At 70.5% G+C, this 56,835-nt stretch carries 52 protein-coding genes and 1 pseudogene (2 of these 53 cut by a window edge); 30 read left to right on the forward strand and 23 right to left on the reverse strand.

Going from position 1 to position 56,835, the window contains the following annotated elements; genetic code table 11:
* On the reverse strand, positions 1-337 hold the 5' end (the start) of the coding sequence (locus M3Q35_RS34635) for an SWIM zinc finger family protein (RefSeq protein ID WP_273936735.1). It extends 902 nt beyond the left edge of the window; only the first 337 of its 1,239 coding nucleotides appear in the window; its start codon is at positions 335-337; its stop codon lies beyond the left edge, outside the window.
* Positions 338-490: 153 nt separating this feature from the next.
* Between M3Q35_RS34635 and M3Q35_RS34640 the strand changes: the two genes are divergently transcribed.
* Genes M3Q35_RS34640 through M3Q35_RS34650 form a run of 3 tightly spaced genes read left to right on the forward strand, consistent with a single transcriptional unit; the run spans position 491 to position 3,521 of the window.
* Entirely contained in the window at positions 491-1,456 is a 966-nt protein-coding gene (locus tag M3Q35_RS34640; RefSeq protein ID WP_273936736.1) for a hypothetical protein, read from the forward strand.
* A gap of 11 nt (positions 1,457-1,467) precedes the next feature.
* The gene (locus tag M3Q35_RS34645) at positions 1,468-2,502 is read left to right on the forward strand and encodes a hypothetical protein (protein ID WP_273936738.1); all 1,035 of its coding nucleotides are present in this window, start codon (positions 1,468-1,470) and stop codon (positions 2,500-2,502) included.
* A complete protein-coding gene (locus M3Q35_RS34650; protein WP_273936739.1) occupies positions 2,499-3,521 on the forward strand; it encodes a hypothetical protein in 1,023 nt (340 codons plus the stop codon). The genes M3Q35_RS34645 and M3Q35_RS34650 overlap by 4 nt, the downstream gene beginning before the upstream one ends.
* Here the strand turns inward: M3Q35_RS34650 and M3Q35_RS34655 are convergent.
* Positions 3,509-4,681 (reverse strand): homogentisate 1,2-dioxygenase, encoded by a 1,173-nt coding sequence (locus M3Q35_RS34655; protein WP_273936740.1) that lies wholly within the window; start codon positions 4,679-4,681, stop codon positions 3,509-3,511. The genes M3Q35_RS34650 and M3Q35_RS34655 overlap by 13 nt on opposite strands.
* Positions 4,682-4,750: 69 nt before the next feature.
* Between M3Q35_RS34655 and M3Q35_RS34660 the strand changes: the two genes are divergently transcribed.
* Genes M3Q35_RS34660 through M3Q35_RS34670 form a run of 3 tightly spaced genes read left to right on the forward strand, consistent with a single transcriptional unit; the run spans position 4,751 to position 7,432 of the window.
* Positions 4,751-5,617 (forward strand): hypothetical protein, encoded by an 867-nt coding sequence (locus M3Q35_RS34660; RefSeq protein WP_273936741.1) that lies wholly within the window; start codon positions 4,751-4,753, stop codon positions 5,615-5,617.
* Positions 5,614-6,789, forward strand: a complete 1,176-nt coding sequence (gene fahA / locus M3Q35_RS34665) for a fumarylacetoacetase (protein WP_273936743.1) — start codon at positions 5,614-5,616, stop codon at positions 6,787-6,789. The genes M3Q35_RS34660 and fahA overlap by 4 nt, the downstream gene beginning before the upstream one ends.
* 4 nt (positions 6,790-6,793) lie before the next feature.
* Entirely contained in the window at positions 6,794-7,432 is a 639-nt protein-coding gene (locus tag M3Q35_RS34670) for an IclR family transcriptional regulator (protein ID WP_273936744.1), read from the forward strand.
* Here M3Q35_RS34670 and M3Q35_RS34675 read toward each other — a convergent pair.
* Positions 7,429-8,367 (reverse strand): sialidase family protein, encoded by a 939-nt coding sequence (locus M3Q35_RS34675; RefSeq protein WP_273936745.1) that lies wholly within the window; start codon positions 8,365-8,367, stop codon positions 7,429-7,431. The two genes, M3Q35_RS34670 and M3Q35_RS34675, sit on opposite strands and share 4 nt — an antisense overlap.
* Before the next feature lie 39 nt (positions 8,368-8,406).
* Positions 8,407-8,997 carry a TMEM165/GDT1 family protein gene (locus M3Q35_RS34680; protein ID WP_273944576.1) on the reverse strand — a complete coding sequence of 197 codons (591 nt, stop codon included), beginning with the start codon at positions 8,995-8,997 and terminating at the stop codon, positions 8,407-8,409.
* 353 nt (positions 8,998-9,350) lie between these two features.
* Here M3Q35_RS34680 and M3Q35_RS34685 point away from each other — a divergent pair, with 353 nt between their 5' ends.
* The 5 genes from M3Q35_RS34685 to M3Q35_RS34700 are packed head-to-tail and all read left to right on the forward strand — an operon-like array spanning position 9,351 to position 16,177.
* Complete coding sequence (locus tag M3Q35_RS34685; RefSeq protein ID WP_273936746.1) at positions 9,351-10,841, forward strand: cytochrome ubiquinol oxidase subunit I; 1,491 nt, start codon at positions 9,351-9,353, stop codon at positions 10,839-10,841.
* Between the two features lie 10 nt (positions 10,842-10,851).
* Positions 10,852-11,859: a cytochrome d ubiquinol oxidase subunit II gene (gene cydB / locus M3Q35_RS34690; protein ID WP_273936747.1), complete on the forward strand. Its 1,008-nt coding sequence runs from the start codon at positions 10,852-10,854 to the stop codon at positions 11,857-11,859.
* On the forward strand, positions 11,856-14,552 hold the full coding sequence (gene cydD / locus M3Q35_RS34695) for a thiol reductant ABC exporter subunit CydD (RefSeq protein WP_337960505.1): 2,697 nt from the start codon (positions 11,856-11,858) through the stop codon (positions 14,550-14,552). Before cydB ends, cydD begins: the two co-directional genes overlap by 4 nt.
* Positions 14,510-15,043, forward strand: a complete 534-nt coding sequence (locus M3Q35_RS48595; protein ID WP_337960506.1) for an ATP-binding cassette domain-containing protein — start codon at positions 14,510-14,512, stop codon at positions 15,041-15,043. The genes cydD and M3Q35_RS48595 overlap by 43 nt, the downstream gene beginning before the upstream one ends.
* A gap of 15 nt (positions 15,044-15,058) precedes the next feature.
* The gene (locus M3Q35_RS34700; RefSeq protein ID WP_273936748.1) at positions 15,059-16,177 is read left to right on the forward strand and encodes a GAF domain-containing sensor histidine kinase; all 1,119 of its coding nucleotides are present in this window, start codon (positions 15,059-15,061) and stop codon (positions 16,175-16,177) included.
* Here M3Q35_RS34700 and M3Q35_RS34705 read toward each other — a convergent pair.
* Positions 16,174-16,806: a response regulator gene (locus tag M3Q35_RS34705; RefSeq protein ID WP_273936750.1), complete on the reverse strand. Its 633-nt coding sequence runs from the start codon at positions 16,804-16,806 to the stop codon at positions 16,174-16,176. The genes M3Q35_RS34700 and M3Q35_RS34705 overlap by 4 nt on opposite strands.
* Before the next feature lie 158 nt (positions 16,807-16,964).
* Here M3Q35_RS34705 and M3Q35_RS34710 point away from each other — a divergent pair.
* A pseudogene (locus M3Q35_RS34710) lies at positions 16,965-17,216 on the forward strand (GNAT family N-acetyltransferase); the annotation flags it as partial.
* A 212-nt stretch (positions 17,217-17,428) separates the two neighbouring features.
* On the opposite strand, the gene M3Q35_RS34715 reads toward M3Q35_RS34710, so the two are convergent.
* Complete coding sequence (locus tag M3Q35_RS34715) at positions 17,429-18,025, reverse strand: macro domain-containing protein (RefSeq protein ID WP_273936751.1); 597 nt, start codon at positions 18,023-18,025, stop codon at positions 17,429-17,431.
* A 112-nt stretch (positions 18,026-18,137) separates the two neighbouring features.
* Here M3Q35_RS34715 and pheA point away from each other — a divergent pair, with 112 nt between their 5' ends.
* Complete coding sequence (gene pheA, locus M3Q35_RS34720; RefSeq protein ID WP_273936752.1) at positions 18,138-19,058, forward strand: prephenate dehydratase; 921 nt, start codon at positions 18,138-18,140, stop codon at positions 19,056-19,058.
* A gap of 5 nt (positions 19,059-19,063) precedes the next feature.
* Positions 19,064-19,681: a histidine phosphatase family protein gene (locus M3Q35_RS34725; protein WP_273944578.1), complete on the forward strand. Its 618-nt coding sequence runs from the start codon at positions 19,064-19,066 to the stop codon at positions 19,679-19,681.
* 3 nt (positions 19,682-19,684) lie between these two features.
* Here M3Q35_RS34725 and M3Q35_RS34730 read toward each other — a convergent pair whose 3' ends face one another.
* Entirely contained in the window at positions 19,685-21,166 is a 1,482-nt protein-coding gene (locus M3Q35_RS34730) for an amidase (RefSeq protein ID WP_273936753.1), read from the reverse strand.
* A gap of 79 nt (positions 21,167-21,245) precedes the next feature.
* Between M3Q35_RS34730 and M3Q35_RS34735 the strand changes: the two genes are divergently transcribed.
* Positions 21,246-21,785: a TetR/AcrR family transcriptional regulator gene (locus M3Q35_RS34735; RefSeq protein ID WP_273936754.1), complete on the forward strand. Its 540-nt coding sequence runs from the start codon at positions 21,246-21,248 to the stop codon at positions 21,783-21,785.
* A gap of 1 nt (position 21,786) precedes the next feature.
* On the opposite strand, the gene M3Q35_RS34740 is transcribed toward M3Q35_RS34735, so the two are convergent.
* Both M3Q35_RS34740 and M3Q35_RS34745 read right to left on the reverse strand, forming a co-directional pair.
* On the reverse strand, positions 21,787-22,137 hold the full coding sequence (locus tag M3Q35_RS34740) for a metallopeptidase family protein (protein WP_273936755.1): 351 nt from the start codon (positions 22,135-22,137) through the stop codon (positions 21,787-21,789).
* Entirely contained in the window at positions 22,137-23,093 is a 957-nt protein-coding gene (locus tag M3Q35_RS34745) for a septum formation family protein (RefSeq protein WP_273936756.1), read from the reverse strand. The genes M3Q35_RS34740 and M3Q35_RS34745 overlap by 1 nt, the downstream gene beginning before the upstream one ends.
* 67 nt (positions 23,094-23,160) lie before the next feature.
* Here M3Q35_RS34745 and M3Q35_RS34750 point away from each other — a divergent pair, with 67 nt between their 5' ends.
* From M3Q35_RS34750 to serS, 4 genes are read left to right on the forward strand one after another with little or no spacing between them, the layout of a single operon-like run.
* Positions 23,161-23,796, forward strand: a complete 636-nt coding sequence (locus M3Q35_RS34750) for a hypothetical protein (protein ID WP_273936757.1) — start codon at positions 23,161-23,163, stop codon at positions 23,794-23,796.
* Between the two features lie 3 nt (positions 23,797-23,799).
* On the forward strand, positions 23,800-24,966 hold the full coding sequence (locus M3Q35_RS34755) for a glutathionylspermidine synthase family protein (RefSeq protein WP_273936758.1): 1,167 nt from the start codon (positions 23,800-23,802) through the stop codon (positions 24,964-24,966).
* Positions 24,967-24,979: 13 nt separating this feature from the next.
* Positions 24,980-25,405 (forward strand): DUF350 domain-containing protein, encoded by a 426-nt coding sequence (locus M3Q35_RS34760; protein ID WP_273936759.1) that lies wholly within the window; start codon positions 24,980-24,982, stop codon positions 25,403-25,405.
* Between the two features lie 49 nt (positions 25,406-25,454).
* Complete coding sequence (serS, locus tag M3Q35_RS34765) at positions 25,455-26,714, forward strand: serine--tRNA ligase (RefSeq protein ID WP_273936760.1); 1,260 nt, start codon at positions 25,455-25,457, stop codon at positions 26,712-26,714.
* Positions 26,715-26,902: 188 nt separating this feature from the next.
* On the opposite strand, the gene M3Q35_RS34770 is transcribed toward serS, so the two are convergent.
* The gene (locus M3Q35_RS34770; RefSeq protein ID WP_273936761.1) at positions 26,903-27,787 is read right to left on the reverse strand and encodes an LLM class flavin-dependent oxidoreductase; all 885 of its coding nucleotides are present in this window, start codon (positions 27,785-27,787) and stop codon (positions 26,903-26,905) included.
* 54 nt (positions 27,788-27,841) lie between these two features.
* Here M3Q35_RS34770 and M3Q35_RS34775 point away from each other — a divergent pair, with 54 nt between their 5' ends.
* From M3Q35_RS34775 to M3Q35_RS34795, 5 genes are all read left to right on the forward strand, one after another.
* Positions 27,842-28,654 (forward strand): HAD family hydrolase, encoded by an 813-nt coding sequence (locus M3Q35_RS34775; protein WP_273936762.1) that lies wholly within the window; start codon positions 27,842-27,844, stop codon positions 28,652-28,654.
* Between the two features lie 20 nt (positions 28,655-28,674).
* Positions 28,675-29,871, forward strand: a complete 1,197-nt coding sequence (gene lhgO, locus M3Q35_RS34780; RefSeq protein WP_273936763.1) for an L-2-hydroxyglutarate oxidase — start codon at positions 28,675-28,677, stop codon at positions 29,869-29,871.
* Positions 29,872-29,881: 10 nt separating this feature from the next.
* Complete coding sequence (locus M3Q35_RS34785; RefSeq protein WP_273936764.1) at positions 29,882-30,802, forward strand: NAD-dependent epimerase/dehydratase family protein; 921 nt, start codon at positions 29,882-29,884, stop codon at positions 30,800-30,802.
* Positions 30,803-30,871: 69 nt separating this feature from the next.
* A complete protein-coding gene (locus M3Q35_RS34790) occupies positions 30,872-31,630 on the forward strand; it encodes a glycosyltransferase family 2 protein (protein ID WP_273944579.1) in 759 nt (252 codons plus the stop codon).
* Positions 31,627-32,007, forward strand: a complete 381-nt coding sequence (locus M3Q35_RS34795; protein ID WP_273936765.1) for a DUF2304 domain-containing protein — start codon at positions 31,627-31,629, stop codon at positions 32,005-32,007. The genes M3Q35_RS34790 and M3Q35_RS34795 overlap by 4 nt, the downstream gene beginning before the upstream one ends.
* 67 nt (positions 32,008-32,074) lie before the next feature.
* Here the strand turns inward: M3Q35_RS34795 and M3Q35_RS34800 are convergent, their stop codons facing one another.
* Entirely contained in the window at positions 32,075-33,874 is a 1,800-nt protein-coding gene (locus tag M3Q35_RS34800; RefSeq protein WP_273936766.1) for a glycoside hydrolase family 15 protein, read from the reverse strand.
* 353 nt (positions 33,875-34,227) lie between these two features.
* Here M3Q35_RS34800 and M3Q35_RS34805 point away from each other — a divergent pair, with 353 nt between their 5' ends.
* On the forward strand, positions 34,228-36,474 hold the full coding sequence (locus tag M3Q35_RS34805) for a hypothetical protein (RefSeq protein WP_273936767.1): 2,247 nt from the start codon (positions 34,228-34,230) through the stop codon (positions 36,472-36,474).
* A 4-nt stretch (positions 36,475-36,478) separates the two neighbouring features.
* On the opposite strand, the gene M3Q35_RS34810 is transcribed toward M3Q35_RS34805, so the two are convergent.
* Complete coding sequence (locus tag M3Q35_RS34810) at positions 36,479-37,621, reverse strand: glycosyltransferase family 4 protein (RefSeq protein WP_273936768.1); 1,143 nt, start codon at positions 37,619-37,621, stop codon at positions 36,479-36,481.
* Positions 37,622-37,719: 98 nt separating this feature from the next.
* Here M3Q35_RS34810 and M3Q35_RS34815 point away from each other — a divergent pair, with 98 nt between their 5' ends.
* Positions 37,720-38,988, forward strand: coding sequence for an MATE family efflux transporter (locus tag M3Q35_RS34815; protein ID WP_273936769.1), 1,269 nt, complete (start codon positions 37,720-37,722; stop codon positions 38,986-38,988).
* Between the two features lie 67 nt (positions 38,989-39,055).
* On the opposite strand, the gene M3Q35_RS34820 is transcribed toward M3Q35_RS34815, so the two are convergent.
* On the reverse strand, positions 39,056-40,984 hold the full coding sequence (locus M3Q35_RS34820; protein WP_273936770.1) for a glycosyltransferase: 1,929 nt from the start codon (positions 40,982-40,984) through the stop codon (positions 39,056-39,058).
* A gap of 25 nt (positions 40,985-41,009) precedes the next feature.
* Positions 41,010-42,197, reverse strand: a complete 1,188-nt coding sequence (glf, locus tag M3Q35_RS34825) for a UDP-galactopyranose mutase (RefSeq protein WP_273936772.1) — start codon at positions 42,195-42,197, stop codon at positions 41,010-41,012.
* 151 nt (positions 42,198-42,348) lie between these two features.
* On the opposite strand from glf, the gene M3Q35_RS34830 reads away from it, so the two are divergent.
* The gene (locus tag M3Q35_RS34830; protein WP_273936773.1) at positions 42,349-44,313 is read left to right on the forward strand and encodes a DUF6541 family protein; all 1,965 of its coding nucleotides are present in this window, start codon (positions 42,349-42,351) and stop codon (positions 44,311-44,313) included.
* A gap of 52 nt (positions 44,314-44,365) precedes the next feature.
* Here M3Q35_RS34830 and M3Q35_RS34835 read toward each other — a convergent pair whose 3' ends face one another.
* The 6 genes from M3Q35_RS34835 to M3Q35_RS34860 all read right to left on the reverse strand — a co-directional run bounded on the left by M3Q35_RS34835 (position 44,366) and on the right by M3Q35_RS34860 (position 51,442).
* Positions 44,366-47,377, reverse strand: coding sequence for an AfsR/SARP family transcriptional regulator (locus M3Q35_RS34835; RefSeq protein WP_273936774.1), 3,012 nt, complete (start codon positions 47,375-47,377; stop codon positions 44,366-44,368).
* A 143-nt stretch (positions 47,378-47,520) separates the two neighbouring features.
* Positions 47,521-48,000 carry a hypothetical protein gene (locus tag M3Q35_RS34840; protein ID WP_273936775.1) on the reverse strand — a complete coding sequence of 160 codons (480 nt, stop codon included), beginning with the start codon at positions 47,998-48,000 and terminating at the stop codon, positions 47,521-47,523.
* A 169-nt stretch (positions 48,001-48,169) separates the two neighbouring features.
* Complete coding sequence (gene glfT1 / locus M3Q35_RS34845) at positions 48,170-49,069, reverse strand: galactofuranosyltransferase GlfT1 (RefSeq protein WP_273936776.1); 900 nt, start codon at positions 49,067-49,069, stop codon at positions 48,170-48,172.
* Positions 49,066-49,887, reverse strand: coding sequence for a galactan export ABC transporter ATP-binding subunit Wzt/RfbE (gene wzt, locus M3Q35_RS34850; RefSeq protein ID WP_273936777.1), 822 nt, complete (start codon positions 49,885-49,887; stop codon positions 49,066-49,068). The genes glfT1 and wzt overlap by 4 nt, the downstream gene beginning before the upstream one ends.
* A gap of 16 nt (positions 49,888-49,903) precedes the next feature.
* Positions 49,904-50,806 (reverse strand): galactan export ABC transporter permease subunit Wzm/RfbD, encoded by a 903-nt coding sequence (gene wzm, locus M3Q35_RS34855; RefSeq protein ID WP_273936778.1) that lies wholly within the window; start codon positions 50,804-50,806, stop codon positions 49,904-49,906.
* An 81-nt stretch (positions 50,807-50,887) separates the two neighbouring features.
* Positions 50,888-51,442 (reverse strand): bacterial proteasome activator family protein, encoded by a 555-nt coding sequence (locus M3Q35_RS34860; RefSeq protein ID WP_273936779.1) that lies wholly within the window; start codon positions 51,440-51,442, stop codon positions 50,888-50,890.
* A gap of 59 nt (positions 51,443-51,501) precedes the next feature.
* Between M3Q35_RS34860 and M3Q35_RS34865 the strand changes: the two genes are divergently transcribed.
* Positions 51,502-52,701: a cysteine desulfurase-like protein gene (locus M3Q35_RS34865; protein WP_273936780.1), complete on the forward strand. Its 1,200-nt coding sequence runs from the start codon at positions 51,502-51,504 to the stop codon at positions 52,699-52,701.
* Positions 52,694-53,323, forward strand: a complete 630-nt coding sequence (locus M3Q35_RS34870) for a class I SAM-dependent methyltransferase (RefSeq protein ID WP_273936781.1) — start codon at positions 52,694-52,696, stop codon at positions 53,321-53,323. The genes M3Q35_RS34865 and M3Q35_RS34870 overlap by 8 nt, the downstream gene beginning before the upstream one ends.
* On the opposite strand, the gene M3Q35_RS34875 is transcribed toward M3Q35_RS34870, so the two are convergent.
* Positions 53,313-54,299, reverse strand: coding sequence for an NAD(P)H-quinone oxidoreductase (locus tag M3Q35_RS34875; protein ID WP_273936782.1), 987 nt, complete (start codon positions 54,297-54,299; stop codon positions 53,313-53,315). The genes M3Q35_RS34870 and M3Q35_RS34875 overlap by 11 nt on opposite strands.
* Positions 54,300-54,353: 54 nt before the next feature.
* On the opposite strand from M3Q35_RS34875, the gene M3Q35_RS34880 reads away from it, so the two are divergent.
* The gene (locus M3Q35_RS34880; protein ID WP_273936783.1) at positions 54,354-54,992 is read left to right on the forward strand and encodes a GNAT family N-acetyltransferase; all 639 of its coding nucleotides are present in this window, start codon (positions 54,354-54,356) and stop codon (positions 54,990-54,992) included.
* A gap of 75 nt (positions 54,993-55,067) precedes the next feature.
* Here M3Q35_RS34880 and ypfJ read toward each other — a convergent pair whose 3' ends face one another.
* Both ypfJ and M3Q35_RS34890 read right to left on the reverse strand, forming a co-directional pair.
* The gene (gene ypfJ / locus M3Q35_RS34885) at positions 55,068-55,979 is read right to left on the reverse strand and encodes a KPN_02809 family neutral zinc metallopeptidase (RefSeq protein ID WP_273936784.1); all 912 of its coding nucleotides are present in this window, start codon (positions 55,977-55,979) and stop codon (positions 55,068-55,070) included.
* A 478-nt stretch (positions 55,980-56,457) separates the two neighbouring features.
* On the reverse strand, positions 56,458-56,835 hold the 3' end of the coding sequence (locus M3Q35_RS34890) for a bifunctional metallophosphatase/5'-nucleotidase (RefSeq protein WP_379794526.1). Its footprint extends 1,314 nt past the window's final position; the window shows 378 of its 1,692 coding nt (coding positions 1,315-1,692); its start codon lies off the right edge, out of view; its stop codon occupies positions 56,458-56,460.

The raw sequence follows: 56,835 nt of genomic DNA on the forward strand, positions 1-56,835 counted from the left end.
GCTTGCGTTCCGCCGTGGCCCGTGTGTGCCGGGCCCGCAGCCAGTTGCCGACCCACTCCGGCTGATTGCCTTCCTGGGTGGAACCGTTGACGTGCAACAACTGTAGGGCCACCGCGTGCTTGCACGGGAACTTGCGCGACGGGCACGAGCACTTCGTCGCCCGGTCCGTGAGGTCGACGCAGACCTGATACGGGCTCTTGCCGCTGCCCTGGCACAGCCCCCACAGCGCGGCGTCGTCGCGGCCCAGCTCCGGCCACTTCGCCGGCGCCGCCAGCTTGCTGGCCCCGGTCGCCACCTGGCGGTCCGGCGCCTGCGCCAGCACTGCTTCCACGTCCATGCCAATGACCATATGGGCACCCCCCGACAGTTTCACCGACCTTCACTTGCCCCGGTCCGTTCCCGCAGGTCACAGTCGGATGAAGCCGTTAGGCCGGGCGAGTGCACCCCTGATAGGAATCAGCGCGTCAGCCGAGGGGGATTGGTGGCAAGGGTGAGGACTGCCGTCTGGCAGCCGCCGACGGGCCGGCCGGCCGGTCGGGACCCCGACGTGCGGCGGAGTCTGCGGCTGCTGCGTGAGCACAGCGACCGGCTTGCACGGGCCTGGTCGGGCTTGGTCTTCCTCGCGCTGCTCTGTCTGTTCACCGGTCTCCCGGTGAGCACCGGCCTCGCGACGGTGGCGGTGCTGTTGGTCAGCCGGCGCATGATCACGCAGTGGCTCCGGGTGGGGCGATACCGCGCCGTGGTCGACGAGCTGCTGGCCACCGAGCCGGCCCGCTCGATCGAGGCGGAGCACCTCGGCGGTCAGCTGTTGAGGATCGACGGCAACACACTGCGCTTCCCGATTCTCATGCCGACGGTCCGCCTGGCCGACCACGTCTGGCTGGTCGGCCCGAATGCCGCCGGCCAGGCGGTCGTGTTCGGCGACGCCGTGGTGTACCCGAACTTCGGTCAGACGGTGGCGGAGCCGGCGCAGCACCTGTCCGGCCAGCGGCCGGCACGGGGCGAACCTCAGGTGGGGGCTCGGTCCTCGGCGCGATCGGCCGCTCGGGGTTTCGCCCGGCGCTGGGCGTTCACCGCGCTGATGGTCATCTCGATCGGCACCGAGCTGGCGCCGCAGCCGCAGGTGCTGACCTGGCTGTACGTGATCGCCGCGCTGACGATCCTGGTGCTGGCCGGCCGGCAGTGGCTGCGCATCGTGCCCTGCTTGCAGGCACCGGGCCTGCTCCGCGCGCCGCTCGTCGACTACCCGGCGAAATTGGGCCCCGACCAGTCGGTTGTCGTCACCTTGCCGGACGGCTCCGAGTTGGCCGGCAAGGTCGTGTGGTCCGTGCAGCTGCTCGCCAACGTGCGAGCCTCGGGGCTGCTGTGGGTGGCGGGCATACCCGCTCCCGGTATGACGCTCGGTGTGGGCGTGCCGGACTATCCCATCGCCGGGGTCGTCCGGTTCGACAAGTAGGGGGAACAGGGGTGGACAACGCGCAGTTGTCGGTGGCCGTGTGGCGGCCGATGGAGTCGTGGCAGACCGAGGACAAGGCGGTCGAGCTGCGGATGCAGGTCTACGCACGGGGAGCCCGCAATGCGGTGACGGGGCTGGTCGTGTCGTTGGTGCTGGCCGCGGTGCTGGTGGCCTTCCTGCGCACCGTGAGCGCCTTCGGTGTGGTGTTCGGGCTGAACGCGATCCGGCTGGCGGTGGCCGGCATCCGGCACCAGGTCCGCTACAGCCGCTGGCTGCCGGCGGCGAGGAGCCTGCTCAACGGCACTCCGGCGCAACGGCTGGCGGCGCGGATCGTGGCGTACAAGGGCGAACGGGTGGTGCTGGCGGTCGGGGCGATGCATCTCCAGGTGCGGCCGGTGAACTGGGGCCTGCGGCAGGTCATCGCCCGTACGGGCGAGATCACGGTGGTCGGCCCGGATGCGGACGGCCAGGCGGTGGTGTTCCTGGACGGCGTGCCGACGCCGCTGCCGGCCAAGGTCGTGGCGGCTCCGGAACCGACCGAAGCGGAGCCGGTCGTGCCGGTCTCGGTCAACGGCGCCGAGGACCAGGTGCCGAACTGGGCCGCCCGCCGGATCGCCTGGCTCAACTGGATCCCGCTCGCGGTGGCGCTGGTCGTGCTGGCCGGATTCATCGCCCTGGCGCCGAACTCCCAGGTCGCGGTGTTCTACGCGAGCGGTTTCGGGGTGCTGCTGCTGGTCGTCGCGATCCTGTTCCTGTTCGTGCCGAGCGACCAGCTGCGGCTGCGCAAGCTGCTGGCCGCCGGGCAGTGGCAGGCCCACCCGGTGACCATCGAGTCGTGGAAGGGCGAGGTGCGGCGGCCGGTCGGTGAGCTGACGCTGGTGCTGGCCAGCGGATACCGGTTGTCGATCAAGTTCGCCACGACCGAGCTGGTGGCCAACATCAGCGCCACCGGCACGCTGTGGATGGTGGGCCTGCCCGGTGACCGCAAGGGCGCCGCGGTGGGCATCCCGGGCTATCCGATTCTCACGGCTGCGAGGTTCGCGTGAACGACATGTGGCGGCCGCCGGCCGTGGCGCTGGGCAGCGACCCGGCGGTGCAGTTGCACCTGAACTACTGGCGCAACCGCAAGCTGGTGCGGCCGATCGTCGCGTTCCTGGTGCTGGCGGTGCTGATGTTCTTGCTGCACCGGGGTTTCAGCATGCTGGGGGTGCTGTTCGTGGTGCTGGCGGCGGTGACGGCGGCGGCTCCGATTCAGTTCCGGTCGCGGATCGGCTGGTGGTTGCCGGCGGCGCCGTCACTGATGGACGGTGCGCCGGTGGTGCGGGTGCGCGGCGAGGTGGTCGGCGGCGACAAGGCGTGGATGCTGCTGTCGGTTGACGGGGGACGGCTGCACCTGCGGGTGACGAACGTGCGGCGGCCGATCCGGCAGCTGGTGGCCAGGCAGCGGGAGATGTCGCTGATCGGCCCGAACGCGGACGGCGTGGCAGCGGTGGTGCTGGACGGAGTGTCGTTCCCGCTGCCGGCGAAGGTCGTGCCGGCGCCGGCCGAGCCCCGGCCCGAGCCGATCACGGAGGAGGACCTGTCGCGCCTGGCGGCGGCCCAGGCGGCCCTGCTGGTGTGGTTCGGGGTCGGCTTCGTGACGTTGCTCGGCGCGAGTGTGCTGTTCGATCTGCTGCTGGTGATGGACGGCTGGATCGCGGCGACGATCGGCTTTGTCATCGTCCTGCTCGCGGGCTTCATCGCGAGCTTCTTCCGGCGCGGCGACCAGCACCGCATGGTGAAGCTGCTGCGCAACGGCCCGTGGCAGGCCTACCCGGTGCAACTGCTGTCCTGGACCGGGAATCCCGGGCTGGTCGGCCGGCTACGGCTGGCGCTGACCCTGCCGGACGGGAGTCAGCTGCCGGTCAGCGCGCGGCTGGCGCCGTCGTGGCTGATCGCCAACATCAGCGCCACGGGCTACGTGTGGGTGGCCGGCAGCCCACACCGCGACCAAGCGGCCGTGGTGGGACTGCCGGGCTATCCGCTGGTGGCGGCGGTGCGGTTCCGGGAGCTTCAGGCCCGCTGACGGCGGGCCCAGGTCCAGGCGTACGCGTCGTCCTCGCACGCCTGGGCCGCCTCGCCGAGTTCCAGCGGGCGGAACGTGTCCACCATCACAGCGGTCTCGTCGAAGAAGTCCGCGCCGAGCGACGCCTCGACCGCGCCCGGCTGCGGCCCGTGCGTGCAGCCGGCGGGGTGCAGGGACAGCGAGCCGATGCCGATGCCGGAGCCCTTACGGGCCTCGTAGTTGCCGCCGACGTAGAACATCAGCTCGTCCGAGTCGACGTTGGCGTGGTTGTACGGCACGGGAATCGACAGCGGGTGGTAGTCCACCTTGCGCGGGCAGAACGAGCAGACCACGAAGTTGGGGCCCTCGAACGTCTGGTGCACCGGCGGCGGCTGGTGCAGCCGGCCGGTGATCGGCTCGAAGTCCCGGATGTTGAACGCCCACGGGTACAGGCAGCCGTCCCAGCCGACCACGTCGAACGGGTGGTTGGCGTAGGTGAACCGGGTCACGCCGGCCCGGTGCCGGACCAGCACGTCGACGTCCTCGCCGTCGGCCAGCAGCGGCTCGGACGGGCCGCGGACGTCCCGCTCGCAGTACGGGGAGTGCTCCAGGAACTGGCCCTTGGTCGACAGGTAGCGCTTGGGCGGGCCGATGTGGCCGGTGGCCTCCAACACGAGAATGCGCATCGGCTCGCCGGCGGTTGGCACCACCCGATAGGTGCACGAGGTGGGGATCACCACGTAGTCGCCGTCGCCGACAGCGATCGACCCGTAGATCGTCTCCACCATGCCGGCGCCGGTCTGCACGTAGAGCAGCTCGTCGCCGGTGGCGTTGCGGTAGAGCGGGCTCGGCGCGGTCGCGGCGACGAAGTTGATCACGACGTCGGAGTTGCCGAACAGCACCCGACGGCCGGTGACGGCGTCGGCGTTGTCCCAGTTCAGGTCGGGTGTCTTGAAGTGTCGAGGCTTCAACGGCAGGTTCGGCGTCGGCGCCTGGCGGTGGTCGTCGACCACCTGTGCGTCGACGATCGCGGTGGGCAGATACCGGTGGTAGAGCAGGGCCGAATCCGACGAGAAACCCTCGACTCCCATCAGCTCCTCGGCGTACAGGCCACCCTCCGGCGTGCGGAACTGGGTGTGCCGCTTGCGGGGGATCTCGCCGACCTGTCGGTAGTAAGGCATTGGGCTCTCCGGGTGTCCGATAGTCGGACATCTTTGTTCAGCTGCCGTGACACCGCTAGCGTGTCACCCGTGTCAAGCGCTGTAGAACTCCGTGCGCCCGGTCCACGAGGCACGCCGCCGCTGCTCGCGAGGCTCGTCGACGACGCGGCGCTGTTCCCGCCGGGCAACGCGACGATGGCCGACGCGGTCCGGGGGCACCTGGACGGGCGATCCGGCGAATGGGCCGGTGTGCTGGGCCTTTTCCTGTGCCCGGCGTCCCGCCTGCCGGAGCTGATCACCGAGCTGATCAAGGTCAAGCCGGTCAAGCCGGTGGCCATCTCGCTGGTCATCGACACCGGCCTCGGCGGCGTCCCGAAGGCGGTGTCCATCGTCGAGTCGCGCAGCGAGCTGCTGTCGCTGCGGATGGTGGAGATGCCGGCCCCGTCGGACGTGGACGAGGTGTGGCTGGAACGGGTCTCGGAGTTCGTGCCCGAGGACGTCATCCGGGTGGTCGAACCGCGTCGGGGCGGCGCGGAATGGCTGGACGGCGTCGCCCGGGTCATCGAGCACGGCAGCTGGCCCAAGCTGCGCTGTGGCGGCCTGAGCCAGGAGGCCTTCCCGAGCGTCGACCAGGTCGCGGACTTCCTGTCCGTGGTCTCCGGCGGCGGTGTCTCCTTCAAGGCCACGGCCGGCCTGCACAACGCGGTCCGGCACACCTCGGAGGAGACCGGGTTCACCCACCACGGCTTCCTCAACCTGCTGGTGGCCACCGCGCGCTCGCTGTCCGGCAAGGACGTGCGGGAGGCGCTGGCCGAGACCGACGGGGAGAAGCTGGCCGAGGAGGCCAAGGCGCTGTCCGATCCGGCCGCGCACGCGGTCCGCGGGGTGTTCGCGTCCTACGGCTCCTGCTCGCTGACCGATCCGGTCACCGACTTGGAGAAGCTGGGGCTGCTGTGAGCTGGATCGACGATCCCGAGTTCACCGGGAACCACCCGTTCGGTCCGCAGACGCTGCCCTACGGCGTCATCGACGAGGGTGTCGCGGTACGGGTCGGCGGGCAGGCGCTGCCGCTGCGGCCCATCGCGTCGTCCTTCGGCGACCGGCTGGCCGGGCTGGTGTCCGCCGACAGCCTCGACCCATTGCTGGCCGCCAACCGGCCGCTGTGGAGCGAACTGCGGGCCCGGCTGCTCGAGCTCGTCACGGGGACCAAGGCGCCGCAGGGGGCCGTGCTGGCGCCGCTGGCGTCGGCCCGGCTGCCGTTCACGGTCGGCGACTACGTGGACTTCTACTCGTCCCGGCACCACGCCGAGAACGTCGGCAAGATCTTCCGGCCGGACGGGGCGGCGCTGCTGCCGAACTGGACGCACCTGCCGGTCGGCTACCACGGCCGGGCCGGCACGGTGCAGGTCTCGGGCAGCGACGTCGTGCGGCCCAAGGGCCAGCGCAAGGGCGAGCACGGTCCCGTGTTCGGCCCGAGCGTGCGGCTGGACATCGAGGCCGAGGTCGGTTTCGTGTGCGGCGGCCCGGTCGCTCGCGAGGTCCACACCTCGGCAGCGGCCGAGCACGTCTTCGGCGTGGTGCTGGTCAACGACTGGTCGGCGCGGGACATCCAGGCCTGGGAGTACCAGCCGCTGGGCCCGTTCCTGGCCAAGTCCTTCGCCACGTCGGTCGGGGCCTGGATCACGCCGCTGGAGGCGCTGTCCCGGGCCCGTATCGCGCCGCCGACGCCGCCCAACCCGCTGCTCCCGTACCTGGTCGAGGACGTGGACTGGGGGCTGGACCTGGAGCTGCGGGTGTCGTGGAACGACACCGTCGTCTCCAGTCCGCCGTTCGCCACCATGGCCTGGACGTTCGCGCAGCAGCTGGCCCACATGACCGTGAACGGCGCCACGGTGCGGCCCGGCGACCTGTTCGCCTCCGGCACCGTTTCCGGGCCGGACAAGTTCCAGCGGGGCAGCTTCCTGGAGCTCAGCTGGGGCGGCAAGGAGCCGGTCGAGCTCAAGGACGGCAGCTCGCGGACCTTCCTCGAGGACGGCGACACGGTCGTGATCACGGCCACCGCGCCCGGCGAGGACGGCACCGTGGTCGGGTTGTCCGAAGTGGCCGGCACCGTGAGACCGGCGGCCTGACGTGATGGAGCCGGCCACTCGGGAGAGTTCGCTGACCCTGGAGCGGGGCCTCGCCCTGCTCCAGGCGGTGGCGGACTCCGACACGGGTGCGCCGAGCATCAGCGATCTGGCCACCGCCATCGGCGCTTCGCGGGCCGCCGTCTACCGGCTGCTGGTCCCGTTGCAGGCCCGCGGCCTCGTGCTGCGGGACGGCTCCAAGGTGCGGCTGGGGCTCGGCGTGCTCCAGCTGGCGGCCAAGGTCGTGCCCCAGCTCCGCAATGCCGCCACGCCGCCCCTCAGGGAGCTCGCTGAGGGCGTCGGGGCCACCGCCCACCTCACCGTGGCCGAGGGCCACGAGGCGCAGGCTGTGGCCGTCATAGAGCCTTCTTGGACGACCTATCACGTGGCGTACCGGGTCGGCACGCGTCACCCCGTCACCCGGGGCGCCGGCGGCAAGGCCATGTCCCTGCCGCCCGGCGGCCCCGAGTGGGTCGACAGCACCGGCGAACTCCAGCCCGGGGCGTACGGCGTCGCTGCCCCCGTACGGGGCGTGCCGGGGCTGCGGGCCAGTGTCGGCGTGATCTCCATGGAGCCGCTCGACCAGACCGTGGTCGGCCCGCTGGTGGTCGCCGCCGCGGCCGCCGTCGCCCAGGCACTGAGCTAGACGGTGTGCCGCCAGCTGTAGCGGATCTGGTTGGTGCCGTCGTCGGTGTGCCAGAGCAGGTACAGGTAGGTCCCGTCCGGACGTTGCACGAACGTCGGGCCATAGGCGCTGCCTCCGACGCCGGCGTCGGTACCGGTCGGCCAGTACTCGCCGTCCGGGCTGATCGTGTAGTACAGGTGATCGTCGCCCGGGACGCCCTTCCAGCCCAGGTAGAGGCCGTTGTCGTAGGTGGCAAGGGTCGGGCTGCCGCTGGTGAAGCCGGCGATGGGCGGGCTGAACGTGGTCCAGTTCTCGCCGTCGGCCGAGGACGAGTAGAACAGCCGGTTGTCACCGGGCTGGCCCTTCCAGGCCAGCCGCAGCCGGTTGTCGAACACCGTCAGGGCGGGGCTGTCGCTGGTGCCGCCGGGCACGATCGACGACGTCGACCAGTGCACGCCGTCGGCGGTCGAGGCCACGAAAATCCTGGTGTCCCCGGGCACGCCCTTCCAGGCCTGGTAGATCCGTCCGTTCCAGACGGTCAGCGCCGGGCCGTCGCCGGTCCCGCCGCCGGGCATGGGGGTGGGCGTCGACCAGTCGAAGCCATTGCCGGACGAGGCCATGAACATTCGAGTGTCGCCGTCGACGCCTTTCCAGCCGACGTAGATCCGGCCGCCCATCACGGTCGCGGCCGGATTGCCGCTTGTTCTACCCGGAAACGCCTGAGGGCTGCCGTATAGGCCATTGGTGGTCATGCCGTCATCGGCGGTATTGCGCCATACCGTGAAGATGTTGCCGTTGAGGTTGGCCGCGCCGACCCGGCCGGCGACGGAGTAGCCCAGCTCGAAGCGCTGCGGCGGGTTCCAGCCGCTCGTCGCGGCCGCGGCCGGGCCTGCGGTCAGGCCGCCGACCAGCGGCGCGGCCACCAGTGCGGCGACAAGTAGTCGTTTGATCTGCATGGCGGACACGCTAGGTCGGGGCGTTTATTTTTCATTCAATTAGCCGGCGATGGTCTGATACAGCGCGAACAGTGCGAAGGCGGCGAAAACGAATCCGGCGATGCGCTGGATCAATTGCGGACGGACCCGGGCGCGAATCTTGCGGCCGATGAGGACGGCGATGCCGGCCACCGCGACCAGGGCGAGCCAGGCGCCGATGCCGACGGCGAAGGGGTGGCCGTAGTGGGCGGTGAGGCCGGCGGTGGCCAGCTGTGAGGCGTCGCCCCACTCGGCGGCGAACAGCACGCCGAACGACGTGAGGGCGGCCCGCCGGAAGGAGACCTCGCCGGTGCCGGAGCGGGCGGCGTCCTGCTCACTGTCCTCCTCGGCGCCGAAGCCCTCGCGCAGCAGCATGAAGGCGCCGACGGCGAACAACACGGTGACGATGCCGGCGGTGATCCGCTCGGGCAGCAGTGTCAGCACGCTGCCGAACGACACGGCGATGACGCACTGCACCAGGAACGCCACGCATACGCCGACGAACACGGGCCAGGCCCGATAGCGCGTGGTGAGCACCAAAGTCGCGACCAGCGTCTTGTCCGGGAGCTCGACGGCGAGCACCACGGCGAAGGCGGTCAGCAGGACCAGCAGGCTTGCGGCCACAGGGGTCGATCCCTCCCACGTGTGGCCCGACCGGGGGATGACGCGCGAACCCCGACCGGGCGCGAAATCACCCGGCCGGAGGTCTCGTTCGCCCGCGTCACGCGGGTGAGGCACCGGATTCCGATGGCGGAACCAGTATGTCGATGGCCTCGCCGAAGCCGCCGAGATGAAGGCGGACCTCGGGAACTACTCCCCTCAGGCGCTATCCATCATAGCGTGCGCATGAGTTCGCACGACGCGAGTCGCATCACAGGGTCCCGGTCCACCCAGGACCAAGGTCCCGACCGAAGGGGACGCCGGGACCTGAGCGGGGACCCCGTCCCGGTGGCACTGTCATCAGCGTGGACGTACTCGATGTGGCCAGGTGGCAGTTCGCGATCACCACCGTCTACCACTTCCTGATGGTGCCGTTGACCATCGGGCTGTCCATTGTGGTCGCGGTCATGCAGACCGCCTGGGTGCGCACGGGGAAGGCGCACTACCTGGCGATGACCAAGTTCTGGGGCAAGCTGATGCTGGTCAACTTCGCCATGGGTGTGGTCACCGGCATCGTGCAGGAGTTCCAGTTCGGCATGACCTGGTCGGCCTACTCCCGCTTCGTCGGCGACGTGTTCGGCGCGCCGCTGGCCATGGAGGGCATCGTCGCCTTCATGGTCGAGTCGACCTTCCTCGGCCTGTGGATCTTCGGCTGGTCGCGGCTGCCCAAGCGGGTGCACCTGGCCTGCCTGTGGGCGGCCTCGCTGGCCTCGACGGCGTCGGCCTACTTCATCCTGTCGGCCAACTCGTGGATGCAGCACCCGGTGGGCATCCAGCTGGTCGACGGCAAGCCGCAGCTGACCTCGATCTGGGCGCTGCTCACCAACAACACCGCGATCGCCGCGTTCACCCACACGGTGTCGGGCGGCTTCGCGGTGGCCGGCACGTTCCTGGTCGGGATCTCGGCCTGGCATCTCTGGAAGAAGCACAAGCTGTCCGCTGTGGACGACGCCGACCGCAAGGTCTGGTCGGCCTCGCTCAAGCTCGGCGCCTGGATCGGCATGGTCGCCTTCGCCGCGGTCGCGCTGACCGGCGACACCCAGGGCAAGCTGATGTTCCAGCAGCAGCCGATGAAGATGGCCGCGGCCGAGGCGCTGTGCCACACCGAGGCGCCGGCCAGCTTCTCGATCTTCGCCTACGGCGACGTGTCCCGGCCGGACTGCGAGAACGTCAAGAGCATCACCGTGCCGGCGCTGCTGTCCTTCCTGGCCCACAACGACTTCTCCACCGAGGTCAAGGGCGTGCAGGACCTGATCCCGCTGTACGAGCAGAAGTACGGGCACAACTACCCGGTCGACCCGAGCCTCGGCGCGCTGTCGGGGCAGCCGATCGACTACGTGCCCGACCTGCCGGTCACCTACTGGGGCTTCCGCTTCATGATCGGCTTCGGCGGCATCGCGGCCGGCGCGGCGCTGCTGGCGCTGTGGCTGACCCGGCGCGGCCGGATCCCGCGCACGAAGTGGTTCCCACGGTTGGCTTTGCTGTCCATCGCGACCCCGTTCCTGGCCAACAGCTTCGGCTGGATCTTCACCGAGATGGGCCGGCAGCCCTTCGTGGTCGTGCCCAATCCGACCGGTGTGGACGGTGTCTTCATGTACACCGCGCAGGCGGTGTCACCGGGGGTGTCGGCCGGCCAGGTGCTGACCTCGCTGATCGCGCTGACCGCGGTGTACGGGGTGCTGGCCGTGGTCGAGGTGTTCCTGCTGGTGCGCTACGCCAAGGCGGGAGTGGCCGGCGTGATGCCGCCGGCCGATGAGAAGAAGTCCGACGACGACGTGCTCGCGTTCGCGTACTGAGGAGCCTGCCGTGGACCTGCCTACCCTGTGGTTCTGGGTGATCGCCGTGCTCTGGACGGGCTACTTCTTCCTGGAGGGCTTCGACTTCGGCGTCGGCATGCTGACCCGCCTGCTGGCTCGGGACAACACCGAGCGCCGGGTGCTGGTGAACACCATCGGCCCGGTCTGGGACGGCAACGAGGTGTGGGTGATCGTGGCCATCGGCGCCACCTTCGCCGCGTTCCCGCCCTGGTACGCCACCATGCTCTCGGCCGAGTACCTGCCGGTGCTGCTCATCCTGCTGGCGCTGATCGGGCGCGGCGTGGCCTTCGAGTACCGCGGCAAGGTGGACAGCGACCGCTGGCGGCGCGGCTGGGACCTGGTGATCCTGCTGGGCTCCTGGATCCCGCCGCTGGGCTGGGGCCTGGTCATCACCGGCGTCGCCACCGGGCTGCCGATCGGCAAGGACGGCGTGCTGGTCGGCGGTCTCGGCGCGCTGTTCACGTGGCCGGCGGTGCTGGGGGCGTTGGCGCTGGCCGGATTCAGCCTGCTGCACGGCTCGGTGTTCGTGGCGCTCAAGACCGACGGCGAGATCCGGCATCGGGCGCATGCGCTGGCGCTGCGCTTCGGGCCGCTCCTCCTGCTTCCGATGGCCGCCTTGCTGGTGTTGGTGCAGGTACGCCAGGGCGGTCTGGTGACCATCGTGATCGCCGCGGTCGGGCTGCTGGCCGGGGCCGGTGCGCTGGTACGGCTGGCGGCCAAGCGTGAGGGGCAGGCGTTCGCCCTGCTGGGCTTGGTGATTGCCGCCGCGGTGATGTCGCTGTTCGGCTCGGACTTCCCGGCCATCATCTCGTCCACTGTGGACCCGAGCTTCTCGTTGACCGTGGCCAACTCGGCGTCCAGCCCGTACACGCTGGGCGTGATCACCTGGGTCGCCGCCTTCGGCACGCCGGCCATCTTGGTCTATCAGGGCTGGACGTACTGGGTGTTCCGCAAGCGCATCAGTGCGGCCCACATCCCGCCGGTGCACGTGCCGTGAGCCGCGGACCGCTGGGCGACCTGCCGGCGCTGTCACCGACCACGCGCCGCGCGCTGGTGGTGTGCGGGCTGCTGTCGGTGCTGAACGCCGTGTCCGTGGTGGCGCAGGCGTGGGCGCTGTCCTCGGTGCTCGCGTCCGTGGTCACCGGGCACGGCGACCGGCCGTTCGCCCTGCTGGCCGGCGCGGTGATTGCCCGGTCAGTGCTGGTCTGGGCGCTGGACACGATGTCGGCGCGGGCTGCTGCCGGGGCCAAGGAAGAGCTGCGGGCCCGGGCGCTGGACCGGGCCATGGCGCACGGTCCGGAGTGGATCGCCACGCACGGGCCGGCGGAGCTGACCGTGGTGGCCACCAAGGGTTTGGACGCGCTGGACGCGTACTTCACGCGCTACCTGCCGGCGCTGGTGACCGCGGCCGTGGTGCCGGCGTTGGTCGGCCTGGCCATCCTGGTCACGGACCTTCAGTCGGCGGTGCTGATCGTCATCACGGTGCCGCTGATCCCGCTGTTCGCCATCCTCATCGGCCGGTATACCGAGCAGCGCACGGCCAAGTCGGCCGACGCCACCGCGCGGCTGTCCGGGCACCTGCTGGAGTTGGTGCGCGCGTTGCCCGTGCTGACCGCGTTCGGTCGGGCCGAGGCGCAGGCCGAGGCGGTGCGCCGGGTCGGGGAGCAGCACCGCAAGGCCACCGGAACCACGCTGCGGGTGGCTTTCCTGTCGGCGTTCGCGCTGGAGACCATTGCCACGCTGTCGGTGGCGCTGGTGGCCGTGGACATCGGCTTGCGGCTGGTCGGCGGTTCACTAGGCCTGGCCACCGGGTTGCTCGTGCTGGTGCTGGCCCCGGAGTGCTACCTGCCGCTGCGCGCCGCTGGCGCGGCCTTCCACGCCAGCGAGGACGGCCTGGAGGCGGTGCGCCGCGTCGCCGAGATCGAGCCCGTCGACCAGCACCGCGGCGAGATCGCCGACGGCGAGATCATTGTTGACCGGCTCTCGGTGGAGCGGCGTGGTCAGCTCGCGCCCGACGGGGCGTCGTTCACCGTCCGATCAGGACACATCACGCGCCTGGATTCGCCCAGCGGGGCCGGGAAATCGACCACACTGGCCGTGCTGCTCGGCTTTGTGCGGCCCACGCGGGGCCGGGTAACGGTCGGCGGTGTCGATCTGTCTACAGTGGATTTGTCGACATGGCGACGGCAGGTGGCGTGGGTGCCGCAGCGCCCGGCGTTCAGCGCCGAGATCGTCGCGGACGAGCTGGCGTTGGTCGGCGGCGACCTGGCCGGCGTGGCCGAGCGGATCGGTGCGGCGCACCTGCTGGAGCGGCCGATCGTGGAGCTGTCCACCGGCGAACGGCAGCGGGTGGCCATCGCCCGGGCGCTGCTGCGGGTGGACCAGGGTGCGCGCTGGCTGCTGCTGGACGAGCCGACCGCGCACCTGGACCCGGCGACCGCCGGGCTGGTCATGACGGCCATCGAGGACGCCGCCGCCACCGGCGTCGGCGTGCTGCTGGCCACGCACCGGATCGCCGCCGCCGAGGACGCCGCCGTTGTCGCTGAAGTGGCGTCGGAGGCCACCAAGTCGGATCTGGTGGCGTCGAAGGCCCGCGTCACGGACCTGCTGAACCGTCGGTCCATGATCGGCGTCCTGCTCGGTGTGCTGGCCGTGGGCAGTGGCATCGCGCTGACCGCCACCGCAGCCTGGCTGATCGCCCGCGCGTCCCAGCAACCGCCGGAGGCCGCGCTCGCGGTCGCCGTGGTGGCGGTGCGGGCGTTCGGCCTGAGCAAGGGTGCCTTGCGCTACGTGGAGCGCCTGGTCACGCACGACGCCGCCTTCCGGCTCGGCGGCCGCCTGCGGACCGAGCTCTGGGCGGCGCTGGTCCGCATCGGCCCAGCCCGTACCACCACGCTGCGCCGCACCGACGGCGTGCAGCGCCTGGTCGACGACACCGACACCGTGCGGGATCTCGTGCCCCGCGTGCTGGTGCCGCCGCTGGTCGGCCTGCTGGTGGCCATCGGCGCGGTGATCCTGGAGGCCGCCGTGCTGCCCGCCGCCGGCCTGGTGCTGGCGATCGCGTTGCTGGTGGCCGGCGTCGGCGGGCCGTTGATCGCCCTGGCGGTGGAGCGCCGCGCCACCTCGGCCCTGGCCGCCGGCCGCCGGGACGTGGCCGCCAAGGTGCTCACCCTGTTCGACGCCGCCCCCGACCTGATCGCCTTCGGCGCGGTACGTCGCCGTCGAGCCGAACTCGCCGCCGCGGATGCCGAACTGGCCGCCACCGCTCGCCGGCAGGCGCTCGGTGCTGGGGCCGCAAACGCTCTCGTCACGGCCTCGATCGGCGTGGCGACCCTGATCTGTGCCTGGCTGGCCGCTTCGGCCGCCGGGCTCGACCCGGTGCTGGTGCCGTTGTTGGCGCTGGTGCCGTTGGCCACGACCGAAGCGGTCGCGGCCATTCCCCCGGCAGCTCAGCAGTGGGGTGCCCTCAGGTCCGCACATCAGCGGGTCACTGAGCTGACCGGGACTTGCGGGGAGGGGGCTCGACTCGTCGGGAGAGCCCTTCTCCCCGCAACACCATTCGATTGGCCGGTGTGGACGTGCGGTGGCCGGGGGCAGTGCGGCCGGCGTTGCGTGGCGTCGAGCTGGACGTCCCGGCGGGGAGTCACGTGGCTGTTGTCGGGCCGTCGGGGGCCGGCAAATCCACGTTGATGGCTCTACTGCTGGGATTCCTGGACGCCGATCGAGGCGTGGCGGAGGTACCGGGAGTCGTGTCGTGGTGCCCGCAAGAGCCGCAGCTGGTGTCGACGACGGTGCGAGAGAACCTGCGGCTGGGGGATCCCGAGGCGGACGACGAGCGGCTGCGGGAAGCCTTGCGGGACGCGCAGCTTGGTGCCTGGACCGAGCGGCTGGACGTGGTGGTGGGCACGGGCGGGGCGGCGGTGTCGGGCGGGGAGGCGCAGCGGCTGGCGATGGCCCGGGCGCTGCTGCGGGCCGATCACGCGAGCCTGGTGCTGCTGGATGAGCCGACGGCCCACCTGGACGAGCCGACGGCGGCGGCGCTGCGGCAACGGCTGCGGGAGCGGCTGGCCGGTCGTACCGTCGTGCACGTGACCCACCGGCTCGACGAGGCGGCCGAGGCCGACCTGCTGATCGAGGTGCGCGACGGCAATGTCCGGGTGCGCAAGCGAGAGGCGGTCTAGGCTCGAATGCGAATCATGGATCCCGCACTCGCCAGCCGCACCCTCCAGGTCGCCACCGAGATCACCAACGCCGCACTGTCCGGGGAAGACCCCGATGCCGTGCTGCCACTGGTGGTTCGGGGTGCGGCCGACCTTGCCGGTGCCCATTTGTGCCTGGTCGGTGTGCGCGGGGAGGACGACAAGCTGACGGTGGAAGCCGCTTACGGCGGCGTGGACCCGGTCGGCACGGTGCTGTCGTCCCGGTCGGTGGCCGCGCGGGTGGCCCGCGGCGGCGAGCCGGTGATGGTCGACGACTTCACCTCCGACCCGAGCACGGCCCCGTTCGTGCCGCCGATCCTGCGTCTGTACGGGCCGTTCGCGGTGGTGCCGTTCGGCACGGCCGAGCGGCGTCTCGGGGCGCTGGCGGTGTACCGGCGGCGCGGGCACGAGCCCTTCGGGCCGGCCACTGTCGACGTGCTGAACTCCTTCGCGGCCCAGGCCGGGCTTGCCCTGGTGCTGGCCGAGGGGGCGACGGCCCGCGAACGCGTCGCCGTCTACCAGGAGCGCGAGCGCATCGCCCGCGACCTGCACGACGTGATCATCCAACGGCTGTACGGCGCCGGCGTGCAGCTGGACCTGATGAGCCGGCAGCTGGGCAACAAGCTCTCGCCGACCGAGGGCAAACGCCTGGCCGACGCCGTGGACCAGCTCGACCAGACCATCGCTGAGGTCAGGGCCACGGTCCGCTCACTGCGCAACACCGACCCGCGCTACCCGTCGCCGGCGCTGTTGGAGACGGCCCGGGCCGAGGTCGCGACGGCCGGCGAGCTGCTCGGCTTCGCGCCGACCTTCGAGATCCACGGCGACTTCGCCGACGTGCCCCCGGTCGTCGCCGACCACACCCGTGCGGCGCTCCGGGAGGCCTTGTCCAACGTGGTCCGTCACTCCGGGGCCAGCGCCGTCGAGGTCTCGTTGTGCCGTGACGACAAGGGCCTGAAGCTCAAGGTCGTGGACAACGGCTGCGGCATCCCGCCCGGCGTCGCCCGTCGCGGCTTGCTGCACCTCGAAGAACGGGCCGAAGCGGCCGGCGGCACCTGCGTCGTGGAATCCAGTGCCCGCACCGGAACCTCGGTGCGCTGGGAGGTTCCCCTCTAGGGCCGGGACCGCTTCGCCACCCAGGCGGCAGCCTGGGTGCGGCGCTCCATGCCCAGCTTGGCCAGCACGGCCGTGACGTAGTTCTTGACGGTCTTCTCGGCCAGGAATAGCCGTTCGGCGATCTGGCGGTTGGTCAGGCCGTCGCCGATCAGCGTGAGGACCTTGCGCTCCTGCTCGGTCAGCCCGGCCAGGTCGTCGGTCGGCTCGGGGCGGCGCATGCGTTCCAACACATGCGCGGTCGTCACGGGATCGAGCAGCGAACGGCCGGCCGCGACCTCACGGACGGCCTGCACGAGATCCTGGCCGCGGACCTGCTTGAGCAGATAGCCCGACGCCCCGGCCAGGATGGCGTTGACGAGCGCCTCCTCGTCGTCGAAGGCGGTCAGCACCAGGCAGCGCGGGCCGCCCGGCAGCGCGCGCAGATCCCGGCACAGGGTCACGCCGTCGCCGTCGGGCAGGCGCATGTCGACGACCGCGACGTCCGGACGACGGGCCTGGGCCAGCACGATGGCCTCGCCGACACCGCCGGCTTCGGCCACCACCTCGATGTCGGCCTCGCTGTCGAGCAGGTCCCGCAGGCCCCGCCGGACGATCTCGTGGTCGTCGACGAGCAACACGCTGACCGTCACCCACACAAGGTAGCCCGCGGGCCGATTCCGTGTGCCACCGTTGACGGGTGGCCGACAACACGCTGCGGATCAAGCCCGTCGTGAACACGGACCGGCCGGCGCTGGGCCGGTTCATCGCCAGCCGCTGGGGAGCGGCCACCGCCGTCGCGCACGGCACCGTGTTCCGGCCGGCCGAGCTGCCGGGCCTGGTCGCGGTCCGGGACGGCCGGCTGGCCGGTCTGCTGACCTATGACGTCAGCGGCGACACGCTGGAGATCGTCACGGTCGACGCGGTGACGCCCAACGGCGGTGTCGGATCGGCCCTGATCACGGCGGTGTCCGACGAGGCCCGGCGGCGGGACGTGCGGCGGCTGATCGTCACCACCACCAACGACAACCTGGACGCGCTGCGCTTCTACCAGCGCCGGGACTTCCGGCTGATCGCCGTGCGGCCGGGCGCGGCCGACGAGGCCCGCCGGCTCAAGCCACAGATCCCCGAGATCGGCCGCTACGACATCCCGCTGCACGACGAGCTGGAACTGCTACGCGAACTCACCCCGCGAGTCCCGCCTAGCGTCACACCGAACTGTATGAATCCGTTTCGGGATTTCGGTGTGACGCTGAGCGGGACTCGCGGGGGTGGTCAGCTGCTGGTGGTGAGCTCGCTGAAGACCTCGTCCCACGCCGCCGCCACCTGGCGGGCGCAGGTCTCCGGCTCGACTTCGCCGACGCCGGTGCCCAGGCCCGGCATGGCGATCGTGCGGACCGCGTCGCGCACCGGGACACCGGTCTCGAGGCGGGCGTGCAGCCACAGCCGGAACACCGCGCGGGCGGCCAGGTAGGGGTGCACGGTGTCGGCCGGCAGCTGCTCGCCGGCCTCACGCATCGTGGGCGCGCTGATCATCCATTCGGGCGCAACCTCACCCGTTGGCACGATGATGGCTTCACCCACGGGGAGCTCGCCGCCGTGATAGGCCAGCACGCCGCTGCGCACGTTCTGCTCCACCTCCGGGAAGGCCCGCGAGTAGAGCGCGTCGATGCCGGCGCGCATCCAGCCGAACGAGTTGGCCGGGCTGACCACGGCCTGGGCCTCGATGTCCAGCACGGAACCGGGGTGCACGCGGATGCCGGGGCGGTGGTCGGCGACGGTCTGCCAGGCTCGCGCCAGCGGCGCCTCGACGGCGCAGAGCACGAGTTCGAGCGGCGGAGTGGCCAGGTGGCCCTCCGGTTCGGCGGTCACAGCCCAAGCATTGCAGGCGACCGACACGCCGCGTAACTGGGGAGGCCACCGTCCGAGTGGGTGATATATGCCTCAACGCCGACGGCTCGAAGCCGCGTCGTAGGGTGGCGTGGTGGCACGCATCGGCTATTTCGGACCGCAGGGCACCTTCACCGAGCAGGCCGTGCGCCAGCTGGCCGATCCGGAGACGGACGAGTTCGTCCCGTACCCCACGACCCCCGCGGTGGTGGCCGCCGTGCGCGCCGGCGAGGTCGACCGGGGCTGCGTCCCGGTGGAGAACTCGGTCGAGGGCGCGGTGCCGGCGACCATGGACGCGCTGGCGCTGGGCGACCCGGTGGTGGCCGTGGCCGAGTACGTGCTCCCGGTGCACTTCACGCTGTTGGCCCGGGAAGGCACCAGCCTGGATGACATCAGGACCGTGGCCAGCCACCCGCACGGGCTGGCCCAGGTCCGGGACTGGCTGGAGACCAACCTGCCCAAGGCCACCGCGATCGCCACCAGCTCGACCTCGGCCGCCGCGGCCGAGGTGCTGGCCGGGCAGTTCGACGCGGCGGTCAGCGCGCCGGTCGCGGTGTTGCACTACCCGCTGAACGAGCTGGTCAAGGGCCTCGGCGACGTCAAGGACGCCAAGACGCGGTTCCTGCTGGTGGCCAAGCCCGGCGCCCTGCCGGCGCCCACCGGCACCGACCGCACTTCGCTGGTCGCGGTGACCCCGAACGAGGTCGGCGCGCTGTCCAACGTGCTGCACGAGCTGGCCCTGCGGGAGATCAACCTGACCCGGTTGGAGGCCCGCCCGACCAAGGAGCTGTTCGGCACCTACCGGTTCTATCTGGACGTCGAGGGGCACATCGCCGAACAGCGCATCGGCGACGCGCTGGCCGCGCTGCACCGGCGCTGCATCGAGGTGCGGTTCCTCGGCTCGTACCCGCGGACCGACAACGAGCCGACCGCGGTCAAGAGCCCCACCACCGACGCCGACTTCGACGCCGCGGCCGAGTGGCTGGCCGCCATTCGGCGCGGGGAAAGCGCGTGAGCGACTTGCGGTTGGTGCTCGTACGCCACGGCCAGACCCCGTCCAACGTCATCGGCTCGCTCGACTCCCGGCCGCCCGGCCCGCCGCTGACCGACCTCGGCCGTGAGCAGGCCGCCGCGGTGGCCGAGTCGCTCGCCGGCCAGCCGGTGGTCGCCGTGTACGCCAGCGTCGCCGTACGGGCCCAGGAGACCGCCGCGCCCATCGCCGCCGCCCACCAGCTCGACGTGCAGGTGGTCGACGGCATTCACGAGGCGTTCGTCGGCGACCTGGAGTGCCGCAACGACCCGGAGTCCATCCGGGCCTTCTTCGACGTCTTCCACCGCTGGACCCGGTCGCTGGACCTGGACGTCCCGATGCCCGGCGGCGAATCGGCCCAGCAGGTCCTCGACCGTTTCCTGCCGATGGTCGCCGACATCCGGGCCCGGCATGAGGACGGCGTCGTCGTGCTGGTCAGCCACGGCGCCGCCATCCGCATCACCTCGTTCGCGCTGTCCCCGAACGTCGACGCCGAACTGGCCGACCAACATCTGCTGCACAACGGCGCCCGAGTGGTCCTGGAGGCCGATTCCGCCTCGCCGACGGGTTGGCGCTGCCTGGAATGGGCCGACGTCCCGGTCGGCTGACGCTCACAGCGGCGGCTCCTGATCGGCCCACGGCTGGGCGGCTTCCAGCTGCCCGGCCAGTGCCAGCAGCGTCGGCTCGCTGCCGAGGCCGCCGACGAATTGAACGCCGAGCGGGAGGCCTTGCGCGGTGCGGTAGAGCGGTACCGACATGGCCGGCCGACCGGTGAGGTTGGCCAGCTGGGTGTACGGCACCGGGCCCAGGTTGGCGATGATCTGGTCGGCCCAGATCTTCGTCCTGGTCAGCCGCCCGGCCAGGTTCAGCCGCAGCAGGATCTCGCCGAGCACCCGCACGGCCAGCGGCGTGGCGAGTTCGCCGACGCGCACCGGCGGACGGGCCAGCGTCGGAGTGAGCAGCAGGTCGTAGCGCTCGTGGAACGCTGCCAGCGCCCGGGAATGGGCGTTCCACCGGTCATGCGCCATCACGTACTCCGGCGCCCGCTGCGCCCATCCGCCGGCCGCGAGCAGCCGGGTGTCGACCTCGAAGTCCTTGGTCCGGGCACCGGTTTCGCGCCGGATCTCGGCAATGGTCGCCGCGGCATTCGCGTACCAGGCGGACAGGAAGTCGCGCGAGAGCTGCTCGCCGTCCACACCCGACTCCGCCGGTTCGACGTCGTGACCGAGGTCAGCGAGCAGCTTCGCGGCCTGCTCGACCGCCACTACGGCGTCCGCATGGACCGGACCGCCGATCGGCGAGCGGCTGGTGAAGCCGATCCGGAGCTTGCCTGGCTCACGACGGGCCAGTTCGGCGAACGACGTGTCCGGCAGCGCCGGCAGATACGGGCCGCCGAGATCGGGGCTAGCGGTCAGGACGTCCAGCATCGCGGCGGTGTCCCGGACCGTGCGCGACAGGACGCCGTCGGTTGCGGCGCCGAGGAAGTTCTCCGCCTGGCCCGGACCGCTCGACACCAGGCCGCGTCCGGGCTTGAGCCCGAAGAGTCCGCAGCAGGCGGCGGGAATCCGGATGGAGCCGCCGCCGTCACTGGCCCCGGCGACGGGCACGATGCCGGCGGCGACCGCGGCGGCGGAGCCCCCGGAGGAACCGCCGGGCGTGTGGTCGAGGTGCCACGGGTTGCGGGTCGGCCCGGTGGCCGCCGACTCGGTCACGGCCTTGGTGCCGAACTCCGGCGTCGCCGTCTTGCCGAAGATCACCAGGCCGGCGTCGAGCCAGCGCTGGACGACGATGCTGTTGGCGGCGGCGCGATGCCCACGCAGGGACCGCGAGCCGGAGCCGGTCGGCAGGCCCTGGAAGTCCTGCCCAAGGTCCTTGATCAGGAACGGCACGCCGGCCAGTGGACCGGACAGCGGCGCGGCCGCACGCTGCCGGGCGATGTCGTGCATCGGGTGCACGATCGCGTTCAGCCTCGGGTTGACCTTGTCGGCCCGTTCGATCGCGGTGTCGAGCAGCTCGGCCGCGCTGACCTCGCCCTTCGCCACCAGCTCGGCCAGACCGACCGCGTCGAACTTCCGGTACTCCTCGTAGTCCACCGGCGCCGCCTAAACTAGAGGTTATAGTTTGTGTGCACGGTAGGTCACTGCCGGCCCGGCCACAAGGGAGCGATTTCCGGTGCCACGACCGAAGAATCCGCTGCTCAGCCGGGACGCCATCGTGCGCGCGGCGCTGCGGATCGTGGACGAGCACGGCCCGGACGCCTTGTCCACCAACCGGATCGCCGCCGAGCTGGGGGTCAAGGGGCCTTCGCTGTACAACCACGTCGCCGGCCGGAGCGAGATCATCGACGGCCTGCGCGAGTTGCTGCTGGCCGAGTTCGACATCGGCGCGACCGGGCTGCGCCCATGGACCGTCGCGCTGGACCGGCTGGCCCGTTCCTACCGGGCCACGCTGGCCGCCCATCCGAACGTGGTCCCGCTGATCACCACCCAGCCCATCCGCTCGCCGCTGGTGCTCGGCGCCTACGAGCAGGTCTTCGACGTGCTGCGGGAAGCGGGCTGGCCCGAGGACGAGCTGTTCCCGACGGTGCGTGCGGTCGAGTACCTCGCGACCGGCTCGGTGCTGGACCACTCCGTCGGCGCGCCGGACGCGGAGCGGGTGTTCGAGCTCGGCCTGACCGCGCTCATCGCCGGCCTCGAAGCCCGGCGCGGGTGAATCAGCCCCAGCCCAGCTCGTGCAGGGTGTCGTCGTCGATGCCGAAATGGTGCGCGATCTCGTGCACCACGGTCACGGCAACTTCGTCGACGACGTCCTCCTCCGTCTCGCAGACGTCCAGGATCGCCTGCCGGTAGATGAAGATCTGGTCCGGAAGGGCGAAGCCGTAGTGGCTGGTCCGCTCGGTCAGCGCGATGCCGTGATAGAGGCCGAGCAGCGACGGCTCATCGGCGTTGCGGTCCTCGACCAGGATGACCACGTTGTCCATCGCCTCGGCCAGCCGCGGCGGGACGAGGTCGAGCGCATCGCCGACCAGCTCGTCGAAGCGCCGGTCGGTCATGGTGAACGCCATCAGCCGCCGGCCGGGGGCGAGCTGGTCGAGGTGCTGGTGGCGGCCGCGCCACCGCCGACACCCTTGACCGAGTTGGTGATGGTCTGTAGCCCGCTGCCGTCATCGAGCTTCTGGCCGACCTTGCAGTTGACCTTCGTCGAGCCCAGGTTCCAGCTGTCCTGCTTGATGTTGTCCCAGGTCAGGCCGAGCTTGTTCTTGGTGAGGTCGTAGTTGCCGGTGTAGTCGTTGGCCGCCTGCACGCAGCGCGCGGACAGCGCCGTCTGCTGCTTGTCCTCGGCCGGGTAGCCGTCCGGGAACTGGGACTTCAGGTCGACGATGCCGACGATCTCGTACGCGTGCTCCTTGGTGCAGGGCACGGGGTCGCTGACCGCCTTGTCCTTGATGCCCAGGCAGGTGCCGACCGGGTAGATCGGCGACTGGTCGGCCGTCTTGGCCGAGCCGGTGGTCGGCTGCAACGCCCCGGCCGGGCCGGCGGCCTCCAAGCCGCAGCGGATGGTGCGCGCGCCGCCGGACCACTGCTGGTTGGTCGGGTTGAGCGCGTTGGCGCTGTACTTGCCGCTCGGGTCGAGCTTGCCGTTCATGTACTTGGACACCACCGGCCCGCAGTTGTCCTTTGCGATCTTCTGCCACAGCGTGCCGTCCGGGAACGGTGCGCCGGCCGGGTACTTGCCGGTCAGGTCGAGCGTGCCGGCGATCTCGAACAGGTGATTGGCCGAGCAGTCCACCTTCTTGATGTCGGGGCTGCCGTTGGGCCAGGTCAGGCAGCTCCCGTCGGGCGCGTCGAAGGCCACGTTGGGATCGTCGGCCGCGGTCGCGGACAGGCCGCCCGTGATCGGCCACGAGAACAGCGTGCTCGACGTCAGCACGACCAGGGCGCCGACCACGGCGCCCAGCATCAGCAGCCGGGTCTGGCCGGTCCGCCGTTTCGGATGAAACCACTCAGCGAGTTCAGACATCACAACCATGATGCCCGTGCGGACCAGCCGGCCGGGAGTAGGTACCGTGCACATCAGGAGGGCGACCATGGCGGACGATGACGGGCCCGACGCGGCTGAGCAGCCGAAACCGGGCCGAATGAGGTTCCAGGACGCCTCGACCACGCCGCGTGAGCCCACGCTCGCGGAGCGCAGGGCCCGCCAGCGGGCGGCCGAGGAGGAGCGCGAGCGCCTCGAGCAGGAGGAGGCCGACGCGGCCGCCCTCGCGCGCAAGAAGAAGATCCGCAAACGGGTGATGATCGGCGGCGGCGTCACGGTCGGCCTGGTCGGCATCATCGCCGCCGGCTACGCGCTGTCCAGCCCGTCGCAGGAGGTCACGGCCCGCTGCACCGACGACAGCGGCGTGGTCGTCAACGACGACTACTGCAACACCAACTCGTCCTACTTCGCCGGCAACGGCGGCTACTACAACCCGGGCGGGTTCTTCATCTTTCCCGGTGGGCGGCAGTACCACTACTACTACGGCGGCAGCGGCGGCATCGGCCAGCGGGCCGTCGGCGGCACCACCACCGCGCCCAGCGGCAACACCACGGTCAAGACCTCCAGCGGCTCGACCATCTCGCGCGGCGGGTTCGGCGTGAAGAGCGGCAGCAGCGGGGGCAGCAGCGGCGGCGACAGCGGGTCGTCCAGCCACGGGAGCTCGGGCAAGAGCGGGGGCAGCTGAGCAGTGCGGCGGGAGACCTCTCGGCCACGGCCGAACTGGCAGTCGCTCGTCCAGGAGCAGGGCCTGGTGTTCGGCTCGCCGTCGGCCGGGGCCAACGGCGCGCAGCGCCCCTACTGGGACGAGTCGGCGCACTACGTCTTCGAGATGGACGAGATCCTGTCCCTCGAAGCCGATGTCGAGCTGCTGCACTCCATGTGCCTGGCGGCCGTGGACAACGTGGTGACGACCGAGCGGTACCGGGAGTTCGCGCTGCCGGAGTGGATCTGGCCGGCCGTCGCCGAGTCGTGGAAACGCCGCGACCCGCACGTCTACGGGCGCTTCGACCTGCGCTACGACGCGACCGGCCCGGCCAAGCTGCTGGAGTACAACGCCGACACGCCGACCTCGCTGGTCGAGGCGTCGATCATCCAGTGGAACTGGAAGACCGACCTGTTCCCGGACGACGACCAGTGGAACTCGATCCACGAGAAGCTGGTCGAGCGGTGGGGCGCGGTCAAGGACCTGCTGCCCTCCAACGAGCTGCACTTCACCTGGTCCGAGGGCGACACCTCGGGCGAGGACCACGTGACCGTGTCCTACCTCCAGGAGACCGCGGCCGCGGCCGGGCTGGACACCATCGGGCTGGCCATCGAGGACATCGGCTGGGACCGGCTGCTCAAGCGGTTCGTCGACCTCGAAGAGGCGCCGATGAACACCGTGGTGAAGCTCTACCCGTGGGAGTGGGTGGCCGAGGAGGAGTTCGGCCGCTTCGCCGTGGAGTCGCTGCCCGGCACGCTGTGGATCGAGCCGCTGTGGAAGATGCTGCTGTCCAACAAGGCGCTGCTGGCCGTGCTGTGGGAGATGTACCCCGGCCACCCCAATCTGCTGCCGGCCTACCTGAACGAGCCGGGCATGCTCACCGAGTACGTGCGCAAGCCGCTGTTGGGCCGCGAAGGGGCCAACGTGCAGATCGTGGCCCCGGGCTACGAGACCCAGACCGGCGGCGTCTACGGCCGTGAGGGCTACGTCTACCAGCTGTTCGACCCGCTGCCCGAGTTCGGCGGCTACCGGCCGGTGCTGGGCGCGTGGATCGTCGACGAGTCGGCCGCCGGCATGGGGATCCGGGAAAGTGTCGGACTTGTGACCGACGACGGGGCCGCTTTCGTGCCGCACCGCATCGTCGAGTCGTGAATACTGCCTGGCCATGACGATTGCTTCCCTCGGCTACGGCATCGGGGCCATCGCGGCGTACGCGGTGATCGGCCTGGCGTTGATGCTCGCCGGCTTCTACGTCATCGACTGGACCACCCCGGGCAAGCTGTCGCAGCTGGTCCGGGACGGTCGGCCGAACGCGGCCGTTGTCACCGCGTCGGGCCTGTTCAGCATCGCCTTCATCATCGTGATCGCGATCTACAACTCGCCGGCCAAGCTGTCCGACGGGCTGATCACGGCGCTGGTCTTCGGCCTGGTCGGCATCATCGCCCAGGTGGTGGTGATGCGGGTCTTCGAGTTCGCCATGCGGCTGGACATCGGGGCCATGCTGGCGGCCGAGAAGTTCACCCCGGCCAGCGCGGTCGTCGCCGCGGCCAACGTGGCGCTCGGCCTCGTGGTGGCGGTCGCGGTCAGCTGAGGGGATATCCCCGCGACCCGGCGTTCGGCCCCCGGGTAGATTTCCCCGGGTGATTGACCTCAGGACACTGCGAGAGAACCCGGAAGCGGTCCGTGCGTCCCAGCGCGCACGGGGCGAGGACCCGTCGCTGGTGGACGCGTTGCTGTCCGCCGACGAGCGGCGCCGCTCCGCGGTGTCCCGGGCCGACTCGCTGCGGGGTGAGCAGAAGGCGCTCGGCAAGCAGGTCGGCAAGGCCCAGGGTGACGAGCGCGCGGCGCTGCTGGCCAAGGGCAAGGAGCTGGCGGCCGAGGTCAAGGCGGCCGAGGCCGAGCAGTCCGAGGCCGACGCCGCGCTGGCCGACGCGCAGAAGCGGATCCAGAACATCGTCGAGCCGGGCGTGCCCGAGGGCGGCGAGGACGACTACGTCGTGCTCAAGCACGTCGGCACGCCGCGGGAGTTCGACTTCACCCCGCGCGACCACGTCGAGCTGATGGAGTCGCTGGGCGCGCTGGACATGGAGCGCGGGGCCAAGGTCGCGGGCTCGCGCTTCTACTTCCTCACCGGCATCGGCGCGCAACTCCAGATCGGCCTGCTCAGCATGGCTGTGCAGCAGGCCGTCGCGGCCGGCTTCACGCCGATGATCACGCCGTCGCTGGTCCGCCCGGAGATCATGGAGGGCACCGGCTTCCTCGGCGCGCACGCCAGCGAGGTCTACCGGCTGCGCGACGACGACCTGTTCCTGGTCGGCACCTCCGAGGTGCCGCTGGCCGGCTACCACAGCGACGAGATCCTCGACCTGTCCAACGGCCCGAAGCGCTACGCCGGCTGGTCGTCGTGCTACCGGCGGGAGGCCGGCTCGTACGGCAAGGACACCCGCGGCATCATCCGGGTGCACCAGTTCGACAAGGTCGAGATGTTCTCCTACTGCCCGCCGGAGCTGGCCGCCGAGGAGCACCAGCGGCTGCTGGCCTGGGAAGAGGAGATGCTGGCCAAGGTCGAGCTGCCCTACCGGGTGATCGACACCGCCAGCGGCGACCTGGGCGCGTCGGCCGCCCGCAAGTACGACTGCGAGGCCTGGGTCCCGACCCAGCAGACCTACCGCGAGGTGACCTCCACCTCGAACTGCACCACCTTCCAGGCGCGGCGGCTGAACATCCGCTACCGGGACGCGGACGGCAAGCCGCAGACGGTGGCCACGCTCAACGGCACGCTGGCGACGACCCGGTGGATCGTCGCGATCATGGAGAACCACCAGCAGGCCGACGGCTCGGTGCGGGTGCCCGAGGCGTTGCGTCCGTACGTCGGCGGCGTCGAGGTGCTCAAGCCGTAGCCGACGGCGAAGACACCGATGGCCCGTACCTGGTCCCCGAGATCAGGTACGGGCCATCGGTGGTCATCCAGTCCTCTGCGTCACCTGTCGCCCCGAAACGACGTGGCACGGAGGTCCTCTGTCCCCTCGCCCCGGTCTGCACTGACTACGACGCGGCGAGGGCCGGGACAGTTCCAGGTGTCACCCGATCAGGTGACAAGTTTGGGCAGCACCTCGGCGGCGACGTCCTCCAGCACGGCCTCCGCGCCGGCGTAGACGCCGTCGTGGCGGGGCCAGGGCGCGACCACATCGGTGAAGCCCAGCTCGGCCGCCCGGCCGAGGGTGTCCTCGTACAGGCCGCGGCTGGACAGCACGAAGGTCGGGCAGGCATCGGCCTGGAGGTATCGATCCAGCTTGCCGAGACGGCGGTCGGTGGCGGCCAGTGCGTCGTCCATCCGCCCCGAGGCCTCGGCCACGCCCCGCCACCACTGGTCCACGTCGTCCCGCTTGTCGGTGCCGGTGGTGACCCAGCCGTTGCCGAAGCGGGCGGCCAGCCGCATGGTCCGCGGTCCGTTGGCCGCGACCACGAACGGCACCCGCGGCGACTGCACGCAGCCGGGCGCGGACCGCGCCTCCACCGCCTCGTACCACTCGCCGGCCCACGTGGTCCTCGGCGTGGTCAGCTGCCTGTCCAGCAGTTCGACGAACTCCTCGAACCGGCCGGCCCGCTGGCCCGCGGTCAGCGGCTGCTGGCCCAGCACCTCGCTGTCGTAGCCACCCAGCCCGCCCGCGCCGACGCCCAGCGTGAACCGGCCGTCGGACACGTCGTCCAGGGTGATCAGATCGCGGGCGAAGGACACCGGGTGCCGGAAGTTCGGCGAGGCGACCATCATGCCCAGCCGGATCCGGGAGGTGACCATGGCGGCCGCGGTGAGCGTGGGTACCGCGCCGAACCACGGCCCGTCCACCAGCGACCGCCAGCCCAGGTGGTCGTAGGTCCAGGCGTGGTCGAACCCGTACTCCTCGGCCGTCCGCCACTTCGGCTCGGCCACCCACCAGCGGTGTTCGGGGAGGATCACAATGCCAACGCGCACCCTTCGGACAGTAACGGGGCGCATCCGTGGCCGCAGGCAAGGCACGATGGTGGAGTGCAGAAGCCCCGACTTGTCGCCTCCGACGTGGACGGCACATTGCTCACTCCGGCCGAGGACGTGAGCCCCCGAACGGCCGCCGTGATCGCCCGCGTGCTGGCCGACGGGGTGCCGTTCGTGCTGGTCACCGGCCGTCCGCCGCGGTGGGTGCCGCGGGTCGCCGAGCTGGCCGGCGTTGCCGGCTACGCGGTGTGCGCGAACGGCGCGGTGCTCTATGACATCGGAGCCGATCGTGTGATCGACAAAACCGAATTGGAGCCGGTGGCGCTCCAGGAATATGCACGTGCATTGGCGAGGGCCATGCCCGGCTGCAAGCTGGCCACCGAACGCGTCGGCGCCTCGTCGATGGACGGGGCCGACGAGCAGTTCCTGGCCGAGCCCGGCTACACCCACCCCTGGCCCAACCCCGACTCGGCCGCCGCCCCGCTCGGCCAGGTGCTGGGCAAGGCGGCGATCAAGCTGCTGGCCCGGCACCCGAAGATGACCAGCGGGCAGATGGCCGAGGCGGCCGAGGCGGTGCTGGGCGACGAGGTCGCCGTCACGTACTCCAGCAGCGACGGCCTGATCGAGATCGCCGCCGCCGGTGTGACCAAGGCGACCGGACTGGCCGACGTGGCGCAGCGGCTCGGCGTCGAGGCGGCCGACGTGGTCGCCTTCGGCGACATGCCCAACGACGTGTCCATGCTGTCCTGGGCCGGGCACGGCGTGGCGATGGCCAACGCGCATCCGCAGGCCGTCGCGGCGGCCGACGAGGTGACCGGGCCCAACGGCGAGGACGGTGTGGCGCTCGTCCTGGAACGCTGGTTCTGAGCCGTCTAGGCTCCCCAGCCGTGCGCGAATCGGATGTGGTGGTCGTCGGCGGCGGCATCGTTGGTCTGGCGACCGCGCACGAGCTGGCGGTCAACCGGGGCCGGTCGGTGACCGTGCTGGAGAAGGAGACCACCTGGGCGGCCCACCAGACCGGGCACAACAGCGGCGTGATCCACGCCGGCCTGTACTACAAGCCGGGCAGCCTGAAGGCCCGGATGTGCGTGACCGGCAACGCCGCCATGGTGCGCTTCGCCCGTGAGCACGGCATTCCGCACGAGGTCGGCGGCAAGCTGGTCGTCGCGATCACGGCGGACGAGGTGCCCCGGCTCCAGGTGCTGGCCGACCGGGCCGCGGCCAACGGCGTGCCGGCCCGCATGATCGACGCGGCGGAGGCCCGCGAGTACGAGCCCGAGGTGGCCTGTGTGCGGGCGCTTCGGGTGGAGAGCACCGGCATCATCGACTACGGCCGGGTCTGCCAGGTGCTGGCCGACCGGCTCGTCGACCACGGTGCACAGCTGCGCGGCGGCAGCCCGGCGCTGGCCATCCGCAACTCCTCCACCGGCATCGAAGTGGCCACGCCGACCGGTGTGGTGCGGGGCAAGGTCCTGGTCAACTGCGCCGGCTTGCAGGCCGACCGGGTGGCCCGGCTGGCCGGCCGCCGTCCCGCGGCCCGGATCGTGCCGTTCCGCGGCGAGTACTACGAGCTCCGGCCCGAGGCCCGCGGCCTGGTGCGCGGTCTGGTCTACCCGGTGCCCGACCCGGCGCTGCCGTTCCTGGGCGTGCACCTCACGCGGGGCATCGACGGCAGCGTGCACGCCGGCCCCAACGCCGTGCTTGCGCTGCGTCGCGAGGGATACCGCTGGCGTGACGTCTCGGTGACCGACATCCTCGACACCGCAACGTTTCCCGGCACCTGGAAGCTGGCCCGCAAGTACGCCCGCACCGGCGTGGACGAGGTGCTGCGGTCGCTGTCACGGGCCCGGTTCGCGGCCAGCCTGGCCCGGCTGGCGCCCCGCATCCAGCCCGACGACATCGTGCGGGCCGGGGCCGGCGTCCGGGCCCAGGCGATGCTGCCCGACGGCTCGCTGGTCGACGACTTCCTGTTCGAGCTGGCCCCGCGGCAGGTGCACGTGCTCAACGCCCCGTCGCCGGCCGCGACGAGCTCGTTGCAGATCGGCGAGCACATCGCCGAGAAAGTGGTGGACCAGCTTCTCTAGGCTGCCGTCCATGCGCGTGATGGTCACCGGTGGCGCCGGCTTCATCGGCTCGAACCTCGTCGATCGGCTCGAACTCGACGGGCACGAGGTGGTGGTCGTCGACGACCTTCGTCGTGGCCGCAAGGAAAACCTGGCCAACGCGGCCGCCGAATTCATCGAACTGGACGTGACCGGTCCTCACGTGGACGACGTGGTGGCGTCGGCCGCGCCGGAGGTGATCTTCCACCTGGCCGCCCAGATCGACGTGCGGCTCAGCGTCTGCCGGCCGGTCGAGGACGCGCAGCAGAACGTGCTCGGCGCGCTCAACGTGGCCGAGGCGGCCCGCCGGCACGGCACCCGCAAGATCGTGTTCGCCTCCTCGGGCGGGGCCATCTACGGCGCGCCGGAGCGGCTGCCGGTGGCCGAGACCGCGCCCATCGAACCGCGTTCGCCCTACGCGGCGGCCAAGGTCAGCATCGAGGTGTACCTGAACACCTACCGGCGGTTACACGGACTCGACTGCACCCACCTCGCGCTGGCCAACGTGTACGGGCCGCGGCAGCACGCGGTCGGCGAGGCCGGTGTGGTCGCGGTGTTCGCCGAGCGGATGCTGGCCGGCCGGCCGACCAAGGTCTTCGGCGACGGCGGCAACACCCGGGACTACGTCTACGTCGACGACGTGGTGACCGCGTTCGCCACCGCGGCCGGGACGGTCGGCGGAGGACAGCGTTACAACATCGGTACCGGCATCCAGACCTCCGATCTGGAGCTGCACACCCTCGTGGCCAAGGCGGTCGGCGGGGCTGCCGAGCCCGAATTCGCGCCATCCCGGCTGGGCGACGTGCGGGCCTCCGCCCTGGACTCGGCGGCCGCCCGCCGGGATCTCGGCTGGCAGCCCACCGTGGACCTGGACGAGGGCGTGCGGCGCACCGTGCGGCACTTTCGCCGCTGACCAGCGGGTCGGGCCGGATCGGGACACTCCGGCACGGCCGCTACCCTTGCCACCGTGCCGAGTGAATCCATGGGTGGCCGTCGCGTGCTGATCGTCGTGCCCGCCTGGAACGAAGAGGAGGCTGTCGGCGAGACCGTGCGTGAGATCCGCGCGGCACTGCCCGGCACCGACATCCTCGTGGTCGACGACGGGTCGACCGACCTGACGGCCGCAGTGGCCCGGCAGGCCGGCGCCCTCGTGCTCGAGCTCCCCTACAACCTCGGCGTCGGCGGCGCGATGCGGGCGGGCTTCCGCTACGCCGTGCGCCACGACTACGACGCCGCCGTCCAGGTCGACGCCGACGGCCAGCACGACCCGACCGAGGTGCCCACCCTGGTGGCCGGCCTCGACCACGCCGACCTCGTGATCGGCGCGCGGTTCGCCGGCGAGGGCGCGTACCACGTCAAGGGCCCGCGCAAGTGGGCCATGGCGGTGCTGCGGATCGTGCTGTCCTGGGTGTCCGGGACCAAGCTGACCGACACCACCTCCGGCTTCAAGGCCAGCGGCCGGCGGATCCTGCCGCTGTTCGCCGAGTACTACCCCGTGGAGTACCTGGGCGACACCATCGAGGCCCTGGTCATCGCCTCCCGGGCCGGCTGCAAGATCGCCCAGGTGCCGGCGCACATGCGCGAGCGCCGGGCCGGCAACCCCAGCCACAGCCCGCTGAAGGCGGCGGTGTACCTGTTCCGCGCCGGTTTCGCGCTGCTGCTGGCCCTGATCCGGAAGTGGGACGTGTCCGTGCGGACCACGCAGCTCGCCTCCGTCGCACAGAAGGACGCAGTGGCATGATCGGCCTCCTGACCTCGTACGTCATCGGCATCATCGGCAGCCTCATCGTGCTGGGGCTGATCGTGGAGCTGCTGCGCCGCCGCCAGCTGTCCGAGAAGTACGCGGTGCTGTGGCTGGTCATCGGTGTGATCATCCTGGTGCTGACCTTCATCGGCCGGGGGAACCTCAGGGACCTCGCCAACGTGCTCGGCTTCACGCTGGCCTCCAACCTGCTGTTCTTCCTGGCCATCCTGTTCCTGCTCGGCGTGACCCTGCACCTGTCGTGGGAGGTGTCCCGGTCCGAGGACGAGAGCCGCAAGCTGGCCGAGGACCTGGCCATCCTGCGCCTCGAGGTGGAGCAGCTGCGCAACGAGGTCCACGGCAAGAAGGTGGACTGACCCCAGATCGACGAGAAGCCCCCGCCACTCGTGCAGTGGCGGGGGCTTCTCGTTGTCGGGATCAGTGCTACTGGCTCGGCGGTGTCGGCAGCGGGTGCCCGTCGAGCTGCCTGATCGTCATGATGGCCAGCGCGTCGGTCCAGGTCAGCGGGGCCACCGAGGTCGGATTGCCCTGCGAGTCGACCTGCTCCGGCAGCTCGCCCAGCATGTTCTTGTGGCCGATCACCCAGTCCAGCGCCGACTGGGCCTGGCTGGTCTGGCCGGTGCCCGACCAGGACAGCGCGAACATCATGGTCGCCGGCGTCCAGCTGTAGGCCCAGTAGATGTCCGGGTCGTTGCCGGGGATCACGCCGCCGTTGGGGCGCAACAGCGTCTGGTAGGTGCTGGTGATCGCACTGGCCAGCCCGGCCGGGGCCTGGTTGAACGGCGGCGCCATGAAGTTCACCGCCGAGTCCCGGCCGTGCAGGTTGTCGATGGTGCGCGGGTAGCCAAGCGGCGCGAAGTACGTCGCGATGCCGGCCGAGAGCCGGCGGGCCGCGGCGCCCCACGCCGCCGCGTCGTCCGGGTGACCGGTGATGCGGGCCAGGTCGGCCGACGCGTTCAGCCCGGACAGCAGCGGTGCCGCGGTGCCGATGTTCGGCGTCGACGTGCCGACCTCCCAGTAGTCCGGGCCGGCCGGCGGCAGGCCGCGGCTGTCGAGGGAGTTGGCCGCGTAGGTGGCCGCCTTGCGGATGTTCGGGTACAGCGCGGCCAGCGTGCTGTCCCGGTTGCTGCCGGCCATCTGGTACCACTCCCACACCGACCACGGGAACCAGCCGTTGCCGTCGAGCTGCCACTGCCGGTCGTCCGGCGGCCCGGACCCGTCGAGCAGGGTGCGGGCCTCCCAGGTGCCGTCGGCCCGCTGGGTCATCGCGTTGTAGCGCAGGATCGACTCGGCCTCGGCCAGATGGCCGGTGCTGGCGAAGGCCACCGCCACGAAGCTCGAATCCCGGGGCCAGGAGTACTTCCAACCGTCGACCGCGGCCGCGGCGACGGCGCCGTTGGACTGGGTCAGCAGGTGCATGGACAGCAGTGCCCTGGTGGCGATGGCCTGCGTCTGCGTGCTGGGCCCGGGAATCGTGCCCGAGGCCAGCCAGCTGCCGGACTGGGATATCGGTGTCAGGGCCCGTGTGGTGCCACTGGGCACGGTCACCGGCGTGGTCGCGCCGGGCGGCAGATAGCGCCACTTGTTGCCCGGCAGCTGAAGCACATTGCTGTTGGGCACATAGGACGCGCCGTAGGACTCGAAGGGGGACAACGTGAACGTCGTCTGTCCGTTGCCCAACAGGCCGGCGCTCAGCGCGGCCAGCTGCCCGGCCGGCACGTTCTTGAAGCACACGTTCGTGGCCGAGCAATCTTCATCGGCCGACAGCCCGATGCCGAACGCCGGGTGAAAACTGGAGTAATCCCCGTCGTATCTCTTCCACCCGCCCCAGTACGGGACGTCGTAGTTCCACGCCGGCTGCGCACCGGCTACATCGCCGATGACGCCGTTCCAGGCCACCCGCGCCGAGGTGCCGACCGCCTCCAGCACCAGGTAGTAGGTCCGGCCCGGCGTCAGATCGACGTTGACCGGGATGTTCACCCAGCCGGAGCCGGTGCCCAGCGGCTGAAGCGAGATCGACCCGTCGGCGATGGTGGTGTCCCAGGTGATGCTGGTGCGGATCTGGGCGTCCAGGTAGCCCGAGGTCGCCGCGCTTTCCACGAATGCGCTGACCGACGAGATGTGGGACTTCGTGGTGATGAACTCCTGGCCGCCGGCATGGTCGAGGCCGGTGATGAGCAGCAGCGGCGTCGGACCGGAGAGCTGCTTGTCATAGCTCGTCACGGCATGCGCCTCCGCGGGGGTGAGGACCGCGACGGCGAGAACGGCCGCGACGACGGAACCAGCGAGCCGGCGCAATCGTTGTCTGGCCGTTATTGACCTGACAGCGGTATTTATGGTGTGCGTCATGTGCTCGCCCCTTTCAAGCGGGACCCCCCACTTAGTGAACAAACATGAATGATGATTCTTTACATATCGAGGTCCAATCGGGTTGATTCTGCTCGGCGCGTGGCGCGCTGTCAGCCGATCGGCTGAGTTGGCGGCCCTCGTGGCGGCGGGCCTCGCCGACGGCCGCCACGGACGGCTGAATACACTTCGGCGACGGCGTGCCCGCCCGGAAAAGGGGAACAGCTCAGATGTCCATTGCGGAAGCCACCGCCGGCGACGCCGGTGTCGAGGCCGACCAGACCAGCCGGTGGCGGCGGGCCCGCCTGCCGCTGGGCGTCTGTGTCGTGGTCGCCGGGCTCGCGCTGCTGCCGCTGATCAAGAACCGGATCTTCTACTTCTGGGACGACAGCGCCGCGGTGTTCGTGCCGAGCTGGCGCTACATGGGCACGCAGCTGCTGTCCGGGCACTTCCCGGTGCTGGCCCATGACCTGTGGATGGGCGGCAACATCTCGGCCGAGGCTCAGCTGAGCCTGTGGAACCCGGTGATGCTGCTCAACGACATGGTCGTGGCGTCACTGCCCGACCTGGCCGTCGCCGCCACCTTCGTGAAGATCCAGTTCCTTGTGCTGCTCGCGCTGGGCACCTACCTGCTGTGCCGCGAGTACGGGGCCCGGCCCGGCGCGTCGGCCGCGGTCGCGGTGCTGCTGCCGTTCGCCGGCTTCACGCTGTACTTCGACGCGGCGGCCTGGGCGATCAGCATGATCTCCTTCTCCTTCATCCCGCACCTGTGGTGGTCGGCCCGCAAGTCCGCGCGCGGCAGGCTCAACCCGATCGTGCCGGTGTTCTTCGGTTTCATGGCGATGAGCGCGGGCAGCCCGTACGGGGCGCTGGGCGTGGTCGTGGTGATGACCGTGGTCATCGCCGAACGGCTGCTGCTCAAGCACTGGTCGGCGTCGCTGCGCCTGGTGCTGATCGGCGCCGCGGTGGCGCTCACAGGTGTCGTCGTCTACATGCCGCTGGTGCTGGCCGGCGACGTGACGTTCCGGGACAACACGCACGCCCACAACTTCGGCTACATGGTCACCGCGCTCGGCGACCTGCTCAACCTGAGCTCGCCGACCTACCTGCCGCACGAGCAGGCCAACCAGCTCGACCACCTGACCGTGCCGTACTCCTACCTCGGCTGGTTCATCCTGCCGCTGGCGCCGTGGCTGCGCTGGTCGGTGCTCAAGGAGAACGTGCGGGCCCGGTCGGCGCTGCTGATCTTCGGCGGCATCTACATCCTGGCCACCACCGGCCCGACCGAGCTGTGGCTGTTCCGCTGGCCGATGCGTCTGGTCGACTACCCGTACCTGCCGGTGTGCGTGCTGGTGGCCATCGTGCTGTCGCAGGGTCTGCGGACGACTTTCCTCAGCCGCCGCATCCTCGGCTCGGCGCTGCTGATCGGCGTGCAGACGGTGCTGGCGTGGTCGGCCACGCCGGAGCAGAAGTACCGGCACCTGGCCATCGGGCTGCTCATCGCCGCCCTCGTCGCGGCCGTGGTGTTCGTGGCCCGGCGCAACAAGCGGTTCGTGCCGACGGTGCTGGTGTTCGGCACGGCGATCACGCTGTTCCTCGAGCTGAACTGGTACCCGTACAACGCCGCCGCCACCGCGTGGAACATGCCGCACAACATGGAAGAGCTGCACAAGCGGTTCGACCGCTACACCGGCAACACGTTCACCGTGGCCAGCGTGGGCTTCCAGGACCCCGGGGCCAACCCGGACGGTGCGTGGAAGGACATGCTGGCCGGCAGCATGTACGCGGCCGCCGGCGTGAAGAGCGTCAACTCCTACACCGGCATCGGCTTCGTGAAGTTCATGAACGCCTTGTGCCTCGGGCAGTCCGGGGCCAGCTGTGCCGAGTCGTACAAGAAGCTGTGGGAGGTCCAGCCGGAAGGTGTCTCGCTGGCCGACCTGCTACGGCTGGAAACCGTGGTGGTGCGCAAGGGTTACGCCACCGTCGGCACGCCGCCGCCGGGCTGGCGCGTGCTGTCCACTGACGACCAAGCCACTGTGCTGCGCCGGATCGACCCGCTGCCGTGGCCGAACGGGACCGTGTCGTGGACGGACTCCGGCGTCACCGTCACGGCCGACCAGCAGCAGCCGCTGACCGGCGAAACGTTGTCGTACAAGGGAAGCGGCAAGATCGTGCTGGCCGGCCTGGCCTGGCCGGGCATGACCGCCTCGGTCAACGGCGTCGCCGTCCCGGTGCAGATCGGCACGGCCGGCCTGATGACTCTCGACCTGCCGTCGGCCCCGCAGGGTGCGACCCTGGAGGTCACGTTCGACGAGCCCGGCTTCAGCTACGGCATCCCGCTGCTGATCGTCGGTCTGCTGCTGGGCCTCGGCCACGGCGGCGCGTACTGGTACGTGCGCCGTCGCCGTGGGCCGTCGGACGAGCCGACCGAGCCCGCCGCCGACCTGCCGGAGCCGGCCGGGGCGGGCGCGCGCTAGGCACTCACGCGGTGGTGGGCACCGGTTCGCCGCGCAGCAGCGCGGAGATGACCGCCACCGCGTTGTCCCAGTTGAACTTCTGCTCGGTGGTCTTGCGCAGCAGCTCGCCGTACTCGGCCCGCCGGGCCGGGTTGGCCAGCGCCTCGCGCAGGGTGTCGGCCAGCGTGGCCGGCTCCTTGGGCGGCACCAGCCAGCCGGTCTCGCCATTGGTGACGATCTCCGGCACGCCGCCGACCTCGGTGGCCACCACGGCCGCGCCCAGCGCCGCCGCCTCGAGCACCGTGCCGCCAAGACCCTCGGTCCAGCTCGGGTTGACGAACACCGTGCAGGTGGCGATCTCACGCAGCGCGGTGGCGTGGTCGACCGCGCCCAGGAAGGTCACCTGGTCGGTCAGCCGCAGCTCGCGTACCTGCTCGTCCAGCGCCGACCGGGCCGGGCCGTCGCCGCAGATCCGCACCTGCACGACCTGGCCGCTGTCGCGCAGCATGGCCACCGCGGTCAGCATGTCGGCGGTGCCCTTGCCGTTGATCAGACGGCCGACGAAACCCAGCGTGGGCGGCTCGGTGACCGGCTCGGACCGCAGGCCGTCCGGCAGCTCCATGCCGCGGTAGACCGAGACCGACTCGACCCCGGACAGGTCGCGCACGAACTTCTTGGCCGACTCGGACACCGCGACCACGGCATCGGCCTTGCCCAGCACGTGCCGGGCAATCGTGTGGTCGACCGTGTCGGCGACCAGCCGGATGAGCTTGTTGCCGCTCTCCACCGGGCTCGCGCCGTGCTCGATGTGCACCCGGCGCAGGCCGTTGCGCTGGGCGAACCGGCTGACCAGGGCCGCGTGGTAGAAGAACCGGGTGTGCGTCATCAGCACCGGCTTCTCCGGGCCGGCGCAGTGCTGGCGCAGCAGGTTCATGAACCCCGGCTTGGGCACGGGGTAGGGCGACACCGGCTGCCAGGCCTTCCACCGCACGATCTTGTAGCGGTCGTTGACGACCTCGACACCCGGCTTCGCCCCCAGCTCCGAGGTGAGCACGGTGATGCGCAGGTCGGGGTCGGCGGCGAGCAGGTGGCGGTGCATCTCCTGTGCGTAGAGTTCCAGGCCACCGCGATGCGGCGGGTAGCAGGACGGCACGTCGACCAGGTGCATTGGCGGATTGTCCCACGCCCCCACCGGGCTCCCGAGCACAGGCCGGGGCCGTGCGCTGGCTATCCTGGGCGGGTCGCGCGCGTGACCGGAAGGGCGGCATGACCGAGAGCACGAGCTTCCTGCAGCGGCTGGCCAAGGGCCGGCTGGGCAGCCTGGCCATCACCCTCGACCAGCTCGCCTTCAGCGCCGCCGCGTTCCTACTCCAGTTCGCCGGCGCACACTCGTCGGGCAACGCCGCGTTCGCCGGCTTCTCGCTGGTCACGCTCATCCAGACCGGCCAGTGGTACCTGTCCCGGGCCGCCGCCAGCGAGCCCGTGCTGGTCGGCCGGCACCTGCAAGGCAACGGGGCCGCGGTGGCCGCTCAGCGGTCCATGAACGCCGCGCTGCTGATCGGTTTCGTCGGCGCTGCGGTCAGCCTCGGCGGGGCCCTGCTGACCGACGGGCCGCTGCGCTGGCTGTTCCTGATGCAGGTGGTGGCGTCGCCGATCGCGGCGATCTTCGACCACGCCCGCTACCTGCTGCTGGCCTCCGGCCGGGCCGTGCACGCGTTCCTGTTGGACACGCTGTGGACCCTCACCATGCTCGTGGCCGTCGCCGTGCTGCTGGTGACCGGCAACCTCACCCCGGTGACGGTGTTCCTGTCCTGGGGCCTGGCCCTGGTCGTGCCGACGGCCGTCGGCTACAAGCTGGTCGGCATCAAGCTGCCGGTGCCCGGCCGTGACGTACGGGCCTGGTTCACGCAGAACCGCAAGCTGGTGCCCGGCTTCCTGGTCGACGCGGCCTTCCTGACCTTCGGCATCTACGTCACGTTCGCCGTGATCTGGCTGGTCACCGGCAGCGACAACCTCGGCCTGTTCCGCAAGGCGCTGATCCCGGTGACCGTGCTGAACGTGGTCATGATGGGCATCACCACGGTCCTGCTGACCACGCTCACCCAGCGCGCCCACCGGGCCACCACCCTCCGGGTGCCGCTGCTGGCCACCGTGGGCGGCGGCATCATCGCGCTGGTCGGCGTGCTGATCATGCTGGTGCTCCCGACCAACCTGATGGAGCTGCTGTTCAACGCCTCCTGGGACCAGATGCGGCCGCTGGTCTTCGTGCTCATGCTGTACGGCTTCATGCAGCTGGTGACCCAGAACGCCGTCACCTTCGCCAAGTCCCACGGCCGCTCCTGGGTCGGGCCCAAGGTGCGCGGCTTCGAGGCCGTCGTCGAGGTGACGCTGGTCGGCGTGTTCGGCGCGCTGTTCGGCATCATCGGCGTGCCGTGGGCCCTGGTCGCCGCCTGGGGCCTGGCCAGCCCCATCGCCTGGCGTGCCGCCATGGCCTCCCGCGCCGAGCCCGAGACCGCCGACCCGGTCGTCGTCTGACCCCACAACGAAAAACGCCCGGCGGGACACAGTCCCGCCGGGCGTTTTCCGTTGTCTCTGAACGAGATCAGAGGTTGTACAGGCGCTGCCAGTTCTCCCGGCTGGTCAGCTCCGGCATCGCGCGCTTGTACTGGGCGCGCACCGCCGGGCCTTCCTTGCGCAGGCGGTTGACCACCTTCGCGCCGCGGATGGCCAGATCGATCATCTTGGCCCGGTCGTAGGTCCGGACCCGCACGCCCTCCTGCGAGGCGTCGGTGACGATCGCGGTGTCGAACTGCGCGACGTGCCACCAGGAAGCCTCGTCCACCGGGATCGCGCCCAGCGAGTGCCGGGTGCGGCCGAGGATCCGGTCCAGGATGCGCTTGATCAGCACCAGCCGCTGGAGGCTGGGCTTCGGCGCCGCGTTGATGATGCTGATGTCGTTGGACGCGACACCGGGCACCTCGGTCGGCTTGTGCCGCTTGGTCTCCGGGTACTGGTCCCGGATACGCCGGATCTCCTTCATCGCCTCGACGCCGCCGTCGCGCAGGATCTCCGGCCCGGCCAGGAAGTCCTCGACCGCCTTGATCAGCGTGGCCGACAGGCCGTACTGCATGCTGAGCAGGTAGCGGACCAGGTGGCCGACCAGCACGCGGGCCAGCAGCGTCGTGTTGAACGGCGAGTGCAGGGCCGCGGTGATGATCGAGTTACGCAGGTTGAAGTACCGGTGCCACTCGTCCCAGTCCTTCCAGTGGAAGTCCGCGTGCCACACGCCGGCGCCCGGCAGCGTCACCGTCGGGAAGCCGTGGGCCCGGGCCCGGTAGCTGTACTCGGCGTCGTCCCACTGGAAGAAGAACGGCAGCGGGTAGCCGATCGCCTTGACCACCTCGTACGGGATCAGGCACGACCACCAGCCGTTGTAGCCGGCGTCGAGGCGGCGCTCCTGCCGGTTCGGCTTGAGCGTCTCCTCGTCGATGCCGAGCAGGTCGGCGGTGGTGAGGCTGTGCTCGACCGGCAGACCCGGCTGGAGCACGTTGAGGTTGGCGTACTCCGCGCCCACGTGCAGCTGGTTGGGGTGCAGCAGGTTGAGCATCTGGCCACCGACGATGACCGGGTTGGCCTGCCGGTTGGCGAACGCGGTCATGCGGATGACCAGGTCCGGCTCCAGCAGCACGTCGTCGTCCATGAACAGGACGTTGGCGTGCTCGGTGACGGTGTGCCCGGCCACCTCGTACAGACCGCGGGTGAAGCCGCCGGCGCCGCCGAGGTTGGGCTGCTTGATGTAGTGCAGCTTGTCGCCGAGGTCCTTGGCCGCCTGGGCGAAGCCGTCACGGGACTCGACCAGGTCGGTGCCCTGGTCGGCGACGTAGATCGCGTCCAGCGTCTCCAGCGACGCCAGGTCGGCGGCCAGCGCCTGGAGGTTCTTGAGGCAGTCGTCGGCCCGGTTCATCGTGCAGATGGTGACCGCGGTGGGGCGCAGGGTCTCCGGCGCCTCCACGGTCCAGCGCACCTGCTCGAGACGCAGCGTCTGGCCGCCCTCGGTCTCCAGGTCCAGCCACAGCGCGCCGCCGTCGTGGAACTTGTCCAGCTTGGCCGACAGCGACAACGTGCGGTTCTTGACGTCGGTCACGACCTCGGCGACCACCACGCGCGGCTCGCCCTCGGTGTCGGACGCGCCGACCGAGAGCTGGCCGGAGCCGGTGACGACGGCCTCGACCCGCACCTCGGTCGCGGTCGTCCAGCGCTGCCAGTAGCTGGCCGGGAACCGCCCGAAGTACGTGTTGCCGGAGACCTTCGACATCGGCTCGAGCACGACCGCGGCGCGGTCACGCACCACCGAGCCCCACAGGACTTCGGCGTAGAGGTCCTTGCTGACGATCGGCGCCGGGCCCGCGTACAGGCCGCGCTGGGCGGTGAGCCGGCCGTGCGGCGTGTGCTCGGCGAACCGAGTCTCGTCGACCTTGCCCACTGCCGGGGCCGGCGCCTGTCCGGTGGCAGCAGCTGCTTTGCCGGGCATGAATCCTCAGTTCTCCTCTAGCCGGTCAGTCCTCGAGCGAGCCGCTCGGGGTACGGCCCTCGACGAAGTACGGACTGATCTTGTTGTCGAACATGCTCAGCGCCGAGCCGATGGCCATGTGCATGTCAAGGTACTTGTAGGTGCCGAGGCGCCCGCCGAACAGGATGTTCTTCTCGGCCGCCTCGGCCTTGGCCAGCTCCCGGTACTGCAGCAGCTTGGCCCGGTTCTCCTCGCTGTCGATCGGGTAGTACGGCTCGTCGCCGCTCACCGCGAACCGCGAGTACTCACGCACGATGACCGTCTTGTCGGTCGGGTAGTCCCGCTCCGGGTGGAAGTGGCGGAACTCGTGGATCCGGGTGTAGCGGACGTCGCCGTCGTTGTAGTTCATGACGGAGGTGCCCTGGAAGTCGCCGACCGGCAGGACCTCCATCTCGAAGTCCAGCGTGCGCCAGCCCAGCTCGCCCGCGGCGTAGTCGAAGTACTTGTCCAGCGGGCCGGTGAAGACGGTCAGCGTCTTGGCCGGGATCTGGTCGCGCACGTCGAAGTAGTCGGTGTTCAGCCGCACCTCGATGTTCGGGTGGTCGGCCATCTTGGTCAGCCAGGCGGTGTAGCCGTCGACCGGCAGACCCTCGTACAGGTCGTTGAAGTACCGGTTGTTGAACGTGTAGCGGACCGGGAGGCGGGTGATGATGGCCGGCGACAGCTCGGTCGGCTCGGTCTCCCACTGCTTGGTCGTGTAGTCCTTGACGAAGGTCTCGTAGAGGGGACGGCCGATCAGCGAGATCGCCTTCTCCTCGAGGTTGGCCGCGGTGGCGCTGTCGAACTCCGACGCCTGCTTGGCGATCAGCTCGCGGGCCTCGTCCGGCGTGTGCGACTTGCCGAAGAACTGGTTGATCAGACCCAGGTTCATCGGGAAGGAGTAGACCTGGCCCTTGGCCCTGGCGAACACGCGGTGCTGGTAGTTCGTGAACTCGGTGAACTGGTTCACGTACTCCCACACCCGCTTGTTCGAGGTGTGGAACAGGTGGGCGCCGTAGCGGTGCACCTCGATGCCTGTCTCGGGCTCGGCCTCCGAGTAGGCGTTGCCGCCGAGGTGGTCACGGCGGTCGAGGATCAGCACACGCTTGTTCAGCTGCGTGGCGGCACGCTCGGCCACGGTAAGGCCGAAGAATCCAGAACCGACGACAATCAGGTCATAGCCCGAGAAGCTCACAGTGAGCCAGGGTACCCGGGTCACGGTGCGTCACCGAATCGGCCGGGGACGACCCTGCATCTTACCCCGACGGACCTCTCGACGATCACGATCGGGCTAACTCATACACTGCGGTCGACAGAGCCCGGCGACGACGTGACAAGGGTCTTCGATGAACTGGTTGGACGCCGTCCCGGTCGCTGTGGCGTCCGCTGGCTGGCTGATCGTGCCCGGACTGCTGATGGGCCTGCTGATCGGCCTGCGTGGGATCGCCGCGTGGGCGATCGCGCCGACACTGAGCGTGGCGATCGTGAGCATCGTCGCCGCGGTCTTCGGCAAGGTGGGTATCGACTGGAGCCTCGGCTCGGCCCTCGTCGGCGCCGCCGTCGCCGTGGTCCTCACCGGCCTGGTCGCGCTGGTGCTGCGCGGCCGGTCCCGCGGCACCGTGCGGTCCGACCCGCGGCCGGTCACCCTGGCCGGCCTGCTCGGCGTGCTGCCGGCGGTGCTGCTCGGCGCGGTCATCGTGGCCATGGGGATGGGCCGCCCGGAGGAGCTGTCCCAGACCTTCGACGCCGTCTTCCACTACAGCGCGGTCGCCTACATCCTCGACAGCCACAACGCGTCGTCGCTGACCCTGGGCGCGCTGGGCAACCCGAGCACACCGGCCGGCTTCTACCCGGGCGGCTGGCACGACTTCGTCTCGCTGTCCGTGCTGAGCACCGGCTCGTCCGTCCCGGTCGCGGCCAACCTGGTCACCGGTGTGCTGGCCGCGCTGGTCTGGCCGCTGTCCTGCGTGCTGCTGGTCCGCCAGCTCATCGGCCGCAACACCGTGGCGCTGGCCATGACCGGCCTGTTCAGCCTCGGCTTCTCCGCCTTCCCGTGGGGCCTGATGGCCTTCGGCGTGCTGTGGCCCAACACACTCGGCCTGGCCCTCGTGCCGGCGGCCATCGCCGTCGTGCTGTCGCTGTCCGGGCTGGCGAAGGACGACCTGATCGGTCGCGGCCGGGCCTGGGTGCTGGCGCCGTTCGTGCTGCTGGCCGGCGGCTTCGCCCACCCCAACTCGCTGTTCAGCATCATCGCCATCGCGGTGTGGCCGTTGTTCACCGGCATCTGGCGGTGGTCGCGGCGGATGCGTGACGAGGGCCGGGGCCGTCGCGGCACCATCGGCCTGACCGTGTCCATCGTGGTGTTCCTGGCCGGCTGGGCCTTCGTCGCGACGTCGTCGGCGTTCAAGAACGTGCGGACCTTCTACTGGCCGCCGTTCGAGAGCACCGCGCGGGCGGTGGGCGAGGTGCTGCTCAACGCCACCAACGGCCGCTCGTCGCTGTGGGTCGTTTCCATCTTCATGCTGGTCGGCCTGTTCCTGGTGTGGCGGGTCCGCGACCAGCGCTGGCTGGTCGGGGCGTTCGCCACGGTCGGCATGATGTTCGTGCTGACGGCGGCCAACAACCGCTCGTACACCCAGTTCATCACCGGCTACTGGTACAACGACTCGTACCGGCTGGCCGCCATCCTGCCGGTGCTGGCCGTGCCGCTGACCGTGCTGGGCATCGTGCGCGCGGGCGAGTGCCTGCGGAAGTGGCTGACCGAGCGGCCGAAGCCGCGGCTGGGCCGGCTGGGCACCGTCGGCCTGACCGTCGTGCTGGCCCTGCTGGTGATCGTCGCGAGCAAGGGCCTGTACTTCCGCAACCAGGTCGCGACGCTGGCGTTCAACTACACCGGGATGGAACACAGCGACGACGGCACGCTGGCCGATCCGCGGGAACAGGCTTTCTACACCCGGATCGCGGCCAAGGTGCCGCAGGACGCCGTGGTGGCCAACAACCCGTGGGACGGCAGCGCGCTGGTCTGGGCGCTGGCCGACCGCCAGGTGTTGTTCCCGCACATGGACATTGCCTGGAGCAGCCAGCAGAAGTACCTGGCCGAGCACCTGGTGAACGCGGCCACCGACCCCACGGTCTGCCGTGACGTGCGCCAGCTGCACGTGGGCTACCTGGTGATCGGCGAGCAGCGCTTCTGGCACGGCGACGGCCGGCGGGCCAGCTACCCCGGCATCCACGACCCGGGCACCAAGCCCGGCTTCCAGCTCGTGGACTCCGACGGCGACCTGAAGCTGTACAAGATCACCGCCTGCTGAGCGTGAGAACGGGGCGCCTCCCATCGGGAGGCGCCCCGTTTTCGTTGCTACGTCAGGTGTTCACGGCGGCGCGGGTCGGACGGGGCTCGTTGGCCTCGTGGCTGCCGTGGCGTTCGAACAGCCGCCGGGCCTCGGCCCACATGGCGTCGGCCTCGGCCGTGCGGCCGGTCGTGGCCAGCAACGTGGACAGGTCCCGCATGGTTCGGGCCTGCCACAGCGGCAATCCCAGCGCGGTCCACCACTTCAACGACCGCTGGAGATGCTGCTCGGCGTCGTCGAAACGGCCGGTGGCCAGGTCGAGCTCGCCCAGCGTGCGCAACAGCAGCCCCTGGCCGAAGCCGTCCTGGAGCTTGCCGCACATCTCAAGGCCGTCCAGCAGCCCCGGCCGCTCCGACTCGCCCCGCCCCTGACGGATCCGCACCTTGGCCAGCGCCTGCGTGGCGTAGATGATCATGTGTGGATCGCCCAGCTCCACCAACATCCGCAGCGCGCCGCCGCAGTACCGCTCGGCCGCGTCCAGATCGCCGACGGCCCGGTAGGTGATGCCGATCGAGCGCCGAACCAGGGCCTGGCCGAAGCGGTCGTCCAGCTCCTCGTACCGGGCCAGCGCCCGGTTGTGCTCGGCCAGCGCGTCGTCGAACGCACCCTGCTCGGCCAGCGCCATGCCCAGGCCGTGCCAGGCGCGGCCTTCGATCTGTCGCGAGTACGCGCCGGCCAGCGCCGGCAGCAGCTCCCGCAGCATGCGCTCGGCGTCCTTGAGCTCGCCGCGCTCCCGCTGCACGGTGGCCAGCTCCAGCTTGGTCAGCACGATCTTGCCCTGGTCGCCCAGCTGCTCGTAGATGGTCAGCGCGCGGGCGTAGTAGTCGTCGGCCTCGTCGAACCGGTCCTGTTCCAGCCGCAGCCGGCCGAGTCCGATGTAGAGCGACGCCTTGCTGGCCTCGTCGCCGGCCTCCTCGGCCGCCTGCAACGCCGCCGAATGCGTCTGCCACCACTGGTCGAACTGGTTGCGCGCGGTGAAGACGGACGAGGACAGCGCGGCGGCCAGGCTGGTCGACGAGGTCACCAGTCCCAGCTCGCTGGCCCGCTCGACCAGGGCCACGAACACCGTGCGCTCGGCGTCGAACCAGCCGACCGGGTCGGCCACCAGCCGGGCCATCGTCGCCGCGTCCGGGGCGTGCCAGCGGGGCAGGCCGCTGATGTGCGTGGCATTGCCGCGCGGCATGCGGGCGGTGGCCTCGTCGATCATCGTCACGGCGCAGTGGATGACCCGCTCCAGCGCCGCCCTGGTGTCGGCCGGCGACTCGTCGGCCTCGGCCCGCTCCAGGGCGAACGCCCTGGTCAGGTCGTGCAGCTGGTAGCGCGGCGAGCCTGCGGCGTCCACCATGGTTGTGTCCAGCAGGTAGCTGTCGGCCAGCCGCTCCAGGATCCGCTCGGTCGCCGGCACGGTCAGGTCGAGCAGCGGGGCCACGAACCAGGACGCGAACTCCATGGTGCCCAGCCAGCCCAGCAGCCGCAGCGTGCGCTGGTCGGCGTCGGTCAGGCCCTCGTAGCTCAGCAGCAGGCTGCCACGAACCTCCAGGTCGCCGGCCGACAGCTCGTCCAGCACCTGGTGCCGCTCCCGCAACCGGGTCGCCAGCAGGCGCAACGGCCACTGCGGCCGGGCGGCCAGCCGGGCGCCGGTGATACGCACCGCCAACGCCAGGTGCCCGCACAGCCGGACGATGTCCGCGGCGGCCGCCGGGTCCTGGGCGATCCGCTCCGGGCCGACCAGCGACTCCAGCAGCTCGGTCGCCTCGGTCTCGGCGAAAACCTCGATGTCCACGTGCGTCGCGCCGGCCAGCGCCGGTAACCGGCGGCGGCTGGTCACCAGCACGGCGCAGCCCGCGCCACCCGGCAGCAGGTCGCGGACCTGCCGCTCGTCGGCGGCATCGTCCAGCAGCACCAGCACCCGCCGGTCGGACAACATCGTGCGGTACAGGTCGGCGCGTTCCTCCAGGTTGTCCGGCACGGCCTGCGCCGGCACGCCCAGCGCCCGCAGGAACCGCGCCAGCACCTCGGTCGGGTCCAGTGAGGACGTGTGCACCCCGCGTAGGTTCACGTACAGCTGGCCGTCCGGGTACTGGTCCCGCATCAGGTGCGCGACGTGGATGGCCAGCGAGCTCTTGCCGGCGCCGGGCTGGCCGGCGATCACGCTCAGCCGAGTGGCACTGGCGTCGGCCGTCAGCCGCTGCACCAGGCGGTCGACCTGCTCGTCGCGGCCGGTGAAGTCGGGCAGGTCGGACGGCAGCTGCTGCGGCGCGGCCCGTACGGGCTCGGCCAGCGCCACCGCCGGCTCGGCCGTGGCCTGCGGCTCGTCGGCCACCGGGGCCGGCACCTCGCCGCGCAGGATCTGGCCGTGCACCGCCTGGAACTCCGGGCTCGGCTCCACGCCGAGCTCGTCGATCAGCAGCCGGCGGCCGGTCTCGTACTCGGCCAGCGCGTCGACCTGCCGCCCGGCCTGGTAGAGGGCGATCATCAGCTGCCCGCGGGCCCGCTCACGCAGCGGGTCGTCGGCGACCAGCCGGGTCAGCTCCGGGATCAGGCGCGGGCCGTGGCCGAGTCGCAGCCGGGCCTCGATGCGGTCCTCGACCGCGGCCTGCCGCAGCTGGTGCAACCGGTACCGCTCGCGCTCGGCCCACTCGCCGCCCACGCCGCCCAGCGGGTCGCCCCGCCACAACGCCAGCGCGGCCTCCAGGCCGCGGTCAGCAGCCCCGAATCGGGCCGCCGCCAGGTCCTGCCGGGCCTGCGCCACCAGCGCGCCGAATTCGTGCAGGTCGACGTCCATGGGCGGCACGGTCAGCTCGTAGCCGGCGGGTCGGCGCTGGATGGTGTCCTCGCCCAGGGTCCGGCGCAGGGTCGAGACGTACGAGTGCACGCCGGCCCGGGCGCTGCCCGGCGGATCCTCACCCCAGAGCACGTCGATGACGGTGTCGGTCGGAACCACTCGTCCCGCGTTGAGCGCGAGTACGGCCAGCAACGCCCGTGGCTTGCGCCCGCTCACGTCCAGCGCGGTGGTCCCGGACACCGCGCTCACCGGTCCGAGTAGCCGAAGCCGCAAACCGTCCCCCTTCGCCTGCCTGATACCAGGTAACCACGGGCGAAGGAGGTAAGACGCCGCTCACACAATTCCCGCCCTTACCGCATTATCGACGGCGGGCGTTGCTTTCGTTACCTCACAGCGTCGGCGAACTCCGGCGTCGGGAGGTTCTCGGCCACCCAGCGCTTGAGCGTGGCCAGGCTGGAGACCACGCCGCGCTCGGCCCGCAGCCGGCGCCAGATGCGCTCCTGCGGCAGCCCGGCGGCCCGCAGCTCGGCGATGAACTCGCGGTTCTGGTCCAGCTCACGCCACGTGGTCCGGCGCAGCCGCGGCTGCGTGATGACCGGGTGCCGGCGTGCGATCAGCAGGGTCCAGTCGGCCGAGGTCAGCGGCGAGCTGCCGGGTCGGATACCGGCGGCCAGCGCGCAGTCGGCGTACTTCTTGACGGTCTTGCGGTCCACCCCGACGGCGGCGGCCACGTCGGTGGTGGAGTCGCCACGGTGCCAGCGAGCCAGCATCTCGGCGACCTGGGCGGGCGTGAACGTGCGGCGAGCCATGACAAGTCCCCTCTCGTCGGCGCCGGGCCCGGTGGCGGCATGTCCCCTCTGCACGCCGCCACCTTCGGCGCCTTGGTCATCCACGGTCACTTCCGGCTGACCTGGGCAACGCTAGGCGCGAGGGTTTGGGGAAACCTTGAGCCCGATCTCAAGGGTCGACGGGGCGTGAACGCGAAACCGCCCCGACTCCGGGACGGAGTCGGGGCGGTTCGGGGTTACCGGGTCACTTGCGGTAGAAGCGCTCGTGACGGCCCTGGAGCACCAGCTTGAGCCACTGGACGAACAGCTTCGGGTCCTTGCGCTGGGTCAGGAAGTACAGCCCGAACCGGGCCACCTCCAGCAGGCCGAGGTGGCGCAGACCCGGCTGAGACAGCAGGTAACCGCGGTTGCGGTACGTGTAGTAGCGCTTGACCTCGTTCTCCGGGTCCTGCGCGTGGAACTTGCCGCCCAGCATCGGCTTGAACTCGCCGCTGCCGTTGGGGTGCAGGTACTGGGTACGCAGGCTGGTGCCGAACGGCAGGCCGCTGCGGACCAGGCGGCGGTGCACCTCGACCTCGTCGCCGCGGAAGAACAGCCGGTAGTCCGGCACGCCGACGATGTCCAAGGCCTCGGCCCGGAACAGCGCCCCGTTGAACAGCGAGGCGATGCCGGGCAGGAAGTCCTCGCCCAGCTCGTTCGCGCCGCGCTTCCAGCTCAGGCCGCGACGCAGCGGGAAGGCCAGCGTCTCCGGGTCGTCGATGTCCGCGACCACCGGCGACACGCAGGCCAGCCGGCGCTTGGTCGCCTCCTCGAACAGGATCTGCAGCACGTTCTCGTCGGCCGGGCGACCGTCGTCGTCGGCCAGCCAGACCCAGTCCGCGCCCAGCGCCAGCGCGTGCAGCATGCCCAGCGCGAAGCCGCCGGCGCCGCCCAGGTTGCGGTGCGAGACCAGGTACGTGTTGGGGATCCCGCAGGACTCCACCACGTCCTTGGCCGGGTGCGTGGGGTCGTTGTCCACCACGACCAGGTGGTCCACCGGCTTGGTCTGGGCCGCCATCACCTTCAGCGAGTTGGCCAGCAGCTCACGCCGGTTGTGCGTGACGACAACCCCGACGACCGCGGCCTTGCGCAGCCGGGAGCTCATGCGGTCTCACCGTTGGGCAGCACCGGCGCCTCGGTCAGCCCGAGCCGCTCCAACGTCTCCTGCGACATGTGCTCGAACGGGTCGCGGCCCTTGTACGCGGTGAGCACCTCACGCAGCCCGCCGCGCATCTTCATCTGGCCGTGGTCCATCCAGATCGCCGAGTTGCACAGCTCCATCAGGAACTCGTCCGAGTGCGAGGCGAAGACCAGCAGGCCGGACCGCTTGACCAGGTCGTTGAGCCGGTTGCGGGCCTTGTCGAGGAAGGCCGCGTCGACCGCGCCGATGCCCTCGTCCAGGATCAGGATCTCCGGGTCGATGGAGGTGACCACGCCCAGCGCCAGCCGGACCCGCATACCCGTGGAGTAGGTGCGGATCGGCATCGACAGGTAGTTGCCCAGTTCGGAGAAGTCGGCGATGTCGTCCATTCGCTGCTCCATCTGCTTCCTGGTCATGCCGAGGAAGAGACCGCGGATGATGATGTTCTCGTAGCCCGACAGCTCGGGGTCCATGCCGACGCCGAGGTCGAACACGGGGGCGACCCGGCCCTTGATCTGCGCGGAGCCCCGCGTCGGCTCGTAGATGCCGGCGAGCATGCGCAGCAGGGTGGACTTGCCGGCGCCGTTGTGGCCGACCAGGCCGACCCGGTCGCCGTGCTTGAGCGACAGCGTGATGTCACGCAGCGCCTCGATGATCGGGACCCGGTTCTCGGTGCCGATCCGACCGCCGGCCTTGCCGAGCACCGCCTTCTTCAACGACCGCGTCTTGGCGTCGAAGATGGGGAAGTCGACGGAGGCGTTCCAGACTTCAATGCTGACCATGTTCGGGAAGCCTCACTCACACCCAGTAGGAGATGCGGGCACGGTAGTTCTTCATCGCCAGCAGGGCCAGCGCCCAGCCGACGACGGTCATGCCGCCCACCACGATCCAGCTCAGCGGCGCCACGTCCTGGCCGATCAGCGGGCCCCGCATGACCTGCATCAGGTGGTACAGCGGGTTCCAGTCCAGCACGAACTGGCCGAAGGCCTTGTTCTTGCCGAGGGTGTCGATCGACCAGACGATCGGCGTCGCGTAGAACAGCAGCTGGATGATGGCGTTGATGACCTGCGGGATGTCCCGGTAGCGGGTGCTGATGATGCCCAGCAGCGTGGCCACCCAGCCGCCGTTCAGCGCCACCAGCAGGAAGCCCGGCACCACCAGCACGAGCGTCCAGCTCAGGCCGGGCGCGGTGGGTTCGCCGCCGTCGACCATGGAGTACGGGTGGTTGATGCTGGTGAAGAAGATCGCCGCCACGATCACGTAGACGATCAGGTTGTGCAGCAGCAACAGGGTCTGCCGCCAGATCGTGCGCAACACGTACACCGACATCGGGGCCGGCAGATGCTTGATCAGGCCCTCGTTGGAGATGAACGTGCTCAAACCCTCCAGCAGGCAGCCGGAAAGGAAGTTCCAGACGATGAAACCGACCGTGACATAGGGCAGGAATGTCGCGGTGTTGGCCTGGAAGAGGAAGCCGTACAGCAAACCGGTGCCCAGCGCCGTGACGCCCATGCCGATGGTGATCCACAACGGACCCAACACCGAGCGGCGGTAGCGCTGCTTGATGTCCTGCCAGCCCAGGTGGGCCCACAGCTGGCGGTTGGCCAGGCCCGTGCGGATGTCCGCGAACGCGCGCGACCAACTGCGGGTGGAGGGCGCCAGCGGCTCCACGGGGCGGTCGATGGTGCTTGAGGGATGCACGAGGAACGAGGGTACCGGCGTCATTCCATGGTGTTACGCCTGGGCGGTAACTGCTCGGGTGATGACGCCGGTCCGTCGTTGCTACAGGTATTGGCCGCTGCCCCGGATGTGCTGCGTGTCCGGATCCGCACCACTGATGCCTGGCGGCAGCGCCCGGCCGCGCATCTGCTCCAGCTGCACCCGCGCCGCCATCTGCTGCGCGAACAGGGCGGTCTGGATGCCGTGGAACAGGCCCTCCAGCCAGCCGACCAGCTGGGCCTGGGCGATACGCAGCTCGGCGTCGGACGGGGTGGAGTCGTCGGTGAACGGCAGCGACAGCCGCTCCAACTCGTCCCGCAGCTCCGGCGCCAGGCCGTCCTCCAGCTCAGTGATGGACGCCTTGTGGATCTCCCGCAAGCGGTTGCGGGAGGCGTCGTCCAGCGGTGCGGCCCGTACCTCCTCGAGCAGTTGCTTGATCATCGTGCCGATCCGCATCACCTTGGCCGGCTGCTCGACCAGGTTGCTCACGTCCTGGCCGGCCTCGGCCTCCTCGGCAGACGGCACCCGCGCGGAGCCGAGCTGGGCTCCGTCCGGGCCCACCACCACGATGTGCTGCGGTCCCGTGCCGTTGGACTCGCTGTCGTTGGGCGCTGTCATGCCTCCATCCTGGCACCCGGGAGTGCCGCTTCGCTGCGTGCTCGCCTACGGTGTGTGGCATGGCGTTCGACGTCGCTCGGGTCCGTGGGCTGTTCCCCGCTCTCGGCGACGGCTGGGTGCACCTCGACTCGCCGGCGGGCATGCAGGTGCCCGAGCAGGTCGCGACCGCCGTTTCCACCGCGCTGCGGGCCCCGGTCTCCGGACCGGGAGGCATCTTCCCGGCCTCGCAGCGGGCGGAGGCGATCGTGGACGCGGCCCGGCGAGCCGTCGCTGACCTGGTCGGCGCCGACCCCGCCGGGGTCGTGCTGGGCACCAGCTCGGCCGTGCTGCTGCAACGGCTGGCCGATGCGCTCGGTGACGGCTGGCTGCTCGGCGACCAGGTCGTGGTGTCCCGGTTGGACCATCCGGCCAATGTCTCGCCGTGGCAGCGGGCCGCGCAGCGTTCCGGTGGGACGGTGCGCTGGGCCGAGATCGACATCGAGACCTGCGAGCTGCCGGCCTGGCAGTACGACGAGCTGGTCTCGGCCCGTACCAAGGTGGTGGCCATCACCGCCGCCTCCGGCGCGGTCGGCACCCGGCCCGATCTCCCCAAGATTGCCGAGACCGCGCACAACGCCGGCGCGCTCGTGGTCGTGGACGCCTCGTCGGCGGCCCCTTTCATGCCGCTCGACATCGTTGCCATGGGCGCGGACATCGTCGCCGTGTCGGCCAACGCCTGGGGTGGTCCGCCGGTCGGCGCCCTGGTGTTCCGTGACGCTTCGCTGTTGGATCGGCTGCCGTCCGTGGCCCTGGAGGCCGGTGCCCGCGGGCCGGAGCGGCTGGAGTTGGGACCGCATCCGTACCCGCTGTTGGCCGGGCTGGTGGCCTCCGTCGACTATCTGGCCTCTTTGGACGATGCCGCCGTTGGGCCGCGCCGGGAACGGCTGCTGGCCTCGCTGGGCTCGATGAAGTCCTACCAGGCCGGTCTGCTGTCCCATCTGATCAACGAACTCCGCTGGTCCCGCAACGCCATGGTGATCGGCGACGCCATGCGGCGTGTGCCGTCGCTGGCCTTCACCGTGACCGACGTGAAGGCCGTGGAGGCGGTGGAGCACCTCGCCGAACGCGGCGTGTGCGCCTTCGCCGACCCCGGTCAGAGCGACGTCTTCTCCGTGCTCGGCGTGGGTGAGATCGGCGGGGCGGTGCGCATCGGGTTGGCCCACTACACCAACCAGATGGAGGTCGACCAGCTGATCCGCGCGCTGGCCGACATTGGATAGCCGCGCCGCGGCGGACGTGTCGGCCTGGATCCGGCTGACCCCGCTGCTGACCGAGTACCTGCCGTTCACCCGCGCCGACCTGCGGCCGTCCGCGCTCACTGTGCTGCTGGACGAGGTGCTGCTCGGCGCTCGCAGCGTGCTGGTCGAATGCGGCTGCGGCGCCGGCTCGGTGTTGATCGCCCGGCTGCTGCACCGGCGGGGCTTCGGGCATCTGCTGTCGTTGGAGCACGACGAGCGCCAGGCCGCTTTTGTCGCCAGCCAGCTGCGCCGTGAGGGCCTCGGGCACGTCGCCCGAGTCGTGCACGTGCCGCTTCAGCCCCATCCCGCCGCCATCGGCTCGGCCGGCTGGTACGCGCCGGAGATCGTGCACGACGAGGTGTCCGAGTACGTCGACCGGTACGGGCTGGTCGACCTGCTGCTGGTCGACGGGCCGTCAGGCGACGACCTGATCCGCTACCCCGCCATGCCCGTGTTCCGCGGCGTGCTGGCGCCCGGCGCCGCCGTGCTGCTCGACGACATCGGGCGCCCCGGCGAGCTGACCGTCATGGACCGCTGGCGGCGGGAGTTCGCGCTCCGCTTCCGTAGCGAGGAGACGATCGGCTACGCGCTGCTCACGCCGTGAGCACGACCTTGCCGAACACGTCCGACGCCTCCAGCGCCCGGTGCGCCTCCGCCGCCTGGGCCATCGGCAGCGTGCGGCCGATGATCGGCTTGATTTTTCCCGCTTCCACCAGCGGCCACAGCCTGTCGCGGACGTCCTGCACGATGTCCGCCTTGCTGCCCTTGCCCGTCACCGGGCGGGCCCGCAGACCGGCCGAGTAGATGCCGCCCCGCTTGGCCATCAGCGCGCCGATGTTCAGCTCGCCCTTCACACCGCCCTGCATGCCGATGTTGACCACGCGGCCGTCCATCGCCAGCACGTCGATGTTGCGGGCCAGGTAGGAGGCGCCCATGTTGTCCAGGACCACGTCCGCGCCGTGGCCGTCGGTGGCCTTCTTGACCTCCTCGACGAAGTCCTGGGTCTTGTAGTTGATCGTGATGTCGGCGCCCAGCTCCCGGCAGGCGTTGAGGCGCTCGTCCGAGCCGGCCGTGACCGCCACGGTCACGTTCAGCGCCTTGCCGATCTGGATCGCGCACGTGCCGATGCCGCCCGCGCCGCCGTGCACCAGCAGCACGTCGTGCTCGGTCAGGCCGGCCGCCTGCACCACCGTCGACCACACCGTGCACACCACTTCCGGCAGGCCCGCCGCGTCGATCAGGCTCACGTTCTTCGGGCGGGGCAGCAGTTGCACCGCCGGCACCGCCACCTTCTCCGCGTAGCCGCCGCCGGCCAGCAGCGCACACACCTCGTCGCCAACCTGCCAGCCTTCGACGCCGTCGCCAAGGGCCGCGATCGTGCCCGAGCACTCCAGCCCCAGAATCTCCGACGCGCCCTTCGGCGGTGGGTAGAACCCTTGGCGCTGCAACAGATCCGCCCGGTTCACCGCCGTAGCCGCGACGTCGATGAGCACCTCGCCCGGCTTCGGCGTCGGATCCGGCGCCTGAGTCCATTCCAGCACTTCCGGCCCGCCCGGCTGCCCGATCGTGATCGCCTGCATGGCATTGACCGTAATCCGCTGGCCGGGTCGGTGCTTCGCGGGCACCATCACGTCATGGAGCCTTGGCCACTGCGGAACCTGGTGCTACGGACCCCTCGACTCGAACTCCGCCCCGACGACGACGCAGGCGTTTTCGAGCTCATCGAGGTCGCCCGCGGCGGCATCCACGATCCGTCGTTCATGCCTTTCGGCTATCCGTGGACCGATGTCCCCGACGCCGAGCTCGGCATCAACACCCTGCGCTTCTACTGGTCGCAGCGCGCCGGCTTCCGGCCAAGGGACTGGAACCTGAACTTCCTCATCCATCTCGACGGCCGCGTGATCGGCACCCAGTCCGTGCATGCCCGCGACTTCGCCGTCACCCGTGAGGTCGCCACCGGCTCTTGGCTCGGCCGTCGCTTCCAGGGCCACGGCTACGGCACCGAGATGCGCGCCGCTGTCCTGTCTTTCGCCTTCGACCACCTCGGCGCCATCCAGGCCCGCACTTCCGCTTACGCCGACAACGCCGCTTCCCTGCACGTCAGCCGCTCCCTCGGCTACGTCGACGACGGCACCCTCCGCGACAGCCGCCGCGGCGAGCCCACCGTCCAGCTCCGCATGCTCCTCACCGCCGACCGCTTCGCGTCGTTCCGGCCGCACTGGAAGCTCGACGTCACCGGCCTCGAGGAGTGCCTACCCCTGCTGATCGCCTGACCCCGCGCACCCTCGATTCGCCACATGCGCTTCCCATGTGTCGTCAGATGCCACATAGGAAGCGCATGTGGCAGTTCAGCCCAGGTTGTCGGTGTTGAAGGTGTCGCAGGAGGCCGGGTTGCCGCTCTGGTAGCCGGTCGTGAACCAGTGCTGCCGCTGCGCCGACGTGCCGTGGGTGAACGAGCCGGAGTTGACCTGCCCGTTGCCCAGGTTCTTCTGGATGAAGTCGTCGCCGATACGGGAGGCGGTGTCCAGCGCGTTGGTGATGTCCTGCTGCGACACGTTGCTGATCAGCGGCTTGCCGTTGGCGCCGGGCATGGTGGTGGCGTGGTTGGCCCACACGCCGGCGTAGCAGTCGGCCTGGAGCTCGAGCCGCACGGAGCCGGAGGTGGCGCCGCTGCCCTTGCCGATGTTCTTGGACGTGCCGAGCAGGTTCTGCACGTGGTGCCCGTACTCGTGGGCCAGCACGTAGCCCTCGACGAACGGCCCGCCGGTGGCGCCGAACTTGGTCTGGAGCTCCTTGAAGAACGACAGGTCGATGTACACGTGCTGGTCGGCCGGGCAGTAGAACGGGCCCATGCCGGTGGTGCCGGTGCCGCAGCCGGTCTGCTGCCGGTTGCTGAAGAAGATCGTGGTGGCCTTGCGGTACGTCTTGCTCGACCGGGCGAACTGGTCCTGCCAGTAGGCCTGGATCGAGTTCACCAGGGCCACGTCCCGGCAGTCCTGGCTGGCGTTGGCCTGCGCGCCGGTCTTGCACTGGTTGATCGTGGAGTTGTTGGGCTGCCCGGACAGCTGGTTCGACCCGCCGCCGCCGGCGAAATGGCTGATGACCAGCCACAGCACCAGGCCGACGATGCCCAGCCCGCCGCCGCCCAGCGCCAGGCCGCCGAGCGGGAAGCCGCCGAAACCGCCACCGCCGCCACCGCCCGAACCCCGGTAGTCCTCGACCTGCGAGGTGTCGAGCTCCGCGTCGTCGTTGAACTGCACGGTTCCTCCCGTTCCGATCGACGACGTCCACGATAGGCGGACCCCGGACATGCCTGGGTGCGGTGCCCCCGAAGGTCACCGCACCCAGGCCCTACCGGAAAACGTGACGGTCGCGGTCGTCGCGAGGTTGGCGTGGAACCTCACCAGGTGCGCCCTGAAACGCATCCGATGTGGGGTTCAACATCGTCGACGTGCGCGAATGAAGGACCAACGCCCTCGGCGTCTGCGCACCCGAGACCTAGCTGGTGCTGCTCACAGTCGCGACCGGACAGGCACCGACCAACCCGGCCGCGGGGGTGCAGCCAACACACCGACCGTCACAGCGAAGCTCTTCCGCCATGCAACCACCTGGTCCCTTCCCGGTGCTCCGCGAAACCCGTTTCCGCTGGGCCGTCCGTGTTCCGAGCTTGCTCCGACGTGACCTTGATCACAACCCCCTCGGGTACCTGAATCGGTTGATTGTGCTGGTCACACAGGGTCAGGGCGTCCGAGTGATGCGGTCGGCAGCAGGCGGAGCCAGGTTCGGGTGCGCCGTCAGGTACGCCGTGAACGCGTCCAGGTCGATCGCGCCGCCGACCAGGCCGGTGCCCTGCGTCAACACCGTGAAGCCGTCACCGCCGCCGATGAGGAAGTTGTTCGCGGTCACCTTGTAGCTGCCGTCCGGGGTCACCGGCTGGCCGGCCACGGTGATCGACGTGATCCGCGAACCCACGGGGGCCGACGCCGACCACGTGTAGTGCAGGCTCGACGAGATCTGCAGCATCTTCGTCGCCACCGTGCCGTTCGGCTGCGGCTGCCACTGCTGCTCCAGCACGGCCTTGAGCTGCGCGCCGGTGAACGTCACCGTCTGCAGGAT

This window comes from Kutzneria chonburiensis, from assembly GCF_028622115.1.
Taxonomy (GTDB): domain Bacteria; phylum Actinomycetota; class Actinomycetes; order Mycobacteriales; family Pseudonocardiaceae; genus Kutzneria; species Kutzneria chonburiensis.

Excerpts from the sequence above, each read along its gene's own strand:
- M3Q35_RS34815 (WP_273936769.1), top strand. The coding sequence starts at position 37,720 with ATGACCGAGAGCACGAGCTTCCTGCAGCGGCTGGCCAAGGGCCGGCTG.
- M3Q35_RS34760 (WP_273936759.1), top strand. The coding sequence starts at position 24,980 with ATGACGATTGCTTCCCTCGGCTACGGCATCGGGGCCATCGCGGCGTAC.
- M3Q35_RS34795 (WP_273936765.1), top strand. The coding sequence starts at position 31,627 with ATGATCGGCCTCCTGACCTCGTACGTCATCGGCATCATCGGCAGCCTC.
- wzt (WP_273936777.1), bottom strand. The coding sequence starts at position 49,887 with ATGGTCAGCATTGAAGTCTGGAACGCCTCCGTCGACTTCCCCATCTTC.
- M3Q35_RS34655 (WP_273936740.1), bottom strand. The coding sequence starts at position 4,681 with ATGCCTTACTACCGACAGGTCGGCGAGATCCCCCGCAAGCGGCACACC.
- M3Q35_RS34860 (WP_273936779.1), bottom strand. The coding sequence starts at position 51,442 with ATGACAGCGCCCAACGACAGCGAGTCCAACGGCACGGGACCGCAGCAC.
- M3Q35_RS34805 (WP_273936767.1), top strand. The coding sequence starts at position 34,228 with ATGTCCATTGCGGAAGCCACCGCCGGCGACGCCGGTGTCGAGGCCGAC.
- M3Q35_RS34810 (WP_273936768.1), bottom strand. The coding sequence starts at position 37,621 with ATGCACCTGGTCGACGTGCCGTCCTGCTACCCGCCGCATCGCGGTGGC.
- M3Q35_RS34820 (WP_273936770.1), bottom strand. The coding sequence starts at position 40,984 with ATGCCCGGCAAAGCAGCTGCTGCCACCGGACAGGCGCCGGCCCCGGCA.
- M3Q35_RS34750 (WP_273936757.1), top strand. The coding sequence starts at position 23,161 with ATGGCGGACGATGACGGGCCCGACGCGGCTGAGCAGCCGAAACCGGGC.
- M3Q35_RS34670 (WP_273936744.1), top strand. The coding sequence starts at position 6,794 with ATGGAGCCGGCCACTCGGGAGAGTTCGCTGACCCTGGAGCGGGGCCTC.
- M3Q35_RS34880 (WP_273936783.1), top strand. The coding sequence starts at position 54,354 with ATGGAGCCTTGGCCACTGCGGAACCTGGTGCTACGGACCCCTCGACTC.
- M3Q35_RS34790 (WP_273944579.1), top strand. The coding sequence starts at position 30,872 with ATGGGTGGCCGTCGCGTGCTGATCGTCGTGCCCGCCTGGAACGAAGAG.
- M3Q35_RS34865 (WP_273936780.1), top strand. The coding sequence starts at position 51,502 with ATGGCGTTCGACGTCGCTCGGGTCCGTGGGCTGTTCCCCGCTCTCGGC.
- M3Q35_RS34700 (WP_273936748.1), top strand. The coding sequence starts at position 15,059 with ATGGATCCCGCACTCGCCAGCCGCACCCTCCAGGTCGCCACCGAGATC.
- M3Q35_RS34830 (WP_273936773.1), top strand. The coding sequence starts at position 42,349 with ATGAACTGGTTGGACGCCGTCCCGGTCGCTGTGGCGTCCGCTGGCTGG.
- glfT1 (WP_273936776.1), bottom strand. The coding sequence starts at position 49,069 with ATGAGCTCCCGGCTGCGCAAGGCCGCGGTCGTCGGGGTTGTCGTCACG.
- M3Q35_RS34740 (WP_273936755.1), bottom strand. The coding sequence starts at position 22,137 with ATGGCGTTCACCATGACCGACCGGCGCTTCGACGAGCTGGTCGGCGAT.
- M3Q35_RS34675 (WP_273936745.1), bottom strand. The coding sequence starts at position 8,367 with ATGCAGATCAAACGACTACTTGTCGCCGCACTGGTGGCCGCGCCGCTG.
- M3Q35_RS34785 (WP_273936764.1), top strand. The coding sequence starts at position 29,882 with ATGCGCGTGATGGTCACCGGTGGCGCCGGCTTCATCGGCTCGAACCTC.
- M3Q35_RS34875 (WP_273936782.1), bottom strand. The coding sequence starts at position 54,299 with ATGCAGGCGATCACGATCGGGCAGCCGGGCGGGCCGGAAGTGCTGGAA.
- M3Q35_RS34745 (WP_273936756.1), bottom strand. The coding sequence starts at position 23,093 with ATGTCTGAACTCGCTGAGTGGTTTCATCCGAAACGGCGGACCGGCCAG.